General features: G+C 59.6%; 53 protein-coding genes and 4 pseudogenes (2 of these 57 cut by a window edge). 20 read left to right on the forward strand and 37 right to left on the reverse strand.

The window, feature by feature from the left end:
- Positions 1 to 777 carry the 5' portion of an efflux MFS transporter KmrA gene (kmrA, locus tag DR88_RS13700; protein WP_032443890.1) on the reverse strand. It extends 723 nt beyond the left edge of the window, so 777 of the gene's 1,500 nt are visible here — the first part of the coding sequence; the start codon lies at positions 775 to 777; its stop codon lies off the left edge, out of view.
- A 123-nt stretch (positions 778 to 900) separates the two neighbouring features.
- On the opposite strand from kmrA, the gene DR88_RS13695 reads away from it, so the two are divergent.
- From DR88_RS13695 to narI, 6 genes are all read left to right on the forward strand, one after another.
- Entirely contained in the window at positions 901 to 1,476 is a 576-nt protein-coding gene (locus DR88_RS13695) for a TetR family transcriptional regulator (RefSeq protein WP_004888643.1), read from the forward strand.
- A gap of 174 nt (positions 1,477 to 1,650) precedes the next feature.
- Positions 1,651 to 3,033 (forward strand): NarK family nitrate/nitrite MFS transporter, encoded by a 1,383-nt coding sequence (locus DR88_RS13690; protein WP_032443891.1) that lies wholly within the window; start codon positions 1,651 to 1,653, stop codon positions 3,031 to 3,033.
- Positions 3,034 to 3,147: 114 nt separating this feature from the next.
- On the forward strand, positions 3,148 to 6,888 hold the full coding sequence (locus DR88_RS13685; protein WP_004148516.1) for a nitrate reductase subunit alpha: 3,741 nt from the start codon (positions 3,148 to 3,150) through the stop codon (positions 6,886 to 6,888).
- Positions 6,885 to 8,429 (forward strand): nitrate reductase subunit beta, encoded by a 1,545-nt coding sequence (gene narH, locus DR88_RS13680; RefSeq protein WP_004148517.1) that lies wholly within the window; start codon positions 6,885 to 6,887, stop codon positions 8,427 to 8,429. Before DR88_RS13685 ends, narH begins: the two co-directional genes overlap by 4 nt.
- Positions 8,429 to 9,124, forward strand: a complete 696-nt coding sequence (gene narW, locus DR88_RS13675; protein ID WP_025862054.1) for a nitrate reductase molybdenum cofactor assembly chaperone — start codon at positions 8,429 to 8,431, stop codon at positions 9,122 to 9,124. Before narH ends, narW begins: the two co-directional genes overlap by 1 nt.
- Positions 9,121 to 9,801, forward strand: coding sequence for a respiratory nitrate reductase subunit gamma (gene narI, locus DR88_RS13670; RefSeq protein WP_025862053.1), 681 nt, complete (start codon positions 9,121 to 9,123; stop codon positions 9,799 to 9,801). The genes narW and narI overlap by 4 nt, the downstream gene beginning before the upstream one ends.
- Positions 9,802 to 10,704: 903 nt before the next feature.
- Here the strand turns inward: narI and nhoA are convergent.
- From nhoA to DR88_RS13655, 4 genes and pseudogenes are all read right to left on the reverse strand, one after another.
- Positions 10,705 to 11,550, reverse strand: a complete 846-nt coding sequence (gene nhoA, locus DR88_RS13665) for an N-hydroxyarylamine O-acetyltransferase (RefSeq protein WP_032443892.1) — start codon at positions 11,548 to 11,550, stop codon at positions 10,705 to 10,707.
- Between the two features lie 76 nt (positions 11,551 to 11,626).
- A pseudogene (locus DR88_RS0125865) lies at positions 11,627 to 13,282 on the reverse strand (ABC transporter permease).
- Positions 13,283 to 13,339: 57 nt separating this feature from the next.
- Positions 13,340 to 14,308: an ABC transporter substrate-binding protein gene (locus tag DR88_RS13660; protein WP_004180110.1), complete on the reverse strand. Its 969-nt coding sequence runs from the start codon at positions 14,306 to 14,308 to the stop codon at positions 13,340 to 13,342.
- Entirely contained in the window at positions 14,305 to 15,009 is a 705-nt protein-coding gene (locus tag DR88_RS13655; protein WP_004189827.1) for an ABC transporter ATP-binding protein, read from the reverse strand. The genes DR88_RS13660 and DR88_RS13655 overlap by 4 nt, the downstream gene beginning before the upstream one ends.
- A 211-nt stretch (positions 15,010 to 15,220) precedes the next feature.
- Here DR88_RS13655 and DR88_RS13650 point away from each other — a divergent pair.
- Positions 15,221 to 15,804, forward strand: a pseudogene (locus tag DR88_RS13650) (flavin reductase family protein).
- Positions 15,805 to 15,858: 54 nt separating this feature from the next.
- On the opposite strand, the gene DR88_RS13645 reads toward DR88_RS13650, so the two are convergent.
- Positions 15,859 to 16,683, reverse strand: coding sequence for a helix-turn-helix domain-containing protein (locus DR88_RS13645; protein ID WP_004180112.1), 825 nt, complete (start codon positions 16,681 to 16,683; stop codon positions 15,859 to 15,861).
- Between the two features lie 204 nt (positions 16,684 to 16,887).
- Here DR88_RS13645 and DR88_RS13640 point away from each other — a divergent pair, with 204 nt between their 5' ends.
- From DR88_RS13640 to DR88_RS13630, 3 genes are read left to right on the forward strand one after another with little or no spacing between them, the layout of a single operon-like run.
- Positions 16,888 to 18,456: an alpha-L-rhamnosidase-related protein gene (locus tag DR88_RS13640; RefSeq protein ID WP_004148522.1), complete on the forward strand. Its 1,569-nt coding sequence runs from the start codon at positions 16,888 to 16,890 to the stop codon at positions 18,454 to 18,456.
- Positions 18,457 to 18,479: 23 nt separating this feature from the next.
- A complete protein-coding gene (locus tag DR88_RS13635) occupies positions 18,480 to 19,862 on the forward strand; it encodes an MFS transporter (RefSeq protein ID WP_004148523.1) in 1,383 nt (460 codons plus the stop codon).
- A 43-nt stretch (positions 19,863 to 19,905) separates the two neighbouring features.
- Entirely contained in the window at positions 19,906 to 21,522 is a 1,617-nt protein-coding gene (locus DR88_RS13630; protein ID WP_004148524.1) for a carbohydrate porin, read from the forward strand.
- Between the two features lie 565 nt (positions 21,523 to 22,087).
- Here DR88_RS13630 and nadS read toward each other — a convergent pair.
- From nadS to DR88_RS13560, 13 genes are all read right to left on the reverse strand, one after another.
- A complete protein-coding gene (nadS, locus tag DR88_RS13620; RefSeq protein WP_004148529.1) occupies positions 22,088 to 22,384 on the reverse strand; it encodes a NadS family protein in 297 nt (98 codons plus the stop codon).
- 75 nt (positions 22,385 to 22,459) lie between these two features.
- Complete coding sequence (locus DR88_RS13615) at positions 22,460 to 22,777, reverse strand: type II toxin-antitoxin system RelE/ParE family toxin (protein WP_021469727.1); 318 nt, start codon at positions 22,775 to 22,777, stop codon at positions 22,460 to 22,462.
- Positions 22,778 to 22,983: 206 nt separating this feature from the next.
- Complete coding sequence (gene pptA / locus DR88_RS13610) at positions 22,984 to 23,211, reverse strand: tautomerase PptA (RefSeq protein ID WP_002906690.1); 228 nt, start codon at positions 23,209 to 23,211, stop codon at positions 22,984 to 22,986.
- 70 nt (positions 23,212 to 23,281) lie between these two features.
- Entirely contained in the window at positions 23,282 to 23,899 is a 618-nt protein-coding gene (locus tag DR88_RS13605) for a glutathione S-transferase family protein (RefSeq protein ID WP_004175955.1), read from the reverse strand.
- Between the two features lie 77 nt (positions 23,900 to 23,976).
- Positions 23,977 to 24,828, reverse strand: a complete 852-nt coding sequence (locus DR88_RS13600; protein WP_014343117.1) for a transporter substrate-binding domain-containing protein — start codon at positions 24,826 to 24,828, stop codon at positions 23,977 to 23,979.
- Positions 24,829 to 24,866: 38 nt separating this feature from the next.
- A complete protein-coding gene (locus DR88_RS13595; protein ID WP_002906697.1) occupies positions 24,867 to 25,646 on the reverse strand; it encodes an amino acid ABC transporter ATP-binding protein in 780 nt (259 codons plus the stop codon).
- Positions 25,630 to 26,556, reverse strand: coding sequence for an amino acid ABC transporter permease (locus DR88_RS13590; RefSeq protein ID WP_004148534.1), 927 nt, complete (start codon positions 26,554 to 26,556; stop codon positions 25,630 to 25,632). The genes DR88_RS13595 and DR88_RS13590 overlap by 17 nt, the downstream gene beginning before the upstream one ends.
- 9 nt (positions 26,557 to 26,565) lie before the next feature.
- Entirely contained in the window at positions 26,566 to 27,075 is a 510-nt protein-coding gene (locus tag DR88_RS13585) for a GNAT family N-acetyltransferase (protein WP_002906702.1), read from the reverse strand.
- Between the two features lie 11 nt (positions 27,076 to 27,086).
- Entirely contained in the window at positions 27,087 to 28,019 is a 933-nt protein-coding gene (locus DR88_RS31855) for an ABC transporter substrate-binding protein (RefSeq protein WP_002906703.1), read from the reverse strand.
- A gap of 17 nt (positions 28,020 to 28,036) precedes the next feature.
- A complete protein-coding gene (locus DR88_RS31860; RefSeq protein ID WP_025861902.1) occupies positions 28,037 to 29,350 on the reverse strand; it encodes an LLM class flavin-dependent oxidoreductase in 1,314 nt (437 codons plus the stop codon).
- A gap of 24 nt (positions 29,351 to 29,374) precedes the next feature.
- The gene (locus DR88_RS13570) at positions 29,375 to 30,496 is read right to left on the reverse strand and encodes a M20 peptidase aminoacylase family protein (RefSeq protein WP_004180131.1); all 1,122 of its coding nucleotides are present in this window, start codon (positions 30,494 to 30,496) and stop codon (positions 29,375 to 29,377) included.
- Positions 30,486 to 31,493: an MsnO8 family LLM class oxidoreductase gene (locus tag DR88_RS13565; RefSeq protein ID WP_004148538.1), complete on the reverse strand. Its 1,008-nt coding sequence runs from the start codon at positions 31,491 to 31,493 to the stop codon at positions 30,486 to 30,488. Before DR88_RS13565 ends, DR88_RS13570 begins: the two co-directional genes overlap by 11 nt.
- 91 nt (positions 31,494 to 31,584) lie before the next feature.
- Positions 31,585 to 32,136 (reverse strand): P-loop NTPase family protein, encoded by a 552-nt coding sequence (locus tag DR88_RS13560; protein WP_004180132.1) that lies wholly within the window; start codon positions 32,134 to 32,136, stop codon positions 31,585 to 31,587.
- A gap of 273 nt (positions 32,137 to 32,409) precedes the next feature.
- On the opposite strand from DR88_RS13560, the gene DR88_RS13555 reads away from it, so the two are divergent.
- Both DR88_RS13555 and ansP read left to right on the forward strand, forming a co-directional pair.
- A complete protein-coding gene (locus tag DR88_RS13555; protein ID WP_025861901.1) occupies positions 32,410 to 33,297 on the forward strand; it encodes a LysR family transcriptional regulator in 888 nt (295 codons plus the stop codon).
- 189 nt (positions 33,298 to 33,486) lie between these two features.
- Entirely contained in the window at positions 33,487 to 34,941 is a 1,455-nt protein-coding gene (gene ansP, locus DR88_RS13550; protein WP_002906778.1) for an L-asparagine permease, read from the forward strand.
- A 50-nt stretch (positions 34,942 to 34,991) separates the two neighbouring features.
- Here ansP and DR88_RS13545 read toward each other — a convergent pair whose 3' ends face one another.
- Together DR88_RS13545 and yncE are read right to left on the reverse strand one after the other, a co-directional pair.
- On the reverse strand, positions 34,992 to 35,213 hold the full coding sequence (locus DR88_RS13545; RefSeq protein ID WP_002906779.1) for a YgdI/YgdR family lipoprotein: 222 nt from the start codon (positions 35,211 to 35,213) through the stop codon (positions 34,992 to 34,994).
- 168 nt (positions 35,214 to 35,381) lie between these two features.
- Complete coding sequence (yncE, locus tag DR88_RS13540) at positions 35,382 to 36,443, reverse strand: 7-bladed beta-propeller protein YncE (protein ID WP_025861900.1); 1,062 nt, start codon at positions 36,441 to 36,443, stop codon at positions 35,382 to 35,384.
- Positions 36,444 to 36,700: 257 nt separating this feature from the next.
- On the opposite strand from yncE, the gene pqqU reads away from it, so the two are divergent.
- Both pqqU and DR88_RS13530 read left to right on the forward strand, forming a co-directional pair.
- On the forward strand, positions 36,701 to 38,806 hold the full coding sequence (pqqU, locus tag DR88_RS13535) for a TonB-dependent receptor PqqU (protein ID WP_004148543.1): 2,106 nt from the start codon (positions 36,701 to 36,703) through the stop codon (positions 38,804 to 38,806).
- Positions 38,807 to 39,003: 197 nt separating this feature from the next.
- Positions 39,004 to 40,710 (forward strand): amidohydrolase, encoded by a 1,707-nt coding sequence (locus DR88_RS13530; RefSeq protein WP_004148544.1) that lies wholly within the window; start codon positions 39,004 to 39,006, stop codon positions 40,708 to 40,710.
- A 97-nt stretch (positions 40,711 to 40,807) separates the two neighbouring features.
- Here DR88_RS13530 and DR88_RS13525 read toward each other — a convergent pair whose 3' ends face one another.
- Together DR88_RS13525 and DR88_RS0125870 are read right to left on the reverse strand one after the other, a co-directional pair.
- The gene (locus DR88_RS13525) at positions 40,808 to 41,107 is read right to left on the reverse strand and encodes a DUF406 domain-containing protein (RefSeq protein ID WP_002906788.1); all 300 of its coding nucleotides are present in this window, start codon (positions 41,105 to 41,107) and stop codon (positions 40,808 to 40,810) included.
- Between the two features lie 89 nt (positions 41,108 to 41,196).
- Positions 41,197 to 41,426, reverse strand: a pseudogene (locus tag DR88_RS0125870) (hypothetical protein).
- Here DR88_RS0125870 and rihA point away from each other — a divergent pair.
- Positions 41,388 to 42,323 carry a pyrimidine-specific ribonucleoside hydrolase RihA gene (rihA, locus tag DR88_RS13520; RefSeq protein ID WP_021440225.1) on the forward strand — a complete coding sequence of 312 codons (936 nt, stop codon included), beginning with the start codon at positions 41,388 to 41,390 and terminating at the stop codon, positions 42,321 to 42,323. The pseudogene DR88_RS0125870 and the gene rihA sit on opposite strands and share 39 nt — an antisense overlap.
- A gap of 63 nt (positions 42,324 to 42,386) precedes the next feature.
- On the opposite strand, the gene curA is transcribed toward rihA, so the two are convergent.
- Both curA and DR88_RS13510 read right to left on the reverse strand, forming a co-directional pair.
- Positions 42,387 to 43,424, reverse strand: coding sequence for an NADPH-dependent curcumin/dihydrocurcumin reductase (gene curA, locus DR88_RS13515; RefSeq protein ID WP_004148547.1), 1,038 nt, complete (start codon positions 43,422 to 43,424; stop codon positions 42,387 to 42,389).
- A 65-nt stretch (positions 43,425 to 43,489) separates the two neighbouring features.
- Positions 43,490 to 44,071, reverse strand: a complete 582-nt coding sequence (locus DR88_RS13510) for a helix-turn-helix domain-containing protein (protein WP_002906794.1) — start codon at positions 44,069 to 44,071, stop codon at positions 43,490 to 43,492.
- 162 nt (positions 44,072 to 44,233) lie between these two features.
- Between DR88_RS13510 and DR88_RS13505 the strand changes: the two genes are divergently transcribed.
- Together DR88_RS13505 and DR88_RS13500 are read left to right on the forward strand one after the other, a co-directional pair.
- On the forward strand, positions 44,234 to 44,752 hold the full coding sequence (locus DR88_RS13505) for a GNAT family N-acetyltransferase (RefSeq protein ID WP_002906796.1): 519 nt from the start codon (positions 44,234 to 44,236) through the stop codon (positions 44,750 to 44,752).
- On the forward strand, positions 44,749 to 45,198 hold the full coding sequence (locus tag DR88_RS13500; protein ID WP_025861899.1) for a DMT family transporter: 450 nt from the start codon (positions 44,749 to 44,751) through the stop codon (positions 45,196 to 45,198). The genes DR88_RS13505 and DR88_RS13500 overlap by 4 nt, the downstream gene beginning before the upstream one ends.
- Before the next feature lie 8 nt (positions 45,199 to 45,206).
- Here DR88_RS13500 and DR88_RS13495 read toward each other — a convergent pair whose 3' ends face one another.
- The 3 genes from DR88_RS13495 to DR88_RS30735 form a co-directional block, all read right to left on the reverse strand.
- Positions 45,207 to 45,440, reverse strand: a complete 234-nt coding sequence (locus DR88_RS13495; protein WP_004180136.1) for a YdcY family protein — start codon at positions 45,438 to 45,440, stop codon at positions 45,207 to 45,209.
- A gap of 16 nt (positions 45,441 to 45,456) precedes the next feature.
- The gene (locus tag DR88_RS13490; protein ID WP_004148549.1) at positions 45,457 to 47,055 is read right to left on the reverse strand and encodes an ABC transporter substrate-binding protein; all 1,599 of its coding nucleotides are present in this window, start codon (positions 47,053 to 47,055) and stop codon (positions 45,457 to 45,459) included.
- A 112-nt stretch (positions 47,056 to 47,167) separates the two neighbouring features.
- Positions 47,168 to 47,326: a hypothetical protein gene (locus tag DR88_RS30735; RefSeq protein WP_153810735.1), complete on the reverse strand. Its 159-nt coding sequence runs from the start codon at positions 47,324 to 47,326 to the stop codon at positions 47,168 to 47,170.
- Here DR88_RS30735 and DR88_RS13485 point away from each other — a divergent pair.
- The gene (locus tag DR88_RS13485) at positions 47,325 to 48,758 is read left to right on the forward strand and encodes an aldehyde dehydrogenase (protein ID WP_020316436.1); all 1,434 of its coding nucleotides are present in this window, start codon (positions 47,325 to 47,327) and stop codon (positions 48,756 to 48,758) included. The two genes, DR88_RS30735 and DR88_RS13485, sit on opposite strands and share 2 nt — an antisense overlap.
- A 13-nt stretch (positions 48,759 to 48,771) precedes the next feature.
- Here the strand turns inward: DR88_RS13485 and DR88_RS13480 are convergent, their stop codons facing one another.
- Positions 48,772 to 49,521 carry an alpha/beta fold hydrolase gene (locus tag DR88_RS13480; RefSeq protein WP_025861898.1) on the reverse strand — a complete coding sequence of 250 codons (750 nt, stop codon included), beginning with the start codon at positions 49,519 to 49,521 and terminating at the stop codon, positions 48,772 to 48,774.
- Positions 49,522 to 49,609: 88 nt separating this feature from the next.
- A complete protein-coding gene (locus DR88_RS13475; RefSeq protein WP_002906888.1) occupies positions 49,610 to 49,783 on the reverse strand; it encodes a GhoT/OrtT family toxin in 174 nt (57 codons plus the stop codon).
- A gap of 195 nt (positions 49,784 to 49,978) precedes the next feature.
- On the opposite strand from DR88_RS13475, the gene yncL reads away from it, so the two are divergent.
- The gene (gene yncL / locus DR88_RS27390) at positions 49,979 to 50,071 is read left to right on the forward strand and encodes a stress response membrane protein YncL (protein WP_002906891.1); all 93 of its coding nucleotides are present in this window, start codon (positions 49,979 to 49,981) and stop codon (positions 50,069 to 50,071) included.
- A 51-nt stretch (positions 50,072 to 50,122) separates the two neighbouring features.
- Here yncL and DR88_RS0125880 read toward each other — a convergent pair whose 3' ends face one another.
- Positions 50,123 to 50,374: a hypothetical protein gene (locus tag DR88_RS0125880; RefSeq protein ID WP_025861897.1), complete on the reverse strand. Its 252-nt coding sequence runs from the start codon at positions 50,372 to 50,374 to the stop codon at positions 50,123 to 50,125.
- 137 nt (positions 50,375 to 50,511) lie between these two features.
- The gene (locus DR88_RS0125885) at positions 50,512 to 50,709 is read right to left on the reverse strand and encodes a hypothetical protein (protein WP_004189776.1); all 198 of its coding nucleotides are present in this window, start codon (positions 50,707 to 50,709) and stop codon (positions 50,512 to 50,514) included.
- A gap of 148 nt (positions 50,710 to 50,857) precedes the next feature.
- Between DR88_RS0125885 and DR88_RS30740 the strand changes: the two genes are divergently transcribed.
- Positions 50,858 to 50,980: a small membrane protein gene (locus DR88_RS30740; protein ID WP_004175940.1), complete on the forward strand. Its 123-nt coding sequence runs from the start codon at positions 50,858 to 50,860 to the stop codon at positions 50,978 to 50,980.
- 340 nt (positions 50,981 to 51,320) lie between these two features.
- Here the strand turns inward: DR88_RS30740 and patD are convergent.
- From patD to ydcS, 5 genes and pseudogenes are all read right to left on the reverse strand, one after another.
- Positions 51,321 to 52,747, reverse strand: a pseudogene (gene patD, locus DR88_RS13465) (aminobutyraldehyde dehydrogenase).
- Positions 52,748 to 52,769: 22 nt separating this feature from the next.
- Positions 52,770 to 53,576 carry an ABC transporter permease gene (locus DR88_RS13460; protein ID WP_025861896.1) on the reverse strand — a complete coding sequence of 269 codons (807 nt, stop codon included), beginning with the start codon at positions 53,574 to 53,576 and terminating at the stop codon, positions 52,770 to 52,772.
- Positions 53,566 to 54,495, reverse strand: coding sequence for an ABC transporter permease (locus DR88_RS13455; protein WP_004148552.1), 930 nt, complete (start codon positions 54,493 to 54,495; stop codon positions 53,566 to 53,568). Before DR88_RS13455 ends, DR88_RS13460 begins: the two co-directional genes overlap by 11 nt.
- A 1-nt stretch (position 54,496) precedes the next feature.
- Positions 54,497 to 55,510 (reverse strand): ABC transporter ATP-binding protein, encoded by a 1,014-nt coding sequence (locus DR88_RS13450; protein WP_004148553.1) that lies wholly within the window; start codon positions 55,508 to 55,510, stop codon positions 54,497 to 54,499.
- A gap of 16 nt (positions 55,511 to 55,526) precedes the next feature.
- A protein-coding gene (gene ydcS, locus DR88_RS13445; protein ID WP_002907384.1) for a putative ABC transporter substrate-binding protein YdcS crosses the window boundary here: on the reverse strand, positions 55,527 to 56,207 show its 3' portion. It continues 465 nt past the right edge of the window; only the last 681 of its 1,146 coding nucleotides appear in the window; its start codon lies beyond the right edge, outside the window — the gene reads right to left on this strand; it ends in the stop codon at positions 55,527 to 55,529.

A 56,207-nucleotide genomic window follows, 5' to 3' on the forward strand; every position in this document is an offset into this window, starting at 1 on the left:
GCGATGGGTGAACAGGCGCATATCCACCATCGGGCGGGCCGCCGACAGCTGCTTGCGGAGAAACCAGGTTAACATCGCCGCCCCGCCGAGCGCCACCAGCGCGGTGAGCCACAGCGCCAGCTGGCCCTTCAGCGCCGATTTCGCGCTAAACACCAGCATCAGGATCGCGGCAATCAAAACGAGCGCCTGCAGTAGATTGAGCGGCTGTTCGCGGCGCGCGGGCTGGCGCGGCACCACTTTCGCGTTAATCGCGATAACCACCAGCACGATCGGCACATTGATCAGGAACACCGACCCCCAGTAGAAATGCTCCAGCAGGATACCGCCCACCAGCGGGCCGAAGGCTGCGCCGCCGGAGCCGACCGCTGCCCACAGCCCCAGCGCCATATTGCGCTGGCTGGCCTCGGCAAAGGTGCTGCGGATCCCGGCCAGCGTCGCCGGGACGATCATCGCCGCCCCCACCGCCAGCAAAGCGCGTGAGGCAATCAGCGTCATGGCCGTCGGCGACAGCGCGGCGCACAGCGAGGCGATGCCAAAAATGGCGCTGCCGAGCAGCAGCAGGCGCTTAAAGCCGATCTTATCGCCAAGGGCGCCCATCGGCAGCACCATCCCGGCCATCACTAATGAGTAGATATCAATGATCCACAACAGCTCATTGCCGCTGCTACCCAGCGCCACGCTGAGGGTCGGCGCGGCCACATGCAACACCGTAGCGTCAATCGCCACCGGAATATAAACCAGCAAAATCGCCATCAGCGTCATCCATTGCCGTGACATAGCTTGTACCTCAATCAATATTGAATATTGGACACACGTCCAGGATGGCGATCCTGCCGGATTGTTGAACACATGTCCAACCTTTTGTTACACTCGGCCAAAGCCAGATGACAGCGGGGTTCTATGCACTATTTACAACGTGATGCGCGAAGGGAAGGGATTATGCAGGCCGCCATGCGCCTGGCGCTGCGCGGCGGCTTTGCCGCCATGACCGTGCGGCAGATCGCCCGCGAAGCCCAGGTGGCCGCCGGGCAGCTGCACCACCACTTCACCTCCATCGGCGAGCTGAAAGCGCAGGTTTTCATCCGCCTGATCCGCGAGATGCTCGACATGCCGCTGGTGGCTGAGGACGCCAGCTGGCGCGAGCGCTTGTTCTCGATGATCGGCAGCGAGGATGGCCGACTGGAACCCTATATCCGCCTGTGGCGCGAAGGCCAGGTGCTGGCCGACAGCGATCCGGACATCAAAGCGGCCTACCTGCTGACCATGAATATGTGGCATGCCGAGACCGTCGCCATCATCGAGCAGGGCCTCGCCAGCGGCGAATTTCGGTCGGCTGAGCCTGCGGCGGATATCGCCTGGCGCTTTATCGCCCTGGTGTGCGGCCTCGACGGGATTTATGCGCTGGACGCGCAGGCCCTGGATGAGGCGGCGTTTAGCCGCTATGTAAATAAGATGATTACGCTGGAGTTGTTTTAGGCATATTTACATTTAGTAACAATTAATTCCGCTACGCTTACCACGTGCTCTCTGTCAGCACGTTTTTTTTATCTACGCTTCATAGATAACGCAAATTAAGCGTTATTCACTATCCCCTTGTATTCAGCTGTTGACCTTATTTATTTACTCCTTTCCGGGCAAGTAGAGGGCAATATGTCGGTGCAGAATGATAAAGATAATCATTACCTTTTGAACAACTGGCGGCCTGAAAACAAGGCGTTCTGGGAAAATAAAGGCAAAACCATTGCGCGAAAAAATCTATGGATATCAGTGGCCTGTCTGCTACTTGCTTTCTGCGTATGGATGTTATTCAGCGCCGTAGCGGTCAATCTCAATAAGGTCGGTTTTCAATTCACCACCGACCAGCTTTTTTTATTAACCGCCCTGCCTTCACTTTCCGGCGCGATATTACGGGTCCCCTACTCCTTTATGGTACCCCTTTTTGGCGGGCGCTACTGGACCGTATTAAGTACCGTTATCCTGATCGTGCCTTGTATTTGGTTAGGGGTGGCAATCCAGAATATTACTACTCCGTTATGGGTATTTATTATTATTGCGCTGTTGTGCGGTTTTGCCGGAGCGAATTATGCTTCCAGCATGGGAAATATCAGTTTCTTTTTCCCAAAAGCGAAACAGGGCAGCGCGCTGGGAGTCAACGGCGGCCTTGGCAATCTGGGCGTAAGCGTGATGCAGATGGTCGCCCCGGCGGTCATCTTCCTGCCGCTCTTCACCTTTCTCGGCGTCCATGGCGTCACCCAGCCCGATGGTTCGACAATCACCCTGAGTAATGCGGCGCTCGTCTGGGTACCGCTGCTGCTGCTCGCCACCGTCGCGGCATGGTTCGGCATGAACGATATCGCCGGTTCAAAGGCCTCGATTCGCGATCAGCTTCCCGTGCTCAAGCGACCGCATATGTGGCTGTTAAGCCTGCTCTATCTGGCGACGTTTGGCTCGTTCATCGGCTTTTCCGCCGGCTTTGCCATGCTGGCGAAAACCCAGTTTCCCGCGGTCGATATCCTCAAGCTCGCCTTCTTTGGACCGTTCATCGGCGCGCTGGCGCGCTCGTTCGGCGGGATCATCTCCGACCGTCTCGGCGGCGTGCGGGTGACGCTGGTTAACTTCGTCCTGATGGCGCTGTTTACCGGCCTGCTGTTTCTGACCCTGCCAGGCAGCGGCTCCGGCAGCTTTCTCGCTTTCTACGTGGTGTTTATGGGGCTCTTTTTAACCGCCGGTCTGGGAAGCGGCTCCACCTTCCAGATGATCGCCGTCATCTTCCGCCAGCTCACCATCGACAGCGTAAAACAGCGCGGCGGCAGCGATGAAGAAGCGCAGCACGAGGCGGTGACCGATACCGCTGCCGCGCTGGGCTTTATCTCGGCGATCGGCGCCATCGGCGGCTTCTTTATTCCGAAAGCCTTCGGCACTTCGCTGGCGATGACCGGCTCACCGGTTGGCGCGATGAAAGTCTTTTTTGTCTTCTATGTGGTTTGCGTGCTGGTGACCTGGCTGGTCTACGGCCGCCGTAAACCCGCTTAACCATAACGATTTATCTGCCGGATAGCGGCTTACGCCTTATCCGGCCTTACGAGTTCGTTCGCTCATCCGGCCGGGTGGCACGATGCCGGACATCATCGGAGCAGGAGAAATGTCATGAGTAAACTTCTGGATCGCTTTCGCTACTTTAAGCAGAAGGGCGAGACCTTTGCCAACGGCCACGGCCAGGTCTACAACAACAACCGTGACTGGGAAGATAGCTACCGTCAACGCTGGCAGTTCGACAAAATTGTCCGCTCCACGCACGGTGTGAACTGCACCGGCTCCTGCAGCTGGAAAATTTACGTCAAAAACGGCCTCGTTACCTGGGAAACCCAGCAGACCGATTATCCGCGCACCCGGCCGGATCTGCCAAATCACGAACCGCGCGGCTGCCCGCGCGGCGCCAGCTACTCCTGGTATCTCTACAGCGCCAACCGCCTGAAGTACCCGCTGGCGCGTAAACGACTGATTGAGCTGTGGCGCGAAGCCCTGGCGCAGCATCCCGACCCGGTCCTGGCATGGGATAGCATCATGCAGGATCCGGCAAAAACCCGCAGCTATAAAGCGGCGCGCGGCAAAGGCGGTTTTGTCCGCTCCAGCTGGAAAGAGCTGAACCAGCTCATCGCCGCCGCCAACGTCTGGACCATCAAACATTATGGCCCGGACCGCGTCGCCGGCTTCTCGCCGATCCCGGCGATGTCGATGGTCTCCTACGCCGCGGGCACTCGCTATTTATCGTTGATTGGCGGCACCTGCCTGAGCTTTTATGACTGGTACTGCGATCTGCCCCCCGCCTCGCCGATGACCTGGGGCGAACAGACCGACGTGCCGGAATCCGCCGACTGGTACAACTCCAGCTACATTATTGCCTGGGGCTCCAACGTGCCGCAGACCCGAACCCCGGACGCCCACTTCTTTACCGAAGTGCGCTACAAGGGCACCAAAACTATCGCCATCACGCCGGACTATTCGGAAGTCGCTAAGCTCTGCGACCAGTGGCTGGCGCCGAAGCAAGGCACCGACAGCGCGCTGGCGATGGCCATGGGCCATGTGATCCTCAAAGCCTTCCACCTCGATAACCCGAGCGATTACTTTCTCAACTACTGCCGGACCTACACCGACATGCCGATGCTGGTGATACTCGAGCCGCGCGACGACGGCAGCTATACGCCGGGCCGTATGCTGCGTGCTTCCGACCTGCTTGACGGTCTCGGGGAAAGTAATAACCCGGAATGGAAAACCGTGGCCTATAACAGCGACGGCGAACTGGTGGCGCCGAACGGCTCCATCGGCTTTCGCTGGGGCGAAAAAGGCAAATGGAATCTCGAACAACGGGCAGACGGCAAAGATGTCGAGCTTAAGCTGTCGCTGCTGGATATTCGCGACAGCGTGGTGTCGGTGGGCTTCCCCTACTTTGGCGGCAACGAAAACCCGCATTTTCGCAGCGTATCGCAGTCACCGGTGACCCTTCACCCGCTACCGGCTAAACAGCTGACGCTGGCCAGTGGCGAAAGCGGCCTGGTGGTCAGCGTCTATGACCTGATTCTGGCCAACTACGGTCTGGATCGCGGGCTTGACGATGTCAATGCGGCGAAGGATTTCGCCGAGGTCAAAGCCTATACCCCGGCATGGGCGGAGCAGATCACCGGCGTACCGCGTCAACATATCGAACAAATCGCCCGCGAGTTTGCCGATACGGCGCATAAGACCCACGGCCGCTCAATGATTATCCTCGGCGCCGGGGTGAACCACTGGTACCACATGGATATGAACTACCGCGGGATGATTAATCTGCTGGTATTTTGCGGCTGCGTCGGCCAGAGCGGCGGCGGCTGGTCGCACTATGTCGGTCAGGAGAAACTGCGCCCGCAGACCGGCTGGCTGCCGCTGGCGTTCGCCCTGGACTGGAGTCGTCCGCCGCGGCAGATGAACAGTACCTCTTATTTCTACAACCACGCCAGCCAGTGGCGCTACGAAAAACTGACCGCGCAGGAGCTGCTGTCGCCGCTGGCCGACGCCAGCAAATTTAGCGGCAGCCTTATCGACTTCAACGTCCGTGCGGAACGGATGGGCTGGTTACCTTCTGCGCCCCAGCTCAACGTCAACCCGCTGACCATTAAGCAGCAGGCCGAGGCCGCCGGGCTCTCCCCCGCGGAGTTCACCGTCCAGTCGTTAAAATCAGGCGATATTCGCTTTGCCGCCGAGCAGCCGGATAGCGGCAAAAACCATCCGCGCAACCTGTTTATCTGGCGCTCAAACCTGCTGGGATCGTCCGGTAAGGGGCATGAGTACATGTTGAAATACCTGCTCGGGACCGACAGCGGTATTCAGGGTGATGAACTGGGCGCCAGCGATGAGGTAAAACCTGAGGAAGTCGAGTGGCAGACCGCGGCGATTGAGGGCAAACTCGACCTGCTGGTGACGCTGGATTTCCGCATGTCCAGTACCTGTCTCTTCTCCGATATTGTCCTGCCGACCGCCACCTGGTATGAAAAAGACGATATGAACACCTCGGACATGCACCCGTTTATCCACCCGCTCTCCGCCGCCGTCGACCCGGCCTGGGAGGCAAAGAGCGACTGGGTGATCTACAAGGATATCGCTAAATCCTTCTCGCAGGTCTGTGTTGGCCATCTCGGCAAAGAGACCGATGTGGTGCTGGTCCCACTGCAGCATGATTCCCCCGGCGAACTGTCGCAGCCGTTCGAGGTGCTTGACTGGCGCAAGGGCGAATGCGATCTGATCCCCGGGAAAACCGCACCGTCGATTGCCCTGGTGGAACGCGACTATCCTGCCACCTGGGAACGCTTCACCTCACTCGGCCCGCTGCTCGATAAGCTTGGCAACGGCGGGAAAGGCATTTCGTGGAATACGCAAAGCGAAGTCGATTTCCTCGGCAAGCTTAACTACGTCAAGCCCGACGGTCCGGCCAAAGGCCGGCCGCGGATCGACAGCGCCATTGACGCCTCCGAAGTTATTCTTAGCCTCGCCCCGGAAACCAACGGCCAGGTGGCGGTGAAAGCCTGGCAGGCGCTGGGAGAGTTTACCGGGCGCGATCATACCCATCTGGCGCTCAATAAAGAGGATGAGAAGATCCGCTTTCGCGATATTCAGGCGCAGCCGCGCAAAATTATCTCCAGCCCGACGTGGTCGGGACTGGAAAGCGAGCACGTCTCCTACAATGCCGGTTATACCAACGTGCATGAGCTGATCCCATGGCGCACCCTCTCCGGCCGCCAGCAGTTGTATCAGGACCATCCGTGGATGCGCGCCTTCGGCGAAAGCCTGGTAGCCTATCGCCCGCCCATTGATACCCGCAGCGTCAGCCAGATGAAGGCCGTGCCGCCAAACGGCTTTCCGGAAAAAGCGCTGAATTTCCTGACGCCGCACCAGAAGTGGGGGATCCACTCCACCTATAGCGAAAACCTGCTGATGCTGACGCTGTCGCGCGGCGGGCCGATCGTCTGGCTTAGCGAAACCGACGCGAAAGAGCTGGGCATTGAAGATAACGACTGGATTGAAGCGTTCAACGCCAACGGGGCTCTCACCGCGCGGGCGGTGGTGAGCCAGCGGGTGCCGCCGGGGATGACCATGATGTACCACGCTCAGGAACGGATTATGAATATCCCGGGTTCGGAAGTGACTGGTCGTCGCGGCGGCATTCATAACTCGGTAACCCGCGTCTGTCCGAAGCCAACGCACATGATTGGCGGCTACGCCCAGCTGGCCTATGGCTTTAACTATTACGGCACCGTCGGATCGAACCGCGACGAGTTCATCATGATCCGCAAAATGAAGAATATTGCCTGGCTGGATGACGAAGGTCGCGATCAGGTACAGGAGGCGAAAAAATGAAAATCCGTTCTCAGGTTGGAATGGTGCTGAATCTGGACAAATGCATCGGCTGTCACACCTGCTCGGTCACCTGTAAAAACGTCTGGAGCAGCCGCGAAGGCATGGAGTACGCGTGGTTCAATAACGTGGAGACCAAACCGGGCATTGGCTACCCCAAAAACTGGGAGGACCAGGATCAGTGGCAAGGCGGCTGGATCCGCGGCATTAGCGGTAAGCTGACGCCCCGCCTCGGCAATCGGGTCAGCGTGTTATCGAAGATTTTCGCCAACCCGGTGCTGCCGGCGATCGACGATTACTACGAACCCTTTACCTACGACTACCAGCACCTGCACAACGCGCCGGAGGGCAAATATCTGCCGACCGCCCGCCCGCGCTCGCTGATCAGCGGCGAGCGTATGGATAAGATTAACTGGGGCCCGAACTGGGAGGAGCTGCTCGGCGGCGAATTCGAGAAACGCGCCCGCGACCGTAACTTCGAAGCCATGCAAAAAGAGATGTACGGCCAGTTCGAAAATACCTTCATGATGTATCTCCCGCGCCTGTGCGAGCACTGCCTCAACCCGAGCTGCGTGGCCACCTGCCCGAGCGGCGCCATCTACAAGCGTGAGGAAGATGGCATCGTACTGATCGATCAGGATAAATGCCGCGGCTGGCGGATGTGCATCAGCGGCTGCCCGTACAAAAAAATCTACTTTAACTGGAAGAGCGGTAAGTCGGAAAAATGTATCTTCTGCTATCCGCGCATTGAGTCCGGGCAGCCAACGGTCTGCTCAGAAACCTGCGTCGGGCGCATCCGCTATCTTGGCGTACTGCTGTATGACGCCGACCGTATTGAAGAGGCGGCTAGTACCGAACATGAAACCGACCTCTATGAGCGCCAGTGCGAGGTGTTCCTTAATCCAAACGATCCGGCGGTCATCGAGGAAGCGCTAAAGCAAGGGATCCCGCACAACGTCATTGAGGCGGCGCAGAAGTCGCCGGTCTATAAGCTGGCGATGGACTGGAAGCTGGCCCTGCCGCTGCATCCGGAGTATCGCACCCTGCCGATGGTCTGGTACGTGCCGCCCCTGTCGCCGATCCAGTCGGTTGCCGACGCCGGCGGCTTACCGAGCAACGGCAACATCCTGCCGGCGGTTGAGAGTCTGCGCATCCCGGTGCAATACCTGGCGAATCTGCTGAGCGCCGGCGATACCGGACCGGTCTTGCGCGCGCTGAAACGGATGATGGCGATGCGCCACTACAAGCGCTCGCAAACCGTCGAGGGCGTCACCGATACCCGGGCCATTGAAGAGGTGGGCCTCAGCGTTGAGCAGGTCGAAGAGATGTATCGCTATCTGGCGATCGCCAACTACGAAGACCGCTTCGTGATCCCCACCAGCCATCGCGAACTGGCGGAGGATGCCTTTCCGGAACGTAACGGCTGCGGCTTTACCTTCGGCGATGGCTGCCACGGGTCAGATACGAAATTCAACCTGTTTAACAGCCGGCGGATCGACGCCATCGACGTCAGCGGCGTGCGTAAGCATGGGGAGGGCGAGTGATGCGGATCCTGAAAGTGATCGGTCTGCTGCTGGAGTACCCCGACGAGTTACTGTGGGAGAACCGCGACGACGCCCTGGCGCTGATCAGGGCCGATGTCCCTTCCCTGACGCCGTTTGTCGGTGAGCTGTTGACGGCTCCGCTGTTGGATCGCCAGGCCGAATGGTGCGAGGTGTTCGAGCGCGGGCGCGCCACCTCGCTGCTGCTGTTTGAACATGTGCATGCCGAATCCCGCGACCGCGGCCAGGCGATGGTCGACCTGATGAATCAGTATCAGCAGGCGGGTCTGCAGATCGATTGTCGCGAGCTGCCCGACCATCTGCCGCTGTATCTGGAGTATCTCAGTATTCTACCTCCCGCGGAGGCTCGGGAGGGGCTGCAGAATATCGCGCCGATTCTGGCGCTGATCGGCGGCCGTCTTAAGCAGCGAGCCTGCCCGTACTACCAGCTGTTTGACGCCCTGCTGGCGCTGGCTAAAAGCCCGCTCACCAGTGACGGTGTCACAAAACAGGTGGCGGGAGAAAAGCGCGACGATACCCGTCAGGCGCTGGACGCCGTGTGGGAAGAAGAGCAGGTGAAGTTTATCGAAGATAATGCGACCGCTTGCGATAGCTCGTCGATGCAAGCTTATCAACGACGCTTTAGTCAGGATGTGGCGCCGCAGTACGTTGACATCCGCGCCGGAGGCCCGAAATGATCCAGTATCTGAACCTCTTCTTTTACGATATCTACCCTTACCTGTGCGGCACCGTCTTTCTGGTGGGCAGCTGGCTGCGCTACGATTACGGGCAGTATACCTGGCGCGCCTCATCCAGCCAGATGCTGGATAAGCGCGGGATGGTGCTATGGTCGAACTTATTTCATATCGGCATTCTCGGCATCTTCTTTGGCCATCTCTTTGGCATGCTGACCCCACGCTGGGTCTACTCGTGGTTCCTGCCGATGTCCCAGAAGCAGCTGATGGCCATGATCCTTGGCGGCATCTGCGGCGTGCTGACCCTGGTAGGCGGTATCGGCCTGCTGATGCGCCGCCTGACCAACCCGCGAATTCGCGCCACCTCCACGACCACGGATATTTTGATCCTGTGCATTCTGCTGATTCAGTGCGCGCTGGGGCTGACGACCATCCCCTTCTCCGCCCAGCATCCGGACGGCAGCGAAATGCTCAAGCTGGTGGACTGGGCGCAGGCGGTGGTCACCTTCCACGGCGGCGCCTCGGCGCATCTGGACGGTGTCGCATGGATTTACCGCGTCCACCTGGTGCTCGGAATGACCATCTTTCTGATCTTCCCCTTCACCCGCCTGGTTCACGTCTGGAGCGCGCCGGTGGAATATTTCACCCGGCGTTACCAGGTGGTACGCTCCCGGCGCTGAGCGCTGGCGGCGTTTACCATTCATCCTTACCGGTAGCCCGGACGAGGCCTTCGCGCCAAGTCCGGGTATTTATCGTACCTGGCTCCAGGCTTTATGCCGGATGGCGGCTACGCCTTATCCGGCCTACAGGGGCCTCTCACAGGCTCATACCCCGTAGGCCCGCGCAGGCGCAGCGCCGCCGGGCAAGATATCAAACACGGTACCTGTAATTTCGCCGGGTGGCGGCTGTCGCCTTGCCCGGCCTACAGGGTCCTCTTACAGGCTCATACCCCGTAGACTCGCACAAGCGCAGCGCCCGCCGGGCAAGATATCAGGCACGGTTCCTGTAATTTCGCCGGGTGGCGGCTACGCCTTGCCCGGCCTACAGGGTCCTCTCACAGGCTCATACCTCGCAGGCCCGCGCAGGCGCAGCGCCGCCGGGCAAGATATCAGGCACGGTACCTGTAATTTCGCCGGGTGGCGGCTGTCGCCTTACCCGGCCTACAGAGTCCTCTTACAGGCTCAAACCTCGCAGGCCCGCGCAAGCGCAGTGCCGCCGGGCAAGATATCAGGCACGGTACCTGTATCGCCGGGTGGCGGCTACGCCTTATCCGGCCTACAGGGTCCTCTCACAGGCTCATACCCCGTAGGCCCGCCCAAGCGCAGCGCCGCCGGGCAAGATATCAGGCACGGTACCTGTAATTTCGCCGGGTGGCGGCTGTCGCCTTACCCGGCCTACAGGGTCCTCTCACAGGCTCATACCCCGTAGGCCCGCGCAAGCGCAGCGCCGCCGGGCAAGATATCAGGCACGGTTCCTGTAATTTCGCCGGGTGGCGGCTACGCCTTGCCCGGCCTACAGGGGCCTCTCACAGGCTCATACCTCGCAGGCCCGCGCAGGCGCAGCGCCGCCGGGCATGAGGAGATTTACTTCCCGGCTTCCGGATGGGTATCGAACGCCGCCATCACCGCCGCCAGCGCCGCTTCGCTGAAGCCATGTTTAGGATCGTCCACCCCCAGGCCGAAACGGGTCTGCAGCGCTTCATACAGCGCGGAGACATCGGCAAAATCGACCTTCTCCACCACATGGTTATTCTCCCAGTGGGTAAAGTGGAAGTTGGTGAGGGTCATTTTGCCGCCGTCCGGCAGATGACGACACATCAGCAGATGGTGACGGAAGTGGGACTGCGGCCAGTGCGCCGACCAGAAGTTGCCCATCACATAATCAGACGCATACTGGCGGCCTAAATCGAAATGGTACATCGACTGCCAGTGTTCGTGATGGTTGAACTGCAGCGTCCACTCATCCCCTTCATGCACCAGACGATAGCTGCCGTGCGGCGTTTGCTGTGGGATATCGGCCAGCAGTTTGATCGGCGCGGTCAGCGTCTGGCCGCCGAAGCCGACGCCGGCGATCCAGCGCTCCCCCGCCACCTCCACCAGCAACAGACGGTGAGTACGCGGCGGCATCTGCGGCGGGTTGGCCAGCACCACGCGGCCCAGCAGGCTGCGGACGTTAAAGCCTATCTCGCGCAGCGCGCGCTCCAGCAGGCCATTCTGTTCAAAACAATACCCCCCGCGGCGGGCGGCGATCAGCTTCTCTTCCAGCGCCCCATCGTCAAGGTGGATTTCACGCGGAAGCAGGACGTCGAGGTTTTCAAAGGGGATGGCGCTGTTATGCTGCAGATGCAGTTCCCGCAGGGTATCAATGGAAACATCAGGCTCACCCGTCCAGCTCAGACGGGAAAAATAGGCGCGTAAAAAGGGACTCATCAGGGCCTCCAGCTGTAGGTGTGCGACATTTATAGCCTATTTTTCCGCGCCGACCGTCTTTTTTGTGCGCTTAGCGTTAACCGCACGTGCGGCGCTGCATCAGCGCCAGCGCCGTCAGCATCAGGACCAGACCGGTCAACAACGTCAGGCTGGCCATCGCCATGCCCTGACCGACGGAACCCTGTTCGAACTGGCGCCAGATAAACACCGCCACGGTTTGCGTACCGGCCGGAGAGAGCAGCAGCGAGGTCACCAGCTCCCGGGAGGCCACCGCGAACACCATCAGCATCGCCGCCAGCAGCGCCGGAAAGACCAGCGGCAGGACAATCAACCGCAGCGCCTGCAGTGGCGACGCCCCGTGTACCCTGGCGGCGGGCTCAAGGTTCGGGCCCAGCTGGCGCAGCGCGCTGCCGACATAGCGCACCGGCCAGGGCAACAGCAGGCAGCAATAGGAGAGCAGCAGCATCCACAGCGTGTTATAGGGCGAGCGCGGCCAGAAGGGCTGATTCCACAGCAGGATCAAACCGACCCCCACCACCACGCCCGGCAGCGCCGCCGGCATCAGCGACAGCGCGTCCACCATCCCGCGCCCTTTAATCTTCTGCACCATCACCAGCCAGGCGGCCAGCAGGCCCAGCGCGCCGACGATTAGCGCCGAACCCAGGGCCAGCGACAGGCTGGTGCCGAGGGCCGAAAGGGCATCTCCCTGCTGGTCAAACAGCGCCGCGAAATGACGCAGCGTGACATTCTCAACACTCACGCCACCGGAGAGCGTGCCCATCACGCTGGTGAGCATCATCGAGACGGCGGGGACGCCGACCGCCAGGCCGCCGACGGCCGCCATCGCCAGCACGGCGGGCAGCATCATCCAGCCCAGCGATGCCCCGTGGTTCTCCCCCGGCTTACCGGTGACGCTGGTGACCTCTTTCTCCCCCACCAGCCGCCTTTGCAGCCACCAGGCGAACAACGCCACCGCCATCAGCAGCAGCGACAATAGCGCGGCGCCAGGGAGATCCACCGGCCAGTCGGCCAGCTTTTTCTCAATACCGACCGTCAGCATCACCACTCCCGCCCGGCTGCCCAGCGCCGCCGGTACGCCAAACTCCTCGATGGCGAGGGTAAACGCCAGCAGCATCCCCGCCGCCAGCGCCGGAGAGAGCATCGGTAGCGTCACGTGCCAGAAGGCGCGCCAGGCGCTGGCGCCATGGACGCGGGCGACCACCGCCAGCCGGGTCCCGCTCGCCAGCAGGCTGCGGGAGACGGCAAAGTAGACCACCGGAAATATATTAAAGGTCATCACCAGCACGATCCCGCTGCGGCTGAACAGCAGATCGTTCAGCTGCCAGCCGGTCAGCTGCTGCAGATAGCCCTAGCTTTGCAGGGCCAGCATCCAGGAGAGCGCCGAGATATAGGGCGGCGTCAGAAAGGGGATCAAAAACAGGAGATCCCACAGCCGGGGCAGCGGCAGCGAAAACATACCGCGCAGGATGCCGAGCGGCAGGCCAATCATTACGCTGACCAGCGCCACGCCGGCGGCGATCCACAGCGTACCGCCGAGCATCGCCGGCAGCTGAGGATCGGCCAGCAGCGCCGGGATGCCGCCAAAGGCGTCCCCGAGCGAACCGGCGCTAAAATGGGGAAAAATCGCCTGCAGCAGAATAAACACTAACGGTAACGCGACCAGCATCACCAGGGCGGCAAGGGTCGCGCCGGAAAGGAATGTTTGTTTCACAACCGGTTCCTGAAGCTGAGGGTCCTCCGGCGGCCAGCGCCGGAGAAACGGGATCAATTACTGCGCGTACAGCTGACTGAAGCGGGCGAGCACGGCGCCCCGCTCGCTGCTGCCCTCGCTGGTGGTGGGTAGCACCTTCAGCGCGTCCAGTAGCGGACGTTTAGCCGCCACGTCGCGGCGGGCGGGCATCAGCCAGGCATCGGCAACCCTCGCCTGACCTTCCGGCGACAGCACGTAATCGATAAAGGCTTTGGCCTCGCCGGGATGCTGGCTGGTTTTGAGGATCATCATCGGGCGCGGGGCAATCACCGTTCCGCTGGCCGGGAAGATCACCTTCAGCGACTCGCCCTGCTGAATATTGCCGTAGGAGACATAATCCACCGCGCCAAACACCGCCGCTTTCGCTCCCTGCATCACCGGCGTCACCGCCTGGGCGTTGGGTCCGCTGACTACCATGCCGTTCTTTTTCAGATCGTCAAACAGTTGCCAGGCCTGGTCGCCCATGCTGTTTTGCAGCCCGATCAGCAAATCCAGCGACGCACCGGAGAGCGCCGGGTCGGGGGTTGTCACCTTGTCTTTAAACGCCGGCTGGGTGAGATCCCGCCACTCTTTCGGTTCCGGGGTGCCGCTTTTACTGTTCCAGACAATACCCAGGGCGGAGACGCCCTGGGCGATATAGTCCGCCGATTTCAGGTTCGCCGGTACCTGGTCGGCGTTGGCGCTCGCAAAAGGCAACAACCAGCCCCGCTGGTGCAGATCTTCGGCGGTATCCCACGAGGCGGAGATCAGCACATCCGCCTGCGGGTTGGCCTGCTCGGCCTCCAGTCGGGCCATCACTTTGCCGGTGGTGGCCTGAAAAACGGTCACCTTCACCCCGGTCTGTTGTTCAAAACCGCTGGCCAGGCTTTTCGCCAGCGAGCCGGGTCCGGCGGTGTAAACGGTCAGCGCATGGGCGCTGGAGAGCATCATGGCGGAGAGAGCCATCGCGAGTACCACTCCTTTCTTAACGGTCATAACGGTGTTCATGCAACTTCCCCTGAGGTTGGCGTAACGGCGCGGACAGCGGCCACGCGGCCCGCGGATAAATAAACAATCTGGTCGGCTAACAGCTCGGCTTCACGTCGGTCATGGGTGACATACAGGGCGGTGATGCCGAGCTGTCGCAGCAGGCGGCTCATTTCGCCACACAGCGATTCGCGTAGTTCGCTGTCCAGGTTGGAGAGCGGTTCATCAAACAGCAGCACCCGCGGCGCGGCGACGATCGCCCGCGCCAGCGCCACCCGCTGCTGCTGACCGCCGGAGAGGCCTGAAGGCTTACGTTCGGCAAAGCCATTGAGGCCTACCCGCGCCAGCGCCTCGCTGACCCGGCGCTCGCGTTCGCTGCGGGAGACGCCGCGCATGCGCAGCGGAAAGGCGACGTTCTGCGCCACGCTCATATGCGGCCAGAGGGCATAATCCTGAAAAACCATGCCGATATCGCGCTGCTCCGGGGGCAATCCCCATCCTGCGCGGGCGACCAGCCTGTCGCCAAAGCGGATTTCGCCGCTGGCCGGCACGCTCAGCCCGGCCAGCAGACGCAGCAGCGTGCTTTTGCCGCAGCCGGAAGGGCCCAGTAGCGCCACGATGCGGCCGGGTTCGATATGCAACGTGAAGCGGTCAAGAATGGGGGTCTCTGCGAAGGCGAAAGAGACCTCCTGCAGGGTGATAGGGGTCAGCGTGCGCATCATCGCCCTCCCTTTCGGGACAGCGAGACCAGCCCGGCGGTCGACATCCGACGGGGCACGCTCACCTGAGATAGCATCAGGGGAGCCAACATATTGTGATCCTCTTTGGGACTTAGTGCTGGCGACTATAGTCAGACGAGATGACGTATTGATTACATTTTCATTGCGGCTTAACGTGTTACCTGCCAACCGACCCATTATTCAAGGAACGCCTATGAGCCGCTTTCGCCACGTTGAACTGCAGTACGCCAGCCGCCTGCTCAACCACGGCCCAACCATTTTGATCACCAGCTACGATGCCCCGTCCGACCGGCGCAACGTAATGGCCGCCGCCTGGTCAATGCCGGTGGAATTCGCCCCGCCGCGGGTGGCTATCGTGGTGGATAAAAGCACCTGGACGCGGGAGATCATCGAGCGCAATGGCACCTTCGGCATTGTGGTTCCCGGCGTCGCAGCCGCCAGCTGGACCTACGCCGTCGGCAGCGTCAGCGGCCGCGATGAGGACAAATTCAATGCCTGGGGGATCCCGGTAGTGACCGGCCCGGAGCTGGGGCTGCCGCTGATCGAGGAGAAATGTCTGGCATGGATGGAGTGCCGGTTGCTGCCGGCGACGGCGGCCCAGACCCCCAGTACGACACCCTGTTCGGGGAGGTGGTCTCTGCCGCCGCCGATGAGCGCGCGTTCGTCACCGGACGCTGGCAATTCGACGACGATAAGCTCAATACCCTGCATCATCTTGGCACCGGCAATTTTGTCGCCAGCGGCCGTCATGTGCGGGCAAACTCCCTCGACGAATAAGCGTGACTTGCCGCGGGCGGCCGGTTTTTCCCCTGCCCGGCCTGCGGCCCCCTTTTAACCCGGTGGGCGGCGGCGATCGGCGCTGGGGGTCAGGCCAAACACTTTTTTATACAGGGTGGTAAAGTGGTTGCTGTTGGCGAAGCCGCACAGATAAGCCACTTCGGTAATGGTCATCTCCGTTTCGCGTAATTTGACCCGCGCGGAGACCAGCCGCAGACGTTTCAGATAATTATCCGGGGTTAATCCGGTGGCCTCTTTAATATGGCGAAACGCGGTGCGGGTGGTGAGATGAAATTGCTCCGCCAGCTGCTGCCAGTTATGTTCTTCGAAACAGTGCTCCTGAAGCCAGGTGAGTAATTTATGCAGTTTATAGCGAGTGCTGCTATATTCGGCTTCCGACTCGGCTGTGAGAATGGTGGTCACCAGCTGGAAAAAGAGAGACTCCCGTAGCGGGGTATTATCCGCCGCCCTCAGCGCCGGGGAAAATATCTTTTCCACCAGTTCCCGGCAATAGCTGCGAGTCTCCGGCGCCAGCCAGCCATAGCAGGCGGCGCGCTGCGCGGATAATTGCTGCAGCAATCCCTCCATCTGCTGTAAATAGCCAAAGGCCACCGCCGGATTAATTAAGACATTAATCAGCTTCAGCGTCCCCAGCTCATCATAATAATGCACATCGCCAGGCTGGACGTAAAATACGTCTCCCTGTTGGATATACAGCGGGCGACCATTAATAACGTGTAACCCATGCCCCTCCTCGACGATCACCAGTTCGGCAAATTCATGGCCATGCTCCTGGCTATTATCCTCAGGGTCACTGGCGTACATGCCGAGCTTATCCTGGGGATGGGTGAAATAATACTCAACGGTCAGTGTCATCATTACAGCAAATCCTGAACAACCTATGGCGCAGGGGCACGATAATCTATTCCGGCCCTCGGCACGCGCCCGATGTGCGGATTTGTGATCGCCAGCGCCCCCACCTCATTATTCCTGCCATTTTCACTGACGGTTTGGCATTGCCAGAGTGGTAGCCGCGCCGGACGACGGCCTATGCTGCGCCTAACCTAACGGAGAGGACGCAGTATGTCACAAGCAATTCAATACAATTCCAGCGTGGCGATGATCCGTCATCCGCGCTTTTTACAGCGTGCGGCCGACCTGACGCCCGCGCTGCAACGCCTGCGCCAGACGCCGCAGGCCATCGTCGAGGCCGTCGCTGAACCAGGAGCGCTGAACGGCTGGCGGGGGAATACCGTCTGCACGCCGGAGCAGTTTTATCAGCAACCGCTCAACGTCGGCGACAGCATCATTATTGATTTTGGCAGCCATTTTGTTGGCTACCTGCAGTTCAGCTGCCGCAGCGTCGGCAGCCCGCCCGATGCCCCGGCCCATCTGCACTTCACCTTCGGCGAGACGCTGAGCGAAGTCTGTGAGCCGTTCAGCGAATACCAGGGATGGCTGAGCAGCAGCTGGTTGCAGCAGCAGGATCTGTGGCTTGACGTCCTGCCCGCCCGGGTCGCTCTGCCACGTCGCTATTGCCTGCGCTACCTGAAGGTGGAGGTCAAAGCGCTGTCGCGCAAGTTTCGTCTGCAGTTCGATGAGATCGCTCTGGAAACCGTCACCTCTGCCGGCAGCCCGCACCCGGCGGTCATCGCCGATCCGCAGTTGAAAGCCATTGATGACGTTGCCGTTCGTACCCTGAAAAACTGCATGCAGGAGGTGTTTGAAGATGGGCCGAAACGCGACCGTCGGCTGTGGCTGGGCGACCTGCGCCTGCAGGCGCAGGTGAATGACGTGACCTTCGGCCACCACGATCTGGTCCGCCGCTGCCTGTATCTCTTTGCCGCCCATACCCGGGAAGATGGCATGGTTTCCGCCAATGTCTTTGTTCAGCCAGAGGTACGCGCCGATGACACCTTTCTGTTTGATTACTCATTGTTTTTTGTCGACGTGCTTTATAACTACCTGCAAAGCACCGGCGACACGGAAACCGTCGGTGAGCTGTGGCCCACGGCGCGGCGGCAAATCGAGCTGGCGCTGACCCGCTGCGATTCTCAGGGGCTGGTGCGCGACAGCGATGACTGGTGGGTATTTATCGACTGGCAGGCGGAGCTGAATAAACAGGCGTCGGCGCAGGGGGTGCTCATCTACTGTCTGCAGCGCGCCCTCTGGCTGGCGCAGCGTTTTGAACCGCAGCGGGTACCCGACTACACTGCCACGCTCTGGCAGCTGAAGGAGGCCGCCCTCCACCATCTGTGGGACAACGAGCGGCAGGTGTTTATCAGCGGCGCCGTGCGTCAGGTCTCATGGGCGTCGCAGATCTGGCTGGTGCTGGCGGAAGTTGGCACCGCCGGGCAGCGTCAGGGGCTGATGCGCCGCCTGCAGCAGCAGCCGCCCGCCATTGCCATGAACACCCCGTACCTGCGTCATCATCACATTGTTGCCCTGCTACAGTCCGGCCTGCGCGAGGAGGCGGTGGCGGAGATCAAAGCCTACTGGGGGGCGATGGTCGCCTACGGCGCCGACACCTTCTGGGAAATTTTCGACCCCCAACATCCTGACTTTTCCCCGTATGGCAGTAAGCTTATCAACAGTTACTGCCATGCGTGGAGCTGTACCCCGGCCTGGTTTATTCGCCAGTACGGACTTTAACAACAACGATAAGCGAGTGATTTATGGCAGAAACAACGTTTACCCTGTGGCGGCAGCGCCTTGGCTATGGCATTGCCGATCTCTCCTGCAACCTTGTGTGGCAGATGATCTCTCTGTATCTGATGTTCTTTTACACCGACGTCATGGGTCTCCCGGCCTATTATGTCGGCCTGATGTTCCTGGTCACCCGGCTGGTAGACGGCGTGGCCGACGTGCTGATGGGGCTGGTGATCGACAATACCACCACCCGCTGGGGGCGCTGCCGCCCCTGGCTGCTGATCGGCGCCCTGCCTTTTGGCCTGCTGTGTATTCTGGCCTTTTATGTGCCGGATTTCGGCACCACCGGCAAACTGCTGTACGCCTTTGTCACCTATCTGTGTCTGTCGCTCCTCTACACCCTGGTGAATATTCCGTTCTGCGCCATGCTGCCGTTTTTAACCAGTGATTCCGCAGAACGCACCACGCTGTCGGCGGTGCGCATTTTGCTGGGCTCCCTTGGCGCCACCATCGTCGCCGTGGCTACGCTGCCGCTGGTCGGCATGCTAGGCAAAGGCAACCAGCAGCAGGGATTCCTCTATACCGCGGTGATTTTTGGCGTACTGGCGGCCTTTTTCCTGCTGGTGAGCTTTCGCAACGTCGAAGAAAAGATCACCCTTACCGGGGAGCGCATGACCCTGAAACGCGCCTGGATTAGTCTGCGCGCCAATCGTCCGTGGTGGGTCTTCGCCAGCAATATCTTTCTGATGTGGGGTGCCTTTTACTTTCAGACCGGGGCCCTGGTGTACTTCTTCCATTATTACGTCGGGAATACCGAGCTGACGGCGGTTATCGCCGGGATCTCCACCTTCGTTCCCCTGCTCGGCACCCTCACCGTCCCGCTGCTGGCCCGACGAATGAAAAAACGTCATGTCTATCTGGTGGCCAGCGCGGTCAATCTGCTCGGGATGGGGATTATGATGGTGTCTGGCGCCCACGTTCTGGGACTGATCGTCGGGGCCGTGATCCTCTCCCTCGGCGCCGGCCAACGCACGGCTATCTATTTCTCGATGCAGGCCGACCCGGTGGATTACGGCGTGTGGAAAACCGGGATTAATACCGCAGGGATCCTGACCTCGATAAACGGTTTTCTCGGCAAGGTGGCGATGGCTGGTGCCGGGGCTATCACCGGCGTGCTGCTCTCCTCCAGCGGCTATATCGCCAACCACACGCAGAGCGACAGCGCCCTGTTGGCCATCAAGGCCTGCTATCTATACATTCCGGCGCTATTGATCCTCGCCTCGATGCTGTGGATGGGCCGCTTCTACCGCCTCGACGATCAGTATGAGCAGATTCGTGCCGACCTTGATGCCGGACGCGGCGCCTCGCCAGCCCCGGCCCCGACCGCCGGAGAATCCCCCGCCATGTAAGGCGCCCCCGCTGATTTAACCTCTGGATAAATTAAGGATTTTTATGCGTATCTCTGTGATTAGCGCAGCGGTTTGCTGCGCCCTTTTTCCGCTCATCAGCGTCAGCGCCGCCGGCTTGAGCGTGGAGCAACGGCTGGCGCAGCTGGAAGCGCGCCTCAATCTCGCTGAACAGCAGGCCAGCGAGGCCAGCCGCCGCGCGCAGCGGGCAGAACAGCAAACTGCCGCCGCCGAGCAGCGCGCCGCGGCGGCGGAGCAGCAGGTGCAGGCGCTCAGCCAGCAGACCACGGCTCGCGAACAAAAACAGCAGGCCACTAATCAGCAACTGAGCGAGCAGCTGGCGAAGCGCGCCCCGGACGATGGGTTTACCTTTAACGCCTACGCCCGTTCCGGGATGTTAGTCAACAGCCATGGTAAAGGCGCCCGCGGCGGGCCGGGCGTCTCCCCGGCCAGTTCACTCAACGGCGATGCCCATGTCGGTCGTCTCGGTAACGAAAAAGATAATTACGCTGAGCTGAGCTTTGGCAAAAAGCTCACCTTCAACGATGGTTCATGGGCGCGCTTTAAGACCATGCTCGCCGACGGGGCCACCAACCCGGATCCGTGGGTTCAGGATAACGAGAGCCACCATCTGAACATTCGTCAGCTGTACGTCGAGATGGGTAACTTTGCCGAATTCACCGGTCCGTTAAAACGCGCCTCAATTTGGGCCGGCAAGCGCTTTGATCGGGATAACTTCGATATCCACTTTACCGATAGCGACATCATGTTCCTCGGCGGTACCGGCGGTGGGATCAATGATGTCGACTGGGGAAGCGGCCTGCGCGGCGACTATTCGGTGTATGCACGTAACTTCGGCGACCTTGGCAGCGATAATTACGCGGATAATGACATCCAGAATCTGCTGTTCACCGCCAACCATTTTTACGGCAACTGGCAACTGATGACCACGGTGATGACCGCCCAGGGCAACGATGATCTGAAAGATAATACCTCGACCACCGGGAGCTATGCCCTGCGCAGCGATAACACCGCCAAAAACGGCTACTACGCGATGCTGGCCCTGCACGACAAACAACAGTTCTACGGCCTGGCGCCGGGGGTGTCTGAAAGCGCCCTGCAATACGGCGTCGGGCTGGGCGCCGAAGCGCGTCAGCCGGGGAGCGATGGCGATCTGACCGAGAACGCGGCCTCCCTGCGCTTTGCGTCGTATGGCATCCTGCCGTTGGGGAAAAACTGGCAGCTGGCGCCGTCGGTGATAGCCCAGCATAGCGAAGACCGCTATCGCGACGGCGACCGCTACGACTGGGCGACGTTTAACCTGCGGGTATCACAGGGGATCTCCGCTCACTTCGCCCTGCTGTATGAGGCCTCGTGGCAGTATATGGATCTCAATCCGAACGGGCGCAGCTATCGCTATAATGACAACGTTTATCAGTATCAGGCGGTGCGCGGTGATTTCTACAAGCTGACCTTCGCCCCCACCTTTAAAGTGGGTGATGTGCTGGATATCAAGGCGCGGCCGGAAATCCGCTTCTTTGCCACCTGGATGAACTGGGATAAAGCGCTGGATCGCTACGCGATAAATGACGATTTCGGCAGCAAAGGCTTTACCGCCGGCGGGACATGGAACTTCGGCGTGCAGACGGAGATTTGGTTTTAATCAAACGGCCCGTCCGGCTCAAATGCCAGGACGGGTTGATTTAAATACACGCTGTTACTTTGTCACTATGCCAGTGCTGTATGAAGTAATATAAACTCATAAAATAAAAACCATAACAGGCTAAAAAGATAAAGGTTGTTTTTATAATTCCAACAAGTGACTTTCGTTTTTTCTCAACGATGAGAAGATCGTGAAACCTTTCTTGCTGTTGTTCTGGTGTTAAATTATCAACTATTTTATTTTTATATCATCGTGAATCTTTTTAAACGTTCGCTTTTCACCTGGAAAGCTACCGTGTAGAAGAAACAAAAAAAATAAAGAAAAGCATAACGAATGCTAATATCCGAATACTGGGCTCAGTTACCCCCCAGCATCCAAGGGTAGCAATAAACAACCAGATACCATGAGTGTTTGCTCGCGCTCTAAACCTATCAATATGAGCGCTGTATTTCTTGATTTCTTTCAAAATAGAATCGTTGGTTTCCATACGTAATGCACTCCTTTTTAAAGACCCCGGTTACGAAAGGGGGCAAACTCTGCCATTTTCCTTGCGAAGAATAACCTTTCAAACAACCTTCAACAAGTTGATAATCAATGGATTACCCTGAAGCAATAAAAGCAGTTTTCTGGCTGCACCGGTTGGGTGACGTCGTTTCGTTTCCCAGCTTTTAACCAACTCGTAGCTAACGCCAACGGCCGCTGCAAAGTCCTGCTGTTTTAAACCTGTGGCTTCACGTATCGCTTTCACGTCAATTTCGCTGAAGGTATGAACGTGCTGCTCCATCGGCATTTGTTCACCTTTCTCGATCCTGACCATTTCTTCTGCACTCGCCAGCAGATCGGCAAACAATTCGTCTTTCATATACACCTCAGTTGGCTCTCTGGCGCTATCGACTTTTCCATCATTAATAGCTCAGCCTTACTTTATGTTTATATGCTAGTTTATTAAATCAGCCACTTGTCTCAACATCTTTTTTTGCTCCTGATTTAACTCATCCTGTTCATTTTTAGGATAGATGAGCGCCAGGTAAATTCTTCCCTTTTTCGTTACATTATAGTAAATCACTCGTACACCGCCGCGCTTCCCCATCCCGGGACGACTCCAGCGAATTTTACGAAAACCACCGGTTCCCGAAATTGTGTCCCCAGCCTCGGGATCGTTTATAAGGATTTCCTGAAAGGCCCGAAATTCATCATCCTGCAACAGCACCTGGCGTCGCTTACTGAAACCTTGTAGTTCAATAAAAGTCAACATCTCATTCCCTGATGTCCTGACGACTTACCAAATAACATACATGTACAGGGTACACTAATCAAGGAGTTTATGTACCCGGTACATTTTAAAAAATTCACCCATGACAAAATTCATCAATCAGCACTTCGCCAGAGAAACACCTGCCGGAGGCGGCGCAAAGCCGCTTGCCGTTGGACAAATGCGCAGCATCGCCTCCGGGTGTCGGGTTACATGCTATAACCCGGCTTCTTAATCAACTGCGCCATCTGCGGGGCGATCTCACTGTCCCACACGGCCTGCCACGCGTCCGGCTCAACCTGAGTGAGTGCGACGCTGACGGCGCTCTCTTTGCTGTTCAGATGGCGGATCAGCACCTCAGTGATGTCGGCGGCCAGCGCGGTTTTTTGTTCATCAGTCAGTTCACGGGGAAAACATTTAATATCAACATGCGGCATAGCAAAGACTCCTTGTGATGAGAGCCATAACGCTACCACAGAATGGCCGTTCTGGTTGGCATCGCGTGCGTTAAATCAGCTTGTTACGGCGTAGCGCCGCGGCCAGCTCCGGTCGCTGACAGACCGCCCGGGCGATGGCGGCGAACTTAGGCGCGTGGTCGTCAAACCACGCCTGGCGGGGTCCCCAGCGGTACATCGCCGCGATATAGCAATCCAGCAACGTTACCGACGCGCCCAGCGCCCACGGCCCGGCGGCCAGCTGCTGTTCGAACCAGAGATAGAGATTTTTCCGGTACTGGCGACAATTCTCCACCAGCTGCTCCGCGGCGGCGGGCGCCCAGCGTTCCGGGTAATCGGCATAGGTAAAGGTAGGATAGACATTGGCCACCAGCCAGACCAGCAGGCGCTGAAACTGCGGACGCTGTGGCGTCCCCGGCGCGGGGGCCAGATCGGGACGCTGGTCGAGGATCATCAGCGCGATGGCGGCGGTTTCGGTCATGATGCTCCCGTCGGCCAGCCTCAGGGTGGGCACCTGGCACAGCGGATTAATCTGCCGCAGACGCTCGCGCGCCGGACCGGGCTGGTCAAAGCCCTCCACGTCAACCACCTCGTAGGGAATATCGGCCAGGGAGAGCATCAGTTCGCTAATCGTCGAGCCCCATCCCGGCACGCCATAAACGGTTATCATGGTCTGCCTCCAGGGTAAAGCCTAAGTGTAGGCAGAAATTTGCCGCTCCCCCACTCGGCACACCATGCCACTGGGGGTTAGTAGGTTATCCCCGGCGGGTTGACCACCGACTGCGCCACCGCTTCGCCCTGCTCCCCCCAACGCGCCAGCACCTGCTGATATTCACCGCGGGCAATCGCCCCGTCGAGAGCCGCCTGCAGGGCATAGACCAGACCGTTGCCTTTTTTGGTGGTTGTCGCCACCCACGCTTTTTTCGGCCCCAGGCCCACCACCCGGGTCTGACCGTTAAGCGCCGCTTTATAGGCTGCCACCGACTGCGGGCCGAAAAAGATATCCGCCCGCCCGGACTGGATATAGAGGTTGCCGGAGGCATCATCGGTCAGGTAGACCGGCTGGGCCTGCGGCCGTCCGGCGGCGCGGTTGTCCTCGTTCCAGCCCAGCAGGATCCGCTCCTGATTGGTGCCGGACCCGACGATCACTTTGCGCCCGGCAAGGTCGGCGGGTCCGTTTACCGCGGCGATATCGCTGGTGGATTTCACCGAGAAGGCCAGGGAGTCCACCCGGTAAGTCGCAAAATCGAACTTCTCTTTGCGCTTCTCGGTTACCGCGATATTGATCAGCGCCACATCGTAGCGGCCGGAGGCGATGCCCAGCGGCCAGTCCTCCCACGCGGTGGGCACCAGCCTGAGCTTCAGGCCAAGGCTTCCGGCCAGCAGGCGGGCTATATCCGGGTCGCTACCGATCCGCGTGCGGTTGTCGCTGGCCAGCAGGGCCAGCGGCGGCGAATTGAGCGCCGAGATCGCCACCGTTAGCGTCCCCGGCTCGACGAAGCGATAGCCCGGCGGAATTTTCGCTATCGCCTGCGGGTCGCGGGTGACCGGCAATGGCTGCTCATTGGCGCGCAGATCCAGCGCCGCGTAAGCGCTCATGGCAAAAGCGCTGAGAACAAGGGTCATTAGCGCTCTGTTCATGACGGCAGCACCCTGGATAAAAACTGCCGGGTACGCGGATGCTGCGGATGGTTGAGCACCTCGTCGCTGCTGCCCTGCTCGACGATCCTGCCGTCGACCATAAACACCACCTGGTCGGCCACCTCGCGGGCAAAGCCAATCTCATGGGTGACCACCACCAGGGTGGTGCCCGATCGCGCCAGCTTTTTGATCACATCCAGCACCTCGCCCACCAGCTCCGGATCCAGCGCCGAAGTGGGCTCATCAAACAGGATCACCCGCGGGTTCAGCGCCAGCGCCCGGGCAATGGCGATACGCTGCTGCTGGCCGCCGGAGAGATGCCGCGACCAGGCGTCGGCTTTATTGCGCAGTCCGACGACGTCCAGCAGTTCATAGGCACGGGCAATGGCCTCTTTGCGCGTGACCTGCTGGTGGGCGATCGGCGCCTCTATCAGGTTCTCCAGCACCGTCAGGTGCGGAAACAGGTTAAAGTTCTGGAACACGTAGCCGACGTTGATCCGCTGGCGGAGGATCTCCTTTTCTTTCATCTCATACAGCTTGTCGCCTTTGCGGCGATAACCGATATAGTCGCCATCAATCTGAATAAATCCCTCATCGACCCGTTCGAGGTGATTTATGGTGCGCAGCAGCGTGGACTTGCCCGAACCGGAAGGGCCGAGGATCACCGTCACCGTGCCCGGGGGGATCTCCAGCGACACATCGTCCAGCGCCTTGTGGCGGCCATAGTATTTGCTGACCCCGGTGATAGAGATATGGCCATTATGAGAGCTGGGCATGAACGGCCTCCTGCGGCTGTGGTTGACGTGCGGATTGAGTGGTTCGGCTGCTGCGGGCGCTGTTTACCGCCGAGCGGCGTTCGCTGCGCGCCAGGCCCCGTTCCACCTGATACTGAATGGCGGAGAGGACGCTGGTGATCGCCAGATACCAGGCGGCGCCGACCATCAACAGCGGGATCACCTCCTGGGTACGGTTGTAGATCATCTGGATGGTGTAGAACAGTTCCGGCATCGCCAGGACATACACCATCGCCGTTCCCTTGGCCAGACTGATGATCTCGTTGAAGCCGGATGGCAGGATGGTACGCAGCGCCTGCGGCAGAATAATGCGCAGCGTGCGCCGCCAGGCGGGTAGCCCCAGCGCGGCGGCGGCTTCATACTGCCCGTGGTCAACGCCGAGAAAGCCGCCGCGAATAATCTCCGCGGTATAGGCGCTCTGCACCAGGGTCAGGCCCACCACCGCCGTGGAGAATTGCCCCAGCACGTTAATGGTCTGATAGCTGGCCCAGGTGACGCCGGTAAACGGGATCCCCAGCGACAGGGTGTCGTAGAGATAGGAAAAGTTATAGAGAATGATCAGCACCACAATCAGCGGCAGCGAGCGAAACAGCCAGATATAGCCCCAGGCGAGACTGCTGAGCAGCCACGATGAGGACAAACGGGCCAGCGCCAGCAGGCCGCCGAAGATCACGCTTAGCACCGTGCCGAGCAGGGTCAGGAGCAGGGTTTGACCCAGCCCCTCGAGGATCACCGGGTCGAAGAACCAGCGGGCGAAGACGCCCCACTCCCAGCGCGGGTTAAAGGCCACCGACTGGATCACCACCGCCAGCACCAGCAGGGCGACCAGAGCCCCGACCACTCGCAGCGGATAGCGCGCCGGCACCACTTTGATCGTTTCAGATGAATGCATAATGCCTCCTCAGGCGCTGTGGCTGTAGGCGCTCACCGCCAGCGCTTTAGTGAACCGCAGCCGGCCATCGTACGGCGGCTGACTGTACTCTTCCGGGTCTCTCGTGAGGTCAAACTGCGCCTCATACCCCTGGCTGAGATAGAGCTTTACCGCCTCCGGCTGACGGAAACCGGTGGTCAGGTAGATATGGCTGTACCCGGCCAGCACCGCCCGTCGCTCCAGCTCCTGGACCACCTTCGCCGCCAGCCCCTGCTGGCGCAGACGGCGGTGCGTCCAGATACGTTTGATCTCTGCGGTGTGGCGATCCTTCGGCTTATACGCGCCGGTGGCGATAATTTCGCCCTCACGCTCAAGGACAATAAACAGCCCCTGCGGCGGCACATACCACTCACTTAACTCCACTTCCGCATCGCGGGAAAAATAGTCGCCGTAGCGGGCGGCATATTCGGCAAACAGCCCGCTAATAATCGGCTGCAGCTCCGGAGCCTCCGGAGAAATATCGCGGAATGCTTCGCTCATCGCGCCTCCTGTCAGTCGCCCAGTCCGGGCGGATTGATTTCCGATTGCGGAATGCTTTCCACCCCTTCGCCCCAGCGGTTAAGCACTTTGGCGTAGTCCCCGCTGGCGATAGCCCCGTTCAGCGCCGCCTGGACGGCATTCACCAGCCCGCTGTCTTTTTTCAGCGTTACCGCGATGTGCGCCGCTTTTGGCCAGCCGCCATCGACGCTGCCCACCAGTTTGGTTTTGCCGGTCAGCGCCGCCTTCCACGCGCCAATCACGTTGGGGCCGAAGAAGGCGTCGGCTCGTCCGGTCTGCAGGGCCAGCGTCTGGGCGGCATCATCCTTGGTGTAGACCGGGATAAACGGCTTCAGCCCCTTCTTGACGTTCTCCGCGTTCCACGCCAGCAGGATCGCCTCCTGGTTGGTGCCGGAGCCGACAATAATCTTTAGCCCGGCGATATCTTCCGCTTTGTCAATCTTGCTCAGCGGGCTGGTGCTTTTGACGTAGAAGCCCAGCGAGTCTTTGCGGTAGGTGGCGAAATCGAACTTCTCTTTCCGCTCTTTGGTGACGGTAATATTGCTGATCGCGGCATCATATTTGCCGGAGGTGACCCCCAGCGGCCAGTCTTCCCATGAAGTGGGAACCACGTTTACTTCCAGCCCGAGGCTCTCCGCCACCAGCCGGGCGATATCCGCCTCGCTGCCGAGCAGGGTTTTGTTGTCATCGGCAAAGACCGTCAGCGGCGGAGAGTTCAGGGCCGCCACCGCGACGGTGAATTTCCCCGGCACCGCCAGATGCAGATCTTGCGGCAACAGGGCAATGGCCTGCGGATTTTTCGCTGTGTGAATCGGCGTTTTGTTGGCCTCCAGGCTCACTCCGGTGCCATTGATCTTGACGTCCTGACCCCACGATGAGGCGCTAAATGCCAACGCGACGGCCAGCAAGAGTGTTGTTTTCTGCATAGCGTGATTCGCTTTTATTATTTTTGGAATTGATTAGCGGGTAGCGCCAGACCCAGACTTTCCCGCAGGGTGGTGCCCGGATAGTCGCGACGGAACAGTCCGCGCGCCTGTAACAGCGGAACCACCTCGTCCACAAAGCGCGGGAAGGTTTCCGGCGTGCCGCCCTGAATAATGAAGCCGTCCGCCGCGTGCTGCTCGAACCACAGTTGCAGGCCATCAGCGACATCGCTGGCGGTGCCGGTAAAGCGCGGACGCGGGCTGGCTGCCTCCAGAGCCACCTGGCGCAGGGTTAAGCCCCGCTCGCGGGCGTGACGTTTAATCTCGTCGGTGGTGCTGCGGAAGCTGTTTTGTCCGAGGTCGCCAATATCCGGGAAAGGTTCGTCGAGCGGGTACTGCGAGAAATCGTGGTGTTCGAAATAGCGCCCGAGATAATTCAGCGCATCCTCGATGGAGACCAACGCCGCGGTGGTCTGGTACTGCCGCTCCGCATCCTCGGCGTCATCCCCGACGATGACGCTGACGCCCTGGAAAATATGCAGTTGGTCCGGACTGCGATGATATGCGGCGAGTTGGCTTTTGACATCCCGATAAAATGCCTGCGCCTCGGCCAGCGAGTCCTGATGAGTAAAAATGGCATCGGCGTGGCGCGCGGCTAATTTCTTGCCGTCGTCCGACGCGCCGGCCTGGAAAATAATCGGTCGGCCCTGCGGCGTGCGGGCAATATTCAGCGGCCCGGCGACTTTAAAGAAATCGCCGTGGTGATCGAGCGTATGCAGTTTATTTTTATCAAAGAACTGGCCAGTCTCCTTATTGCGCACAAAGGCATCTTCTTCCCATGAATCCCATAAGCCTTTCACCACCTGCAGGTATTCATCGGCAATGCGATAGCGCAGCGCATGATCCGGATGTTGGGCCCGGGAGAAGTTTTTCGCCGACCCCTCCAGCGGGGAAGTGACCACGTTCCACCCCGCCCGTCCCTGGCTTAAATGGTCAAGGCTGGCGAACTGGCGGGCGGTGGTAAACGGCTCGCTGTACGAAGTCGATAAGGTCCCCACCAGCCCCAGTCGCCGGGTGATCGCGGCCAGCGCGGAAAGTACCGTTAAGGGTTCGAAGCGATTTAAAAAATGGGGAATCGATTTTTCGTTAATATATAAACCGTCGGCGACAAAAATAAAATCCAGCTTCCCCGCTTCTGCTTTTAGCGCCGTCTGGGTGACGAAATCAAAATTAATACTGGCGTCCGCCTGGGCCGCCGGATGACGCCAGGCGGACATATTTCCCGATGCGCCATGCAATATGGTTCCCAGACGCAATTGTCGATTATCAGACATAGCTACCCCTTCCCCTGTCATTCGTTAAATGTGTTGTAACGCTTCTTCCGCGAGACGGGCGAAATAGTGCGCCGCGGGCGCAATCAGCCGTTCATCCGGATTAAATGCCGGATGGTGCAAACCATATTCGCTGGCGCTGCCGATGCTGACGAACGCCCCGGGAATATGCTGAAGATAGACCGCAAAATCTTCGCCGCCGAGATGCAGATCGGCATGGTGGGTGCGGTACCCGGCCTGGGCTGCCACCTCGCTGGCGAAGTCGGCCCAGCGGGCGTCGTTGACCAGCGCCGTCGGGCCGGCGTACCAGAAGACGTCAATCTGCGCGCCAAAGGCGCTGGCGAAACCGGCGGCAATCTCGCTGACCCGGGCCTTGACCCGCTGCTGCACTTCACTGCTGTGGGTGCGCAGCGTCCCCTCCAGCTCGACGCTCTCCGGCAGCACGTTCCAGGTATTGCCTCCCTGGATCCGCGTCACGCTGAGCACCACCGAGTCAAGGGTGTTCACCTCCCGGCTGGCCACGCTCTGCAGCACCGTCACCAGCTGGCTGGCCAGCAGGATCGCATCCCTTCCTTCATGTGGGCGGGCAGCATGCGCCCCCTTCCCGGTCACTTTGAAGACGAAGCGGTCGACGTTGGCGTAGAACGCGCCGCCGCGGGTGGCAAATTCGCCCACCGGCAGGCCGGGCTCATTGTGCATGCCGAAGATCGCCGACACCTCCTCCAGCGCCCCGGCGCGGATCAGGGTTTTCGCCCCGCCAAAATTTTCCTCCGCCGGCTGAAACAGGATCCGCACCCGCCCCGGGAGTTCCGCTTCCCGCTCCTTCAGCAGCAGCGCCGCCCCCAGCATCACGCTGGTGTGAATATCGTGGCCGCAGGCATGCATTACCCCTTGATTCTGCGAGCGGTAAGGCAGACCGGTCGCCTCCTCGATGGGCAACGCGTCGATGTCCGCCCGCAGGGCAATCACCTTGTCGCCGCTGCCGACTTCGGCGACCAGCCCGGTTTTCAGATCGTAGGGCAGCAGGGTCAGCCCGCCACTCTGCAGCCAGTCGCGGATCCGCGCGGTGGTGGCCACCTCCTGCAGTGAGAGCTCCGGGTTCTGGTGCAGCTCGCGCCGCCAGCTAATCAGTTGTTGTTCAAAGGACATTCAGCACCTCCTTGCCGTAGTGAGCCTGCGCCAGCAGGCGCAGGGAGTGCAGGCGCGCTGGCCCGTCGCTAATGGGGGTATCAATGATGAGTTCATCCAACTGTTCTTCCGCCTGCAGCGCGTCAAGCCGGGCTTTAACCTGTTCGGGAGTACCGGAGATCAGCGAAGATTCACGGCGGGCAATGCGCGTCGGTCGGCTGCCGGCCTGGCGGGCAAAAGCGACGGCCTGCGCCTCACTGCCGACGGTCACCCGCTGGCCGTTCTCCAGCTCGACGCCCCACACCTCGACCTGCTGCGCCAGCGCGGCGGCGGTGGCCGGATCGTCAGCAACCACCACCTGGACGGCGGCCATCGCCTCACGCGGGCTGAGCTCGCGCCAGCGGTTGAACACGGCACGGCGCAGCGCGCTGTCGCCATTGAGATGGGCGGCAAAGACAAAGTTCCAGTCAAGGCGGGCGGCCAGTTCAGCACTCTCCAGGCTGGCGCCGAGCAGAAAACCATCTACCCGGCGCGGCGGGATCGGCGTGGCGCGTAGGCTCTCCTCTCCCCCGGGCTCAGTCAGCGACAGCCAGTTATCCAGCTGCGCCAGCTGATCGGCAAAGGTCCCTTTCTCCTCTTGATGCAGGCCCTGCTGCAGGGCGCGGGTGGAGAGCGGCAGGCCGCCAGGCGCCTTGCCGACCCCGAGATCGATGCGGCCCGGCGCGAGGGCGGCCAGCAGGTTAAAGTTTTCCGCGACCTTATAGGGGCTATAGTGCTGGAGCATGACGCCGCCGGACCCAAGACGGATCCGCCGGGTGTGGCCCAGCAGCCAGGCGATAACCAGCTCCGGCGAGGGGCTCGCCAGCTGATCGGTATTGTGGTGTTCAGCGACCCAGAAGCGGTGGTAGCCCCAGGCTTCGGCGTGTTGCGCCAGCGTTAATGTACGCGCCAGCGCCTGCGCGGCGGTTTCCCCGGCGGCAAGCGGAATTTTATCCAGAATACTGATTCGATAAGACATTTCGCAGGCTCATATGAAAGTACGTGCCTGCATTATTAAAATCTCTGCTAACTATTGAGAAACAATTAATTCACATGTGTACTGCTGAAAATTAGATATGCCCGGCTGAACGCTGCGCTTCCAGCTCGCGGAGCAGCGCCTCGGCCTGCCGCGGATTGCGCACCCGGACGAAGCGAATATGACGATATTGCGGATCCTGCATATCGGCCAGATAGCGTCGGCGATGCTGCCGCCAGGTTTTCAGCGTCCAGAGGATGATGGATTCCCGGCTGCAGAACGAACGGCGAAAACTCTCGCAGTTGCCCGTGCCCGGCCACAGCTCCTGATGTCGCCACGCCCGGCTCGCCGCCCGCCATACCGCCTGGCGCAGCGTGCGCCAGAAACCATAATCTACCCAGATCACCAAATCCACCGCACGCCATTTAACGCTGCGGCTGCGATTGTAATTGCCATCCAGCACCCAGCCCGGCGTGGCCGTCGCGGCGGCAATGGCGGCGAAAAATGCCTCATCCGGCGCGCCCTGCCAGTTCGGCCGCCAGTACAGGCGATCGAGCTCGATCCAGGGTAATTCCAGCCGGTGCGCCAGGCGCCGGGCCAAAGTGGATTTGCCTGAGCCGCTGGTGCCGACCACGTTGATATTCATCTCTGTTTCTCCCCGGTTACCAGACTCTGCCTGGCGATACTCTTGAATCATCTTTCGGGCTGCCGTCCCCCCGGTCATGCCGCGCCAGCGAATGTCGGTTCACCTGGCGCTGGCGTTTTTTGGGCCTACTACAATACCTGCCCTGCACAGAGGAATAAATCATCCGCCATAACCATTCTGCTCCACTGCGTCCGGCCATCAGGCTGGCACAATCCTCAGGCCGGGCATACACTCTGCGTACCTGTGAGCAGTATTCATCAATCCGGAAAGATTATGCTAAAAGAGAACGTAAACGATCTGCTCTCCTTTATGGTGGTGGCGCGTGAACGCAGCTTTACCCGCGCGGCGGCCCAGCTTGGCGTGTCGCAGTCGGCGCTCAGCCATGCCATGCGCCATCTCGAAACGCGGCTCGATGTCCGGCTGTTGACCCGCACCACCCGCAGCGTGGTGCCGACCGAAGCGGGCGAGCGACTGATTCAGCGCCTCGGTCCGCATCTGGAAGAGATCGAGCAGGCCCTGGCTGCATTGCGCGACACCCGAGAACGCCCGGCGGGCAACCTGCGCATTACCGCCGGGGAGCATGCCGCCAGCGCGGTACTCTGGCCGGCGCTAAAGCCATTTATGCTGCAATATCCTGATATTAACATCGAAATCACTGTTGATAATGGGCTCACGGATATCGTGGGTGACCGCTTCGACGCCGGGGTGCGTCTCGGCGAACAGGTGGCAAAAGACATGATTGCCGTGCGCATCGCCCCGGATATGCGGATGGCGGTGGTGGGTTCGCCGGCCTATCTGCAGCGGGCCGGTACGCCGCAAACGCCCTGGGATCTTGCCCAACATCGCTGCATCAATCTGCGCCTGCCGACACGAGGGGGACTTTACGCCTGGGAATTTGCCCGCGATGGCCGGGAGATTCAGGTGCGGGTGGAGGGACAGCTGATCCTCAACAGCCTGCCGCAGCGCATCGACGCGGCGGAGGCGGGCCTCGGGCTGGCCTACGTTCCGGATGACTGCGTGGCGGAGGCCTTAGCCAGCGGCCGGCTGGTGCGGGTGCTGGCGGAGTGGACCCCCGCCTTCCCCGGCTACCATCTCTATTACCCCAGCCGGCGCCAGCATACCAGCACTTTCACGCTGTTACTGGAAACTCTGCGACGCTGATCTCATTGATAAATCTGTCAAATGCTCTCGGTAAATGTTTTAGGTGCGTAACTATTAGGTTACGTGTAGGATTCAGCGCCATGTCTGAGCTTATCTCCTACGTCAGAATGATGAGAAAGCCAGCATAATGTGCCAGCCGTCCTCCATTCCGGCTGCAAACATGGGCATTGACAGGAAACTGATACATCAATGAATACGAAACACGAAAATGCAGCGGAGCATCATGCTGCAAAACGCCACTGGCTTAACTCACATGAAGCGGGTTATCACAAAGCGATGGGCAACCGTCAGGTACAGATGATCGCCATCGGCGGCGCCATCGGTACCGGTTTGTTCCTCGGCGCCGGGGCACGTTTACAAATGGCAGGGCCAGCGCTCGCCCTGGTCTATCTGGTCTGCGGCATCTTCTCCTTCTTTATTCTTCGCGCCCTCGGCGAACTGGTCCTCCACCGCCCCTCGAGCGGCAGCTTCGTCTCTTATGCAAGGGAGTTCCTCGGTGAAAAAGCCGCTTACGTGGCCGGCTGGATGTACTTCGTTAACTGGGCGATGACCGGGATTGTCGATATCACCGCCGTGGCGCTGTATATGCACTACTGGGGCGCGTTTGGCGATGTGCCGCAGTGGGTCTTCGCCCTCGGCGCGCTGGCTATCGTCGGCACCATGAATATGATCGGCGTGAAGTGGTTCGCCGAAATGGAGTTCTGGTTCGCGCTGGTTAAGGTGCTGGCGATCGTCGCCTTTCTCGTGGTCGGCACCATTTTCCTCGGCTCCGGTAAGCCGCTGGACGGCAATGCCACCGGCTTCCATCTGATCACCGATAACGGCGGCTTCTTCCCGCACGGCCTCCTGCCGGCGCTGGTGCTGGTGCAGGGGGTGGTCTTCGCCTTCGCCTCCATCGAGCTGGTGGGGACCGCGGCCGGAGAGTGTAAGGATCCGGAGACAATGGTGCCGAAGGCCATCAACAGCGTGATCTGGCGTATCGGTCTGTTCTATGTCGGTTCGGTGGTGTTGCTGGTGCTGCTTCTGCCGTGGAACGCCTACCAGGCCGGACAGAGCCCGTTCGTTACCTTCTTCTCAAAGCTGGGCGTGCCATATATCGGCAGCGTGATGAACATCGTGGTGTTAACCGCGGCCCTCTCCAGCCTTAACTCGGGTCTCTACAGTACCGGGCGTATTCTGCGCTCGATGTCGATGGGAGGCTCCGCGCCGAAGTTTATGTCGAAGATGAGCCGTCACCACGTCCCTTACGCCGGGATCCTGGCGACGCTGGGGGTATATGTAGTCGGGGTTTTCCTCAACTATCTGGTGCCATCTCAGGTATTTGAGATCGTACTCAACGTCGCCTCGCTGGGGATCATTGCCTCCTGGGGCTTTATCGTGGTGTGTCAGATGCGTCTGCGCAAAGCGATCAAGGAAGGGAAAGCGGCAAAGGTCAGCTTCAGAATGCCGGGGGCGCCGTTCACCTCCTGGCTGACGCTGCTGTTCCTGTTCAGCGTGCTGGTGCTGATGGCCTTCGATTATCCGAACGGTACCTACACCATAGGATCAATTCCGCTGCTGGCGGTATTGCTGGTGGCTGGCTGGTTTGGTGTGCGTAAACGCGTGCATGAGATTCACAGCACGGCGCCGACGCTGAGGAAGTAACTGGCAGGACTCCCGGTTTGTCCATAGCGGGCAAACCGGGAGGTCAGAACTTAATTATCTTCAACCAGCTGCGACACATCGCTGCTGTTAATTTCCCGCTTATTACCTGACTCATCGATATAGCTGGTCATCCCCGTTTCTTTATCCAGCTGCGGCTTGCCGTGGGTAACGATAGTTTGACCGCTCTTCGTGGTCATAACGTAGTTTGACGAACAACCTGCCAGCAGCGCCAGCATCGCGCCGGCGCAAATCACCATGAATGGCTTTTTCATTTTATCTCCACTGATTACCACTGCCCGCACGTGGCGGGAAAGAGTTAAGTGTATAACCATCTGGTTTGTCAGGCCAATAGGCGTTTGTAACAGAGGGGGAGTCGCCAGGCCTGGCCCGGCGGCATGCGGAGCGCGACCACCGTTTTCCGGTTTCGTCGCGCTGAGGTCTTACAGGGCGATGCGGATCACATCGTCCGGCGCGGTGGCTTCTTTCTCACGGCTGGAAGCCTGTTTCACGCTAACGTACAGCGTTTTTCCGTCCTCGGAGAGCGCCAGGCTGTTGGGGTGAGTCGGCGTTTTAAAGGTCTTCACTACCTTGTAGCTCTTACCGTCGATAACGCTGACTTCCCCGGCCTTACGATGCGTCACATAGGCTTCGTTGCGCGCCGGGTTAAACAGCACCGCCAGCGACTCCGGCGCGGCGATTTTCTCCAGCACCTTGCCGTCGCGGGTATCGACCACCAGCACTTCCGGCTGCTTGCTGTCGGTAATAAAGGCACGATGGCCGGCGGTATCGAGACTCAGGTTAAGATAGAAATGCGCTTTGCCGTCATCCTGCAATTTTTTGCGCGACGCAATCGTGTTGCTCTCGCTGTCGATGGTCAGCAGTTCGCCATCGGCGTTGGTGGTATACAGACGCTTAGCCTGCGGATCGATCGCCAGACCCGTCGCCATTGCCCCGGTGCCGGTAATGGTCGTTTTCAGCTTCAGGGTTGCGCCATCTACCACCCAAATCACGCTCTCTTTGCCCAGACCGGTAATGTAGACCGTGTTGGTCTGCTCATTGACCGCCAGCTCGCGCGGCTGCAGCGGACGCACGGTTTCGCTGCGCTGACGCTCGTCCAGCACCAGGCGCCCCTTCACGGCGCCGGTTTTGGCGTCAATAGCGGTGACAGTGCTGTCGACGGTATTGCCAAACCACAGCGTGCCGGTGGCATGGTTGATAGTGGCGCCGAACGGCTTCAGATCGTTGTGAATAATCTGCGTCACGTCGAGGGTGGCGGGGTCAAGACGGTAAACCACCCCGCCTTTGTCCAGCGAACGACTCTGTGATGTGGCGACCCACAGCGCATTCTCCTGCTGGCTGTAGGCCATTTCGTAGGCCCCTTTTCCGACGGCCTTGCGCAGCATCTCTTCCGCGGCGTGGGCGCTAAAGCTGCCTGCCAGCAGCAGAGAAGTGACGAGCAGTGAATGGCGCAGACGCGGCGCGGCAAAATGACGTAATGACATGACGACTCCCTTTGATAAACCAGTATGTGCTGACACGACATCGCTTCCGGCGGTAAAGTCCTGGCTTTACCCTTATTTTTGAATGCGAATAGTAATCATTATTTATATCAAAGTGGAGCGTTAATTGTTGTTGTGCGGTAAATTCATGCCTGGCGAGCACTATCCGTTAACCAGTAGCAGTTAATAATTTTCAAATATTTTACAAACGAGGTAACATATATACACATGTTCCATTTGGTTCGTTTTGAGTATTATCGATGAAAATCCTGTCCGTGCGTCACGCCGCCCTCCCGGCCCTGCTCGTGCCGCTCATTGCGGCAGCCCAGGCCGCTGATGAACAAACCATGGTGGTGACCGCCGCGCCAACCACGGTTTCTGAACTGGATACCCCCGCCGCCGTCAGCGTGGTGAATGGAGATGAGATGCGCCAGGCCGCGCCGCGCGTTAATCTCTCTGAATCGCTGGGCGCCGTGCCGGGCCTGCAGGTGCAGAACCGGCAAAACTATGCCCAGGATCTGCAGCTGTCGATTCGCGGCTTTGGCTCGCGCTCAACCTATGGCGTGCGCGGACTGCGCATCTATGTGGATGGCATTCCGGCCACCATGCCCGACGGCCAGGGGCAGACCTCAAATATTGATATCGGCAGCGTTGACACCATTGAGGTGCTGCGCGGCCCCTTCTCTGCCCTGTACGGTAACTCGTCCGGCGGGGTGATCAACGTCACCAGCCAGACCGGCACCCAGCCGCCCACCGTGGAAGCCAGCAGCTACTATGGCAGCTTCGGCACCTGGCACTACGGGATGAAAGCCACTGGCGCCGTTGGCGACGGCAGCCACGCAGGCGATGTGGATTACACGGTCTCAACCAATCGCTTCACCACCCATGGCTATCGCGATCACAGCGGCGCGCGCAAAAATCTGGCGAACGCCCGGCTGGGGGTGCGCATCAACGACGTCAGTAAGCTGACTCTGCTGCTGAATAGCGTGGATATCAAAGCCAATGACGCCGGTGGCCTGACCGCCGATGAATGGCGCGATAACCCGCGCCAGTCGCCGCGCGGCGACCAGTATAATACCCGCAAGAATACCCGACAGACCCAGGCCGGCCTGCGCTATGAGCGCCAGCTCAGTGCCCAGGACGATCTCAGCGTTATGATGTACGCTGGAGAACGTGAAACCACTCAGTTCCAGTCGATCCCGCGCGCGCCGCAGCTGAAGCCGAGCCATGCCGGCGGGGTGATCGACCTTACCCGTCACTACCAGGGGATCGATACCCGGCTGACCCATCGCGGAGAGCTGCTGGTGCCCGTCACGCTCACCGCCGGTCTCGACTACGAAAACATGAGCGAGCGGCGCAAAGGGTATGAAAACTTTGTGATGGTCAACGGCGCGCCGCAGTATGGCGAACAGGGCGCGCTGCGCCGTAACGAACGCAACCTGATGTGGAACGTCGACCCCTACCTGCAGACCCAGTGGCAGCTCACTGACAAACTCTCGCTCGATGCCGGGGTTCGCTACAGCTCGGTATGGTTCGACTCGAACGACTACTACATCACCCCAGGCAATGGCGATGACAGCGGTGATGCCAGCTATCACAAATGGCTGCCCGCGGGCTCGCTGAAATATGCCCTGACCGACGCGTGGAACGTCTATCTTTCCGCCGGCCGCGGCTTCGAGACGCCAACCATTAACGAACTCTCCTACCGCTCCGATAACCAGAGCGGCCTCAACTTCGGCCTGAAACCCTCCACCAACGACACGGTGGAGATCGGCAGCAAGACGCGGATCGGCAACGGGCTGTTCACCGCCGCCCTGTTCCAGACCAATACCGATAATGAGATTGTGGTCGACAGCAGCAGCGGCGGGCGCACCAGTTATAAAAACGCCGGCAAGACCCGCCGTCAGGGGATGGAGCTGGGGCTGGATCAGCAGTTTGGCGAGAGCTGGCGTCTGAAGGCGGCCTGGACCTGGCTGGACGCGACCTATCGCACTAACGTCTGCGACGACGCTAGCTGCAATGGCAATCGCATTCCGGGGATCGCGCGCAATATGGGCTACGCCTCCTTTGGCTATCAGCCGGAGCAAGGTTGGTACGCCGGGAGCGATATTCGCTATATGAGCGATATCATGGCCAATGACGAAAACACCGCCAAAGCGCCCTCCTGGACGGTGGTTGGCCTGACGACTGGCTATAAATGGAGCTACGGCAGGATGGATATGGATCTGTTCGGTCGCATCGACAACCTGTTCGACCGGGAGTACGTCGGGTCTGTCATCGTTAACGAGTCTAACGGACGTTACTACGAGCCTGCCCCGGGACGTAACTACGGCATCGGCCTGAACCTCGCCTGGCGCTTCGAATAACACGCCCCTTCCCCGCCGATGCCTCTCGCGATCGGCGGGCGAAGCGCTTTTCCTTACCGTCTATTCCACCGCCAGGCGGACACCCGCCAACCACCCGCGCTTGACACTCCACCCCCTTCGTAGTCATATAGTCACCACATAATCACCATGGTTACTATTTATATTGATCGGCACTTTTATCAGCCAGGGAGGGATAAATGGATAATGTCGTTTATGCGGACTGCGTATTGATTAACGGCAAGGTCGCCACGGTGGACGCACATTTTAGTTTTAAGCGCGCCATCGCCGTGAAGCAGGGATGGATTATTAACGTTGGTGAAGACCAGGAGATTCAGCAGCATATTGGTCCCCAGACGCAGGTCATTGACCTTGGCGGCAAACTCATTTTACCCGCCGCGCATGACTCACATATCCATATCGGCTGGCTCGCTGACAGCTGGCATTGCCTGAACTGCCAGGACGTGCGTTCCCTGGCAGTACTGCGGGAAAGACTGCGCGACCAGGCAGCCCGCACTCCCGCCGGGGCATGGATTCGTGTCTGCGGTCTGGATCCAAACGCAATCAAGGAGTGCGCGGCCGAGCAGCGCTCTCTGACGCGCTGGGATATTGACGACGTCACGGCCGATCATCCCACCCTGCTCGCCCTGTGGGACGGTCACTCCTGCATCGTCAACAGCCGGGCGCTGGCCCTCTCCGGTCTTGACGCCAGCACCCCTGATCCCCTCGGCGGACATCTGGGGCGAACGGCCAGTGGCGAACTGGACGGCAATTTCATCGACCTGCCCGCCCTGCATCTCGCATCCGGCACGATGCCCCGTCTGACCGTAGCGGCCCTCAAAGAGAACCTTCTGGCAGCCCAGCGCCTGATGAACAGCGAAGGGTATGCCAGCTACACGGAAGGCGCCATGGGTCCGGGGGAAAACACGCGCGAGGTGGGCGCTGCGGGGGATCGCGCCATCGCCGCCTACCATGAACTGCAGGATGAAGGAAAACTCACCGCCCGGGTATCCATCGCCTTTTACTCCGCCGAGCGGGGCGTTCAGTCCTGCGCCACCCTGAAGCGCGATCTGGATAGCTTTGATTTCTCCCAGTTCACCGACCGGGACTGGCTGGACTGTCGGACCATAAAACTGTTCTGCGATGGCGTTCCCACATCGCACACAGCGTGGATGAATCAGGATTACGCCGACCGGCCGGGATATCGCGGACGCTCGGTGTTTGGTGGCCCCGAGGCGACCGAGGAAGCACAAGTTGAGGCGCTAAAGCAGATGATTCTGCTGGCTCACCAGCGCGGTTTTCAGGTGGCAGTCCATGCGGTCGGCGATAAGGCGGTAAAAGTCACGATTAACAGCTTCGTGCAGGCGATTCAGCGCTATCCGGGGGAGAGCCGACGGCATTATGTGCTGCACGGCTCAATGGGCGATCGGCAAGATTTCGTGATGGCGGCAAAATACGGCATTCTGCTTTCCGAACAATCTTCACTCGGCGGCCCGGCATATGACTATGAACAGCGCGCCCGCTACTGTGGCATCAAGGGGGAAATCTGCAAAGGGCTACGGGATATCATCGACCTTGGGGTCATCGTCGCCGGCGGGTCAGATGGCATTATGGCGCTGGTGAACTGGCGCAAAATGGTTCAGGCAGCGGTCACCCGCAAATCATCTTCCAGCGGCAACGTTATTCGCCCGGAACTGGCAATTAGCGTGGCGGACGGCGTGCGGATGTACACCATCAATGCGGCCTATCAGGAAGGGAAAGAAGCGGTACGCGGATCGATAGAGGTCGGCAAAGTCGCTGATTTTCAGGTGCTGGACCGCGATATCTTCGCCGTAGCCCATGAGGAGATTGGCGCCAGCCGCGTGGTGATGACCATGGTTGGCGGAAACGTCGTCTTTCAAGACTAACCGCGCTCACCCGGCTCAGGTCGCCGGGCGGGCAGCGTGCTGCATCAGCGGAAGGCGTCTGCCCGCCAGAGCATCGCGCTTCCGCTACAGGAGCGAATTAAAGCAGATTTCGCAGGGATAACTCGAAAATGATCTTTTCTGCCTGGCAGGAGAAGGCGATGGAGAGGTCGAGTTTCACCGCGTCGCCAGCGGCGACGATGGTGTAATCGACCTGCGGCGGTTCACTGGCCGGCGCTGCGGCGGCAGCACGTTCGCGCACGGCGGCTACGGTGGATTCCGCTTCTTCGCGGCTTGGGAACACCTTCTCGGCCCGGTAGACGCAGTCCTCGTTATCAATGATCGTCCCGACATCAATGGCGCAGCCTTTGGTGCTGCATTTATCTACTACATCTTTCATCGTAATAACCTCTTGAGTTTTCTTAAGGATAAGAACCCGCCCGCCGAAAAGCAAACCATTAATATCCGTAAGGATTAGCAATTTTTCTATTATATCGCGCCGCGCCGGTCGCCATCTTGCGCCACCGCAAAACGAGGCGCCATGTTTACGGACGGTCGCGTAACGATACGCGTTGCCTCGCAGCAATCGTGGTCTCCATCACACTATTCTGCACACCATCTCGTCTGCCTCGACTCGCAGCGTTAGTCTGGTCACAGAACATCGCCAACAAGGAGCTGCTATGGCACTGCCGATTATGATTGATTGCGATCCGGGACATGATGACGCGATCGCCCTGGTCCTCGCCCTCGCCTCGCCGGAGCTGGAGGTGAAAGCCGTCACCGCTTCCGCGGGCAACCAGACCCCGGAGAAGACCCTGCGCAACGTGCTGCGTATGTTGACGCTGCTGAACCGGCCGGACATTCCGGTTGCCGGCGGCGCGTGGAAGCCGTTGATGCGCGATCTGATCATCGCCGATAACGTGCACGGCGAGAGCGGACTGGATGGCCCGAGCCTGCCTGAGCCGGCCTTTGCGCCGCAGAACTGCACCGCCGTCGAGCTGATGGCTAGCGTGCTGCGGGAAAGCCAGGAGCCGGTGACTCTGGTGGCCACCGGACCGCAGACTAACGTGGCGTTGCTGCTCGCCAGCCATCCGGAGCTGCACGCGAAGATCGCCCGCATCGTGATCATGGGGGGCGCCATGGGGCTGGGCAACTGGCAGCCGGCGGCGGAGTTTAATATCTACGTTGATCCGCAGGCCGCGGAAATGGTCTTTCAGTCGGGGATCCCAGTGGTCATGGCGGGGCTGGATGTTACGCATCGGGCGCAAATCCTTCCCGCCGATATCGAGCGATTCCGCCAGATTGGCAACCCGGTGTCGACCATCGTCGCCGAGCTGCTCGACTTCTTTATGGCCTACCACAAAGATGAAAAGTGGGGCTTCGACGGCGCGCCGCTGCACGATCCCTGCACCATCGCCTGGCTCCTCAAGCCGGAGATCTTTACCACGATCGAACGCTGGGTTGGCGTAGAAACGGAAGGCAAATATACCCAGGGGATGACGGTGGTCGATTACTACCATCTGACCGGCAATCGGCCCAATACCACCCTGATGCTGGATGTGGACCGCGAAGCCTTTGTCGATCTGCTCGCCCAGCGGTTAGCCTTCTACGCCTGACCTCTATGCCAGGCCCCTTTTCCCTGGCGGAAAAAGGGGCCTGTTAAGTCGAAGCCCGCCAGGTTAGTCGTCCGCCGCGACGCGGATCACTACCTTACCGAAGTTCTCACCTTTTAACAGGCCGATCAGCGCCTGCGGCGCCTGGTCCAGACCGTCGATAAGCTGTTCGCGATATTTAATTTTCCCCTCCTGCACCCAGCGCCCCATCTGCTGCTGGAACTCGGCGATCCGATGCCCGTAATCCTGGCCGATAATAAAGCCCTGCATCCGGATGCGCTTTTTGAGGATGGTCGCCATCAGCAGCGGCAGACGATCTGGCCCGTCCGGCAGCCCGGTGGCGTTATAGCCGCTCACCAGCCCGCAGACGGGTACCCGCGCTGCGGTATTCAACAGCGGCAGCACCGCGTCAAAAACCTTGCCGCCGACGTTTTCATAATAAACGTCAATACCCTGCGGGCAGGCCTGGGCCAGCTGTTCGGCAAAATCATCCGCACGATGGTCAAGGCAGAGATCAAAGCCTAACTTCTCAACCGCATAGCGGCATTTTTCCGCGCCGCCAGCGATGCCGACGGTGCGGCAGCCCTTAATTTTGCCGATCTGTCCAACCGTGGCGCCAACCGGCCCGGTCGCCGCGGCGACCACCAGCGTTTCGCCCGCCTTTGGCTGGCCGATGTCCAGCAAACCCATGTAGGCGTTGAAGCCGGGCATCCCCAGAACTCCCAGCGACCAGGACGGGTGTTGCGGATTGTCACCCAGCTTCACCAGTCCGCTGCCGTCGGAGAGTTCATAATCCTGCCAGCCGCTGTAGCCCAGCACCCAGTCGCCGGGTTGATAATCGGCATGATTTGAGCTGACCACGCGACTCACGGTCCCTCCCACCATCACCGCGCCAATGGCCACCGGCGGCGAATAGGACGGCGCGTCGCTCATGCGCCCGCGCATATACGGGTCGAGTGATAAATAAACGGTACGCAGCAGCACTTGACCCGGGCCTGGCGTCGGCACTTCGCTCTCTTCCAGACGGAAATTCTCTGCCGTCGGTTCACCATGGGGGCGGGAAGCCAGTACCCAGCGGCGATGGCGTTGCGGTTGATCTGTCATAGCAAACTCCTCTTGTTAGCAGACTGTACTGAGGCTAGCTGCTTTATGCGCAACGTGCTTTACCATTAAGAGCCGGATGGCGATTGATTAAGGCGAACCACCAGATAGACGCAGGTCTCTGCGGATTCATTAATAAAGCGACAATCGTTGGGCGGGCCAAGCTCCAGACAATCCCCCGCCTGCATCTCATGGCGGGTATTGCCTTCGACAAACACCAGCTCGCCCTGTTGCAGCCAGATTAGCTGGCGGGCAAGCGCATAGGACGCGGCGGGCATCGGCACATCGCTACCGGGCGGCAGCTCAATCTGCACCAGATCGATCGGCAAATCGCTGCGCGGCGAAACGTGGCGGCGGAGATAGTGGCTTTGCGGGTCGCGCCATACCGGCTGGCTGGCAAAGCGCAGCAGCTTGCCCTCCTGCATTTCCGCGCGGGCGATCAGGGTCGACATACTGATGCCGAAGGCGCCGGAAAGGCGGCCCAGCATCGAGGCGGTCGGGCTGCTTTCGCCGCGCTCGATTTTATGGATCATCGCCCGCGAGGCGCCGGCCCGTTCGGCGAGGTCGTTCAGCGACCAGCCGCGGGACTCGCGCTCGATGCGGATGCGCGCGCTGATGCGCTGATTGAGGTTGTCTTCTATAGTATTCATAACGTAACACTATAGTGTGCGCCCCCCCATTACACAACCATCCACCGAGACGCGTTATTCCCGGGTTAGCCGTTAAAATTATGCTGAAAACGGATGACAGCGTGACGTTCATTATTGTAATAATATTGTACTACTATAGTGTACGAAAAATTGAGGTTTGCTATGTCTATTCGCCCTGCCATTAAAGACGACTGCGCGGCGATCGCCGAGATCTATAACCATGCCGTCGTCCATACCGCCGCCATCTGGAATGATAAAACTGTGGATACCGACAACCGCATCGCCTGGTTTGAAGCCCGCCAGCTGGCTGGATTTCCGGTACTGGTGAGCGAGGAAGACGGCGTCATTACCGGTTATTCCTCGTTTGGCGACTGGCGGGCGTTTGACGGCTTTCGCCATACCGTGGAGCATTCGGTGTACGTTCATCCCGAACATCAGGGGAAAGGGCTGGGCCGCAAGCTGCTGGTCGCCTTGATCGCCGAAGCGCGACGGCTGAATAAACATGTGATGGTCGCCGGCATCGAGTCGCAGAATCACGCTTCGCTGCATCTGCATGAAACGCTGGGCTTTATCACCACCGGGCAGATGCCGCAGGTGGGCACCAAATTTGGCCGCTGGCTGGATCTGACCTTTATGCAGCTGCAGCTGGATGCGCGCCAGGACCCGGACGGCAAAGCATGAACGCGTCGCTCACTCTCGCCTGCCTGATCGCCGCCGGCGTTGGCCTGGTAGTGCAGAACACTCTGATGGTGCGCATCACCCAGTCGGCGTCGACGATCCTTATCGCTATGCTGCTCAATTCGCTGGTCGGGATCGTTATCTTCGTGACGATGTTACTGCTGCGCCAGGGCGTCGCCGGCTTTCAGGAGCTGGCCCTGAGCGTGAAGTGGTGGACGCTGATCCCCGGCCTGCTGGGGTCCTTTTTCGTCTTCGCCAGCATCAGCGGTTATCAAAACGTTGGCGCGGCGACGACCATTGCGGTACTGGTGGCCAGCCAGCTGGTGGGCGGGTTGATCATGGATTTAGTTCGCGCCCACGGCGTGCCGCTGCGGGCGCTGATCGGACCGTTATGCGGGGCGGTGATGCTGGTGGTGGGCGCCTGGCTGGTGGCCAGACGCCAGTTCTGAGCGCATCTTCAGAGGATCGCGCCGCCTTTGGTCAACTGCTCGCGGCGCGCGTCCTGCTCTTCCTGATGCTGTCGCCCATGATGGGCGATGGCGGTGCGCAGACGCTGCTGTTGGATATAGCGTTCCTCACGACTGAGTTGCGCATCATCACTCAGGGCGATTAGCAGCTCATTCATATGCGCGATAACGCCCTCGGCCAGGGCGTCATCGACTTTGACGATAACCTCATCCAGATGTGCCATCCTGTTCTCCTTTCGCTTAATTCAGCTTCGCTTTGGAAAAATCGCTCCCCATCATGCTGACGGTGTAGCCGCTGACGTTGCTGCGCGTCGCATAGAAGGTTTTACCGGTCGCCAGGGTGATCCATGGCGCCTGCTGATAAAAAATCTCCTGCGCCTGTTCGTAGAGTTTGGCCCGCGCCTGCGGATCGCTCACCAACAGCGCTTTCTTTACCAGCGCGTCATAGGATTTATCACACCAGCGGGCGGCGTTGGAGCCGGTCTGGATATTATCACAGCTGAGCAATGTGCCAGCAAAGTTGTCCGGATCGCCGTTGTCCGACATCCAGCCATACAGGGCGCTGTCGTGCTCCCCTTTACGCATACCGGCAAGGTATTCGCCCCATTCATAGCTGACAATTTTGGCTTTCACCCCCACTTTCGCCCAGTCGTTTTGGATCATTTCGGCAATGCGTTTTGAGTTTGGGTTGTAGGGGCGCTGGACCGGCATTGACCACAGGGTCACTTCCGCGCCTTGCTCCAGACCCGTCTGCTTGAGCAGCGCTTTGGCTTTCTGCGGATCGTAGTCATAGTCCGGGAGATCTTTCTTATACCCGAGCATCGTCGACGGGATCGGTGATTTCGCCACGCTGCCGGAATCGAGGAATACCGCCTTGACGATCGCCTGCTTGTCGGTAGCGTAGTTTAACGCCTGGCGCACCAGCACATTATCAAACGGTTTTTTCTCGGTGTTAAACGCCAGATAGCCGACGTTCAGCGCCTCAACCGCATGCAGCGCCAGATCTTTATTGCCCTTAATCACCGGGAACTGTACCGGCGACGGCGCGGGAATAATCTGGCACTCGTTGGTCTGCAGTTTCGCCAGACGAGTCTCGACGTTCGGCGTAATGGAGAAGATCAGGTGCTTGGTCGGTACCTCGCCTTCCCAATAGTGGGGATTGGCAATATAGCGGATTTGCGAATCCACTTTATACTGCTGCAGCGCATACGGCCCGGTACCGACAGGCCAGTTATCAACGTTTTCCGGCGTTCCTTTCTTCAGCATCGCCTCACCATACTCTGCCGACAGAATAGAGGCGAAGTCCATGCCCCAGTCGGCAAGAAACGCCGCGTTCGGCTCGTTGAGCTCGAACTGGACATGGTAATCATCCACCTTTTTCACCGATTTAATCAGCTTATCGAGGCCCACGTCGTGGAAGTATTCATAGTTCCCCTGCGACACCTTGTGATAAGGATGCTGAGGATCCATCTGGCGCAGCACGGAGAACAGAACGTCGTCGGCGTTAAAATCGCGGGTCGGTTTGAAGAATTTGTTGCTGTTGAACTTCACCCCCTGACGCAGAGTAAAGGTCCAGGTTTTGCCATCCTCAGAGACGTGCCACTCGGTGGCCAGCGACGGGATCGGCGTATTTTTCACCGGGTCAAAGCTCACCAGACGGTTATACAGTACCTGCGAGCTGGCGACGAACGACGGACCGGAGCTGGCGATCTGCGGATTGAAGGACTCCGGAGAGGCTTCTGAGCAGTAGACCAGAGTGTCATTGCCTGCGGCCCAGGCGGCGCCGGCCGGCAGCAGTGCGCTCAGCAGCAGCGCCAGCGTGGTTTTCCCTGTAGACATGGTTATAAGTCCTAATTATTGATTATAAGAACAGTAATAACAGCACAGCCGCCTGACGGCGGCAAATAATCAATGGCTATCACCTTATGCAAAACGCGTGGAATTTGCTGGTTTAATCGACGTTGCGCTGCTTTTTACGCCAGAGGGCTTCGGGATGTTGTGAGCCACACAAAATTCCTGCAAAAAAATGTGCGATAACCGCCCGGCTCACGCTTCCCGTCAGTGCCGCCCGGTACACTGGGGGAACCGCAGAACAAGAGGTTTCCACCATGACAATCACCTGCAATCTGTACATTGACGGCCAGTGGCACGATGCCGAAGGCCGCCGCACCTTTACCCGACGCCACCCGGCCCACGATGAGGCAGCCTCGGTGGCCGCTGCCGCCAGCCTCGCCGACGGCAAACGCTGCGTCGAAGCCGCGGCCTGCGCCTTTCCGCTGTGGCGCGATACTGCGCCGGCGGAACGACGTCGCTTACTGCTCGAGGCGGCGGAACAGATGCTGTTGCGGGAGGCGAAATTTATCGCCGCCATGGCGGCGGAGACCGGCGCGACCGCGCACTGGGCCGGATTTAACGTTCATCTGGCGGCAGATATTCTGCGTGAAGCGGCGGCGCTGACCACCCAGATTGAAGGGCAAATAATTCCGTCCAACGTGCCGGGTAACCTGGCGATGGGCGTCCGCCAGGGGGCGGGAGTGGTGCTGGGCATGGCGCCGTGGAACGCGCCGCTGATTCTGGCCACCCGGGCCCTGGCGACGCCGCTGGCCTGTGGCAACACGGTGATCCTTAAGGGCGCCGAACTTTCCCCCGCCGCTCAGGGACTGATTATCGACGCCCTTGACGCGGCGGGCTTCCCGCCGGGCGTGGTGAACTATCTTACCTGTGCGCCTGAAGATGCGCCGGCGCTGGTGGAATCGCTGATCGCCCACCCGGCGGTGCGGCGCGTTAACTTTACCGGCTCCACACCGGTGGGGCGCATTATCGCCCGCACCTGCGGACAGTATCTGAAACCAGCGGTGCTCGAGCTCGGTGGAAAAGCGCCCCTGCTGGTGCTGGACGATGCTGATATTGAGCAAGCGGCGGCGGGCGCTGTTTTTGGCGCCTTCGCCAACGCCGGGCAGATCTGCATGTCCACCGAGCGCATTATTGTCGACAATGCCGTAGCGGAGGCGTTTATCCCGCTGCTGGCCAGGCGCGCCGCCGCCCTGCCTGCCGCCCTCACGGGCCCGGTTGTCGATATGAACACCATCGCCCGCTGCAACGCGCTCATTGACGATGCGTTAGCGAAAGGCGCTCGCCTGCTGACCGGTGGTAAAGCCAACGATACCCATATGAGCCCGACCCTGCTGGACGGCGTGACCCGCGAGATGCGGCTGTGGCGTGAAGAGTCCTTCGGTCCGGTGAAAGCGATTATTCGCGTCCATAGCGAAGAGGAGGCGCTGGCGGTGGCCAACGACAGCGAGTACGGTCTTTCCGCTGCGGTCTACAGCCGCGACAGCGCCAGAGCGTGGAACGTAGCGCAACGTCTGCAAACCGGGATTTGCCATATCAATGGCCCAACGGTGCATGATGAGGCGCAAATGCCGTTTGGCGGCTGCAAAGCCTCCGGCTATGGCCGCTTTGGCGGCCGGGCCGGGATCGCGGAATTCACCGAGCTGCGCTGGATAACGATCCAGACCCAACCCCGCGAGCTTCCCTTCTGAGGCCCAGCGCCTCTTAACTATGGCTGGCGATAAGCTGCGCCAGCCCCTGCGGGTTTTCCCACGCCATCGAGTGTCCGGCATGGGGCACGATGCCGACCGGGATCCCTTGTGCCTGAACGAGGTCGCTATCCGCGTAAGGGAGCGACCGCTCTCCGACGATCAGCATTTTCTGGCAGCGCAGCTGGCATAGCTGGGTAAACCAGGGCGTGTCGCCTCCGCGTATCAGGCTGCTGGCGGCCCGCCAGACGGTCCAGGGGGCGCTGTTTTGTAAACAACCCGCCCACGGCGAGCGCTCCTCCGCCAGCAGCCTGGCATAGCCGTCAGCGACAAAGGTTGTCTCTGACTGCGCCGCAATGCGCCTGCTGTACTCGCCGCCGCCGGCGAACAGATTGGGTTCCGAGACCAGCAGCGTGGTCACCCGCTCGCCCAGTAGCCCCGCCGCTTCGATGGCGATGCTCCCTCCCATGCTATGCCCGAACAGCGCGAAGCGCTGCAGGCGCAGGTGGCTGAGGAACTGCTCCAAAACTAAAGCCTGCTCATGTATGTTGTAACTAAACAAGCGCGGTTTATCGCTATAGCCGAAGCCCGGCAGATCGATGAGTATTTTGCGCCGTTCGCGGAGCGCGGGATCGCTAGCAATGCGGGGATAATCGTAGGATGACGCGCAGCCAAGGCCGTGGATAAACACCACCGGAAGGCCATCTCCCGGGAAATCGTGCCAGCGCAGCGTGGCGCCAGCGACGGACGAATAAAAACCGTTCACCTGTATGCCTCCATGATAAGGTTACTGGTTTTTTATACAGTAACCTTATCCTTTGTGCTACCCTTTTCTGCCGTCTAGCGCCTGAGGGTTAAAACAGCGAGACGAGCAGCGCCATCGGGAAGCTGAACGGCCAGGTGGCGCCGATCAGCAGGGCCGCCAGCAGGCGGATCATCCGGCTCTCTTTGGTTAAAAACCAGCTAATCACGGCGCATATCACGCCCATAATGGCGTAAAACACCAACATTTTTTGATATAACGTCATTCTTACTTTTTCCTTCCCTGAGGGGCGTTCCATGGTGGGATGATTATCTGCCATGACGTCGTGATTCAGAGATACCTGTATAACAAAATCAGAAACGGGCTGAATATTCAGAATAAAGCCTGATTCGTCTTAATCTGATAGCGCAACCGCTGGCGCCGTACTATACCTTTAGGACTTCCTCATTAGGGTGGCGCTATGGATGTCTCCAGTAAAACCGTCGTTATGATTAATGTCTGCGCCGCGTTCGCGCTTATCAGCCTGCTGTCCGTAAGATTTGGCTGGTTTTAATCATTTAATTCAGCAACGAAACCTAAAAAAGCAGCCCCGAAGGCTGCTTTTTTACGCGCGAACAACAGAGTTGTTATCTTGCTGTCGGGCGGCGGGGGCTAACTGCGCGGCAGCTATTACCTTATTAAGACCGGGGTTATAGCTCGGCAGTACATTGACTTTTTCACTATCCCATTCGGCGGCGGCGCAGACGGCCTGCCCTACGCCCATCTTCTCACAGCTTTGGATTCGTTTCGCCGGGGCATTACCATAGCTCAGCGCCACAGCGCCGATAGCCAGCAGAATAAAAGCAAAAATTTTCACAGCGACATCAACGTCAAAACCTAATATGCCCTAAATGATCGCATGAGCGGCGGCGGAAAGTCAAACCCGGGGCGCGCTACCTGGCGGCATCCGGTATTTGCCTCTGCCTCAGGGCTATAAAATATTCAGAACAAATATCATGCGATAACCGTAAATATTAAAAGCTTATCTCTAGCCGTGAAATACTTTCTGTTCAGGGGAGTTAATTTCGCTAATAAGGAAAATATTTCGCCGTCGGCAAGGGGAAAAGGATCGCCGCCTTCGCCACAGGCGCAATATATCGCGCGGGCCGTCATCGTAAGAAGATAAATGGCGATGGCAAGCCGTTGTAACATAACCTCTTCATCTCCGTCATCACGGATAAGAGCCAGAAATAGCGCTAAATGACAACAAATATCATTTGCCTTCGCGTCAGATAATACTTACATTCATAACCATTGGTAATGCTTTAGCGCAGTTCGCGCTGTGAATTTCGAGGTGGATATGTCCGGAATCATCACGCTGGTCATCGCGCTAATCCTGCTGGTCGCGGCGGTGTATAATCTTATTTCCTACATTCGTGACCGGCGCAGCGCCAGCCTGCCCAGCAAAAAAACCAAGCGCTGAAAGTAGTTAAAGCGGTATTCTCGTTATCCCGGCGCGACTGGCCGGCTCATCTCTTCGCTCTTCTGCGAGCACAAAAAAGCCCCTGCCGACAGACAGGGGCCGCAATTCGGTCGCGAACCGCGATGTTGCCGCCCCACCCGCCGGGCGCTGTGCGCCCAGGGTGACTGGCGGACCCCATCCGGCGCTTATCTCCGGCACTCATGATGGCTTAGCTCTTGAAGGGGCATCAGAATAATCTCATATCCCCTGGGTTGAGTTTTGACAATTTTTGCCATTGTGACTATTAGCGGCCTAACACACCCATCGCGCAATAGTCGCCTGGCGCTGAATGGTCAATCCTTTAGCTATGCTTAACCATCACATGGCGGCCACGGTATAATCCTCAAGGCCATACATCGACATGTCCTTGCCGTAGCCTGACAGCTTCTGGCCACCGTGCGGCATTTCGCTGACCAGCATAAAGTGGGTATTGACCCAGGTGCAGCCGTACTGCAGCCTGGCGCTAAGACGATGGGCGCGACCGACATCTTTCGTCCATACCGAGGAGGCCAGACCATACTGAGAGTCATTCGCCCAGCTCAGGGCCTGCGCTTCATCGCTGAAAGGCGTCACGCTGACTACCGGACCAAACACTTCGCGCTGGACAATAGCGTCTTCCTGCCGGGCGCCGGCGAGCAGCGTCGGCTGGAAGTAATAGCCCGCGCCGTCAGCCCGACTGCCGCCGGTGACCACCTTAATGTGCGGCAGCGCCCTTGCGGCTTCCACCGCCGCGCTAACGCGCTCAAGATGGGCCAGCGAGCTCAGCGGACCCAGTTCGGTGGCAGCGTCCTCCGGCGCCCCCATTTTCAGGCTGGCCACCGCCGCCCCAAGTTTCTCCACCAGCTGGTCATAGATACCCTGCTGGGCGTAGATCCGGCAGGCGGCCGTGCAGTCCTGGCCGGCGTTGTAAAAACCGAAGGTCCGCACCCCATCCACCACCGCATCGATGTCCGCATCGTCAAAAACGATCACTGGCGCCTTACCGCCCAGCTCCATGTGGGTGCGTTTAATCGACGAGGCGGTATGGCCAATGATATGGGCTCCGGTGGCAATCGATCCGGTCAGGGAGACCATTCGCACTTTAACGTGGGCGGTCAAGGGGTCGCCCACCGTTTTACCGCGGCCAAACAGCACGTTGATAACCCCCTCCGGGAAGATATCTTTTGCCAGCTCCGCCAGCTTCAGCGCCGTCAGCGGGGTGATCTCCGAGGGTTTTATCACTACGCAGTTGCCCGCCGCCAGCGCCGGGGCCAGCTTCCAGGCCGCCATCATCAGCGGATAGTTCCACGGCGCGATGGAGGCCACCACGCCCACCGGATCGCGGCGGATCATTGAGGTATGCCCTTCGAGATACTCTCCGGCCGCCATCCCCGGCAGGCAGCGAGCGGCGCCGGCGAAGAAGCGGAAGACGTCGGCGATGGCCGGCATTTCATCATTAATCACGCAGTGCAGCGGCTTGCCGCAGTTCAGCGACTCCAGCTGCGCCAGGGTTTCAGCCTGCGCCGAGATGGCGTCCGCCAGCTTCAGGAGACATTCCGCACGCGTCTTCGGCGTCGTCTGACTCCAGGCATCGAATGCCCGGTCCGCCGCCTCAACGGCGGCATCGACCTGGGCCGCTGTCGCTTCGGCAATCTCCAGGATCACTTCGCCGGTTGCAGGGTTATATACCGGAACCTTCTCGCCTTCACCTGCCACTAACTTACCGTTTATCAATAGGTTGTGTTGCATAGCATTATCCTGTTTCATGGTTTTATTTCCCGTTTCCGGCGTCGTTATCGCCGTCGCGGGTGAGCCACCAGGCCCCTAAGATTGGTATCATCGTTACCAGCATCACCAACAGCGCGACAACGTTGGTGACGGGCACATCTCGCGGCCGCCCCAGCTGATTCAGCAACCACAGCGGCAAGGTGCGTTCATGCCCCGCGGTAAAAGTGGTAACGATAATTTCATCAAACGACAGAGCGAATGCCAGCATTCCCCCCGCCAGCAGCGCCGACCCCAGATTGGGCAGCACTACGTAACGAAAGGTCTGCCAACCGGTAGCGCCTAAATCCATCGAGGCTTCCACCATACTCCACGAAGTCCGGCGGAAGCGGGCGATGACGTTGTTAAACACCACCACCACGCAGAAGGTCGCGTGCCCCACCACGATCGTCAGCAGGCCAGGCTCAAGGCCGACCGCTTTGAACGCCGTCAGGAGTGCCAGGCCGGTAATGATCCCCGGCAGGGCGATAGGCAGCAGCAGCAGTAGCGACACCGCATTTTTGCCAAAAAAGGCGCTGCGCCACAGGGCTCCTGCAGCCAGCGTGCCAAGCACTAAGGCAATGGCGGTCGACAGGGCCGCGATCTTAAGTGACAGTGTCACTGCCTGCAGAATGTCGCTGCGCCCGGCCGCCTCGCTGAACCAGCGCAGCGTCAGCCCCTGCGGCGGAAAGCTAAAGGCTGCATCTTCCGTATTAAAAGCATAGATGGCGATAATCAGCAGCGGAAAGTGGAGGAATATCACCCCGCCCCAGGTCGCCAGTCGCAGATACCAGGGCGCGCGTTCAGAGTGCATCGAAGGCTCCCAGACGTTTCACGAACGCCAGATAGAGGGCAATCAAGACGATAGGCACCAGGGTAAACGCCGCCGCCATCGGCATATTGCCGATCGCCCCCTGCTGCGAGTAAACCATATTGCCGATAAAGTATCCCGGCGGGCCCACCAGCTGCGGCACGATAAAGTCGCCTAGCGTCAGCGAAAAGGTGAAGATCGACCCAGCGGCGATGCCGGGAATGGCCAGCGGCAGCACCACGTAGCGAAAGGTCTGCCGCGGGGCCGCGCCGAGATCGGCCGAGGCCTGTAGCAACGATCCCGGAATACGCTCCAGCGCCGCCTGCACCGGCAGGATCATAAACGGCAGCCAGATGTAGACGAACACCAGAAAGCGTCCAAGGCCGGAGGTGGACAAGGTATTGCCGCCGACCGCCGGGACGCTCAACAGCGCGTTCAGCGCCCCCTCCAGTCCAAGATGACCGAGGAACCACTGCGCCACGCCATCTTTCGCCAGCAGCAGCACCCACGCATAGGCTTTGACGATATAGCTGGCCCACATTGGCAGCATGACCGCGATATAAAAGAAGGCCTTCATTTTGCCGCTGGTGTAGCGCGCCATATACCAGGCCATCGGCAGCGCCAGCAGCGCGCTGGCCAGCGTGACGCACAGCGCCATCACCAGGGTCCGCACAATAATGTCGTAGTTGGCAGGGTTGAACAGCGCCCGCAGGTTAGCCAGCGTGAAGTCGCTGGTCACCGACATGGTGAAGTCGTCAAAGGTATAAATGCTCTGCCACAGCAGGGTCAGCAGCGATCCCAGATAGACGATGCCAAACCACATCAGCGGCCCGAGCAGCAGTAAAAACAGGGCCAGCGCCGGTCGGCGCCAGAAGATCCCCGATATGCGCCCGGTCTGCGCAGGAATTATTGCCATGGTCATCTCAGCCTCCGCTTTCCAGCGGGGTCATCGCCGAGCGCGACCATGACGCCTGTACTATTTGCCCGGTTCGCGGAACGCTGGCCGCCGCCGCGCCATCGATGTTGGCCTGGCTGACCAGCAGTTTGTCGCCATCCGCGAGGCGGAGCTCGATCCGCGTCGCCGCCCCCTGATACTGCACCGCCTGCACCACACCCTGCACCTGCACCTCGCCGCCGCCCTGCAGGCGAACATGCTCCGGACGCAGCGACCAGCTGCCCGCCATCCCGCACAATCGTCGGGCCGCCTCGGCTGCAAAAACGTTGGCGGTGCCGACAAAACCGGCCACAAACGCGGTCCTGGGATGCAGATAGAGATCCTGCAGGGCATCCACCTGCTCAATGCGCCCGTTGTTAAACACCGCCACGCGATCCGACATCGACAGCGCTTCGCTCTGGTCGTGGGTCACGAAGATGAAGGTGATCCCCAGCGACTGCTGCAGCTTTTTCAACTCCACCTGCATCTGCTCGCGTAGTTTCAAATCCAGAGCGCCCAGCGGCTCATCGAGCAGCAGCACCCGCGGCTGGTTCACCAGCGCCCGGGCAATCGCGACCCGCTGCCGCTGGCCGCCGGAGAGCTGGGAGGGCTTGCGATGATGAGCATAGCCAAGGGCCACCTTCTCCAGCGCCTCCTGGGCGCGGGCATGGCGCGCTTTCTTCGCCATGCCTTTGACCATCAGGCCGTACGCGACGTTGTCAAGGATCGACATGTGGGGAAATAGCGCGTAGTCCTGGAACACGGTATTCACATCCCGCTGCCAGGGCGGCAGTTCGCTGGCCGGCTGACCAAAGATATGGATGGTTCCGCCGGAGAGCTGCTCAAAACCGGCAATCAGCCGCAGGCAGGTGGTTTTACCCGAGCCGGACGGACCCAGCATCGAGAAAAATTCTCCATCGCGTATGCCAATGCTAACCCCATCCACCGCCCGCACATCGCCATACAGGCGCGATACATTCTGGAACTCGACCGCGTACGTCATTGTTTGCCTCCGATCCTTAGCGGCCGCCCATTATCGCAATATAGTCCTGAGTCCAGCGGCTATAGGGCACGTATTTCCCGCCTTCCGCAACCGGCGTTTTCCAGAAGTGAATGCGGTTAAACTGCTCATAGCCGTTGGTCTCACAGCCTTTATCACCGAGCAGCGCGCTGGCTTTACAGCCCTCAGGCACCACCGGCAGCGAACCGAACCAGGCCGCCACATCGCCCTGCACCTTCGGCGTGAGCGACCAGTTCATCCATTTATAGGCGCAGACCGGGTGCTTCGCCTCGCTGTGCAGCATGGTGGTATCCGCCCAGCCGGTTACCCCCTCCTTCGGGAACACGGTGGCGACCGGCTGGCCTTCCGCCTTCAGGCCGTTGGCTTGATAGGGCCACGAACTGGAGGCGGCTACCCCTTCGTTTTTGAAGTCGTTCATCTGTACGGTGGCGTCATGCCAGTAGCGATGGATCAGCGGTTGCTGGTCGCGCAGGACTTTCAGCACCGCGTTGTACTGGGTTTCGGTCAGTTGATAGGGGTCTTCGATCCCCAGCTGCGGCTGGGTGGCTTTGACAAACAGCGCGGCGTCGGCGATATAGATCGGGCCATCATAGGCCTGCACCCGCCCCTGGTTGGTTTTACCATCCGGTAGATCCTGCTTGACGAACACCACGCGCCAGCTGTCCGGCGGCGTCGGGAA

It is taken from the genome of Klebsiella pneumoniae, assembly GCF_000742135.1.
Lineage (GTDB): Bacteria > Pseudomonadota > Gammaproteobacteria > Enterobacterales > Enterobacteriaceae > Klebsiella > Klebsiella pneumoniae.

What these genes read in the sequence shown, in the direction of transcription:
- DR88_RS13695 (WP_004888643.1), top strand. Translation starts at nt 901, where the DNA reads ATGCACTATTTACAACGTGATGCGCGAAGGGAAGGGATTATGCAGGCC.
- DR88_RS13690 (WP_032443891.1), top strand. Translation starts at nt 1,651, where the DNA reads ATGTCGGTGCAGAATGATAAAGATAATCATTACCTTTTGAACAACTGG.
- DR88_RS13685 (WP_004148516.1), top strand. Translation starts at nt 3,148, where the DNA reads ATGAGTAAACTTCTGGATCGCTTTCGCTACTTTAAGCAGAAGGGCGAG.
- narH (WP_004148517.1), top strand. Translation starts at nt 6,885, where the DNA reads ATGAAAATCCGTTCTCAGGTTGGAATGGTGCTGAATCTGGACAAATGC.
- narW (WP_025862054.1), top strand. Translation starts at nt 8,429, where the DNA reads ATGCGGATCCTGAAAGTGATCGGTCTGCTGCTGGAGTACCCCGACGAG.
- narI (WP_025862053.1), top strand. Translation starts at nt 9,121, where the DNA reads ATGATCCAGTATCTGAACCTCTTCTTTTACGATATCTACCCTTACCTG.
- nhoA (WP_032443892.1), bottom strand. Translation starts at nt 11,550, where the DNA reads ATGAGTCCCTTTTTACGCGCCTATTTTTCCCGTCTGAGCTGGACGGGT.
- DR88_RS13660 (WP_004180110.1), bottom strand. Translation starts at nt 14,308, where the DNA reads ATGAACACCGTTATGACCGTTAAGAAAGGAGTGGTACTCGCGATGGCT.
- DR88_RS13655 (WP_004189827.1), bottom strand. Translation starts at nt 15,009, where the DNA reads ATGATGCGCACGCTGACCCCTATCACCCTGCAGGAGGTCTCTTTCGCC.
- DR88_RS13645 (WP_004180112.1), bottom strand. Translation starts at nt 16,683, where the DNA reads ATGATGACACTGACCGTTGAGTATTATTTCACCCATCCCCAGGATAAG.
- DR88_RS13640 (WP_004148522.1), top strand. Translation starts at nt 16,888, where the DNA reads ATGTCACAAGCAATTCAATACAATTCCAGCGTGGCGATGATCCGTCAT.
- DR88_RS13635 (WP_004148523.1), top strand. Translation starts at nt 18,480, where the DNA reads ATGGCAGAAACAACGTTTACCCTGTGGCGGCAGCGCCTTGGCTATGGC.
- DR88_RS13630 (WP_004148524.1), top strand. Translation starts at nt 19,906, where the DNA reads ATGCGTATCTCTGTGATTAGCGCAGCGGTTTGCTGCGCCCTTTTTCCG.
- nadS (WP_004148529.1), bottom strand. Translation starts at nt 22,384, where the DNA reads ATGAAAGACGAATTGTTTGCCGATCTGCTGGCGAGTGCAGAAGAAATG.
- DR88_RS13615 (WP_021469727.1), bottom strand. Translation starts at nt 22,777, where the DNA reads ATGTTGACTTTTATTGAACTACAAGGTTTCAGTAAGCGACGCCAGGTG.
- pptA (WP_002906690.1), bottom strand. Translation starts at nt 23,211, where the DNA reads ATGCCGCATGTTGATATTAAATGTTTTCCCCGTGAACTGACTGATGAA.
- DR88_RS13605 (WP_004175955.1), bottom strand. Translation starts at nt 23,899, where the DNA reads ATGATAACCGTTTATGGCGTGCCGGGATGGGGCTCGACGATTAGCGAA.
- DR88_RS13600 (WP_014343117.1), bottom strand. Translation starts at nt 24,828, where the DNA reads ATGAGCGCTTACGCGGCGCTGGATCTGCGCGCCAATGAGCAGCCATTG.
- DR88_RS13595 (WP_002906697.1), bottom strand. Translation starts at nt 25,646, where the DNA reads ATGCCCAGCTCTCATAATGGCCATATCTCTATCACCGGGGTCAGCAAA.
- DR88_RS13590 (WP_004148534.1), bottom strand. Translation starts at nt 26,556, where the DNA reads ATGCATTCATCTGAAACGATCAAAGTGGTGCCGGCGCGCTATCCGCTG.
- DR88_RS13585 (WP_002906702.1), bottom strand. Translation starts at nt 27,075, where the DNA reads ATGAGCGAAGCATTCCGCGATATTTCTCCGGAGGCTCCGGAGCTGCAG.
- DR88_RS31855 (WP_002906703.1), bottom strand. Translation starts at nt 28,019, where the DNA reads ATGCAGAAAACAACACTCTTGCTGGCCGTCGCGTTGGCATTTAGCGCC.
- DR88_RS31860 (WP_025861902.1), bottom strand. Translation starts at nt 29,350, where the DNA reads ATGTCTGATAATCGACAATTGCGTCTGGGAACCATATTGCATGGCGCA.
- DR88_RS13570 (WP_004180131.1), bottom strand. Translation starts at nt 30,496, where the DNA reads ATGTCCTTTGAACAACAACTGATTAGCTGGCGGCGCGAGCTGCACCAG.
- DR88_RS13565 (WP_004148538.1), bottom strand. Translation starts at nt 31,493, where the DNA reads ATGTCTTATCGAATCAGTATTCTGGATAAAATTCCGCTTGCCGCCGGG.
- DR88_RS13560 (WP_004180132.1), bottom strand. Translation starts at nt 32,136, where the DNA reads ATGAATATCAACGTGGTCGGCACCAGCGGCTCAGGCAAATCCACTTTG.
- DR88_RS13555 (WP_025861901.1), top strand. Translation starts at nt 32,410, where the DNA reads ATGCTAAAAGAGAACGTAAACGATCTGCTCTCCTTTATGGTGGTGGCG.
- ansP (WP_002906778.1), top strand. Translation starts at nt 33,487, where the DNA reads ATGAATACGAAACACGAAAATGCAGCGGAGCATCATGCTGCAAAACGC.
- DR88_RS13545 (WP_002906779.1), bottom strand. Translation starts at nt 35,213, where the DNA reads ATGAAAAAGCCATTCATGGTGATTTGCGCCGGCGCGATGCTGGCGCTG.
- yncE (WP_025861900.1), bottom strand. Translation starts at nt 36,443, where the DNA reads ATGTCATTACGTCATTTTGCCGCGCCGCGTCTGCGCCATTCACTGCTC.
- pqqU (WP_004148543.1), top strand. Translation starts at nt 36,701, where the DNA reads ATGAAAATCCTGTCCGTGCGTCACGCCGCCCTCCCGGCCCTGCTCGTG.
- DR88_RS13530 (WP_004148544.1), top strand. Translation starts at nt 39,004, where the DNA reads ATGGATAATGTCGTTTATGCGGACTGCGTATTGATTAACGGCAAGGTC.
- DR88_RS13525 (WP_002906788.1), bottom strand. Translation starts at nt 41,107, where the DNA reads ATGAAAGATGTAGTAGATAAATGCAGCACCAAAGGCTGCGCCATTGAT.
- rihA (WP_021440225.1), top strand. Translation starts at nt 41,388, where the DNA reads ATGGCACTGCCGATTATGATTGATTGCGATCCGGGACATGATGACGCG.
- curA (WP_004148547.1), bottom strand. Translation starts at nt 43,424, where the DNA reads ATGACAGATCAACCGCAACGCCATCGCCGCTGGGTACTGGCTTCCCGC.
- DR88_RS13510 (WP_002906794.1), bottom strand. Translation starts at nt 44,071, where the DNA reads ATGAATACTATAGAAGACAACCTCAATCAGCGCATCAGCGCGCGCATC.
- DR88_RS13505 (WP_002906796.1), top strand. Translation starts at nt 44,234, where the DNA reads ATGTCTATTCGCCCTGCCATTAAAGACGACTGCGCGGCGATCGCCGAG.
- DR88_RS13500 (WP_025861899.1), top strand. Translation starts at nt 44,749, where the DNA reads ATGAACGCGTCGCTCACTCTCGCCTGCCTGATCGCCGCCGGCGTTGGC.
- DR88_RS13495 (WP_004180136.1), bottom strand. Translation starts at nt 45,440, where the DNA reads ATGGCACATCTGGATGAGGTTATCGTCAAAGTCGATGACGCCCTGGCC.
- DR88_RS13490 (WP_004148549.1), bottom strand. Translation starts at nt 47,055, where the DNA reads ATGTCTACAGGGAAAACCACGCTGGCGCTGCTGCTGAGCGCACTGCTG.
- DR88_RS13485 (WP_020316436.1), top strand. Translation starts at nt 47,325, where the DNA reads ATGACAATCACCTGCAATCTGTACATTGACGGCCAGTGGCACGATGCC.
- DR88_RS30735 (WP_153810735.1), bottom strand. Translation starts at nt 47,326, where the DNA reads ATGGTGGAAACCTCTTGTTCTGCGGTTCCCCCAGTGTACCGGGCGGCA.
- DR88_RS13475 (WP_002906888.1), bottom strand. Translation starts at nt 49,783, where the DNA reads ATGACGTTATATCAAAAAATGTTGGTGTTTTACGCCATTATGGGCGTG.
- yncL (WP_002906891.1), top strand. Translation starts at nt 49,979, where the DNA reads ATGGATGTCTCCAGTAAAACCGTCGTTATGATTAATGTCTGCGCCGCG.
- DR88_RS0125885 (WP_004189776.1), bottom strand. Translation starts at nt 50,709, where the DNA reads ATGTTACAACGGCTTGCCATCGCCATTTATCTTCTTACGATGACGGCC.
- DR88_RS30740 (WP_004175940.1), top strand. Translation starts at nt 50,858, where the DNA reads ATGTCCGGAATCATCACGCTGGTCATCGCGCTAATCCTGCTGGTCGCG.
- DR88_RS13460 (WP_025861896.1), bottom strand. Translation starts at nt 53,576, where the DNA reads ATGCACTCTGAACGCGCGCCCTGGTATCTGCGACTGGCGACCTGGGGC.
- DR88_RS13455 (WP_004148552.1), bottom strand. Translation starts at nt 54,495, where the DNA reads ATGACCATGGCAATAATTCCTGCGCAGACCGGGCGCATATCGGGGATC.
- DR88_RS13450 (WP_004148553.1), bottom strand. Translation starts at nt 55,510, where the DNA reads ATGACGTACGCGGTCGAGTTCCAGAATGTATCGCGCCTGTATGGCGAT.